Origin of the sequence: Butyrivibrio sp. LC3010 (genome assembly GCF_000424385.1) — a bacterium.
Classification (GTDB): domain Bacteria; phylum Bacillota; class Clostridia; order Lachnospirales; family Lachnospiraceae; genus Butyrivibrio.
In genome coordinates this window covers 1-57,671 of sequence record NZ_AUJU01000015.1, presented here as the reverse complement: position 1 = coordinate 57,671, position 57,671 = coordinate 1, and the positions used below count along the sequence as shown (strand labels likewise).

Annotated in this window: 62 protein-coding genes (1 of these 62 running past the window's edge); 12 read left to right on the top strand and 50 right to left on the bottom strand. The window is 39.7% G+C overall.

Annotation, left to right across the window (positions count from 1 at the left end):
* From G622_RS26875 to G622_RS25740, 5 genes are all read right to left on the bottom strand, one after another.
* On the bottom strand, positions 1-81 hold the start of the coding sequence (locus G622_RS26875) for an aspartate/glutamate racemase family protein (protein WP_026510773.1). It extends 327 nt beyond the left edge of the window; only the first 81 of its 408 coding nucleotides appear in the window; its start codon is at positions 79-81; the stop codon falls past the left edge of the window.
* Between the two features lie 19 nt (positions 82-100).
* Positions 101-1,702, bottom strand: coding sequence for a hypothetical protein (locus tag G622_RS0111035; protein WP_026510772.1), 1,602 nt, complete (start codon positions 1,700-1,702; stop codon positions 101-103).
* Complete coding sequence (locus G622_RS0111030) at positions 1,703-2,410, bottom strand: ABC transporter ATP-binding protein (RefSeq protein WP_026510771.1); 708 nt, start codon at positions 2,408-2,410, stop codon at positions 1,703-1,705.
* A gap of 12 nt (positions 2,411-2,422) precedes the next feature.
* The gene (locus tag G622_RS0111025) at positions 2,423-2,695 is read right to left on the bottom strand and encodes a hypothetical protein (RefSeq protein ID WP_026510770.1); all 273 of its coding nucleotides are present in this window, start codon (positions 2,693-2,695) and stop codon (positions 2,423-2,425) included.
* Between the two features lie 392 nt (positions 2,696-3,087).
* Positions 3,088-3,249, bottom strand: a complete 162-nt coding sequence (locus tag G622_RS25740; protein WP_155831467.1) for a hypothetical protein — start codon at positions 3,247-3,249, stop codon at positions 3,088-3,090.
* A 360-nt stretch (positions 3,250-3,609) separates the two neighbouring features.
* Between G622_RS25740 and G622_RS0111010 the strand changes: the two genes are divergently transcribed.
* The gene (locus G622_RS0111010; RefSeq protein WP_026510769.1) at positions 3,610-3,966 is read left to right on the top strand and encodes a hypothetical protein; all 357 of its coding nucleotides are present in this window, start codon (positions 3,610-3,612) and stop codon (positions 3,964-3,966) included.
* Between the two features lie 30 nt (positions 3,967-3,996).
* Here G622_RS0111010 and G622_RS0111005 read toward each other — a convergent pair whose 3' ends face one another.
* The 19 genes from G622_RS0111005 to G622_RS0110910 all read right to left on the bottom strand — a co-directional run bounded on the left by G622_RS0111005 (position 3,997) and on the right by G622_RS0110910 (position 18,465).
* Positions 3,997-5,391 (bottom strand): HAMP domain-containing sensor histidine kinase, encoded by a 1,395-nt coding sequence (locus G622_RS0111005; protein ID WP_026510768.1) that lies wholly within the window; start codon positions 5,389-5,391, stop codon positions 3,997-3,999.
* Entirely contained in the window at positions 5,379-6,041 is a 663-nt protein-coding gene (locus G622_RS0111000) for a response regulator transcription factor (RefSeq protein WP_026510767.1), read from the bottom strand. Before G622_RS0111000 ends, G622_RS0111005 begins: the two co-directional genes overlap by 13 nt.
* A 41-nt stretch (positions 6,042-6,082) precedes the next feature.
* Positions 6,083-6,826, bottom strand: a complete 744-nt coding sequence (locus G622_RS0110995) for a lantibiotic immunity ABC transporter MutG family permease subunit (protein ID WP_026510766.1) — start codon at positions 6,824-6,826, stop codon at positions 6,083-6,085.
* Positions 6,827-6,828: 2 nt separating this feature from the next.
* A complete protein-coding gene (locus tag G622_RS0110990) occupies positions 6,829-7,560 on the bottom strand; it encodes a lantibiotic immunity ABC transporter MutE/EpiE family permease subunit (protein WP_026510765.1) in 732 nt (243 codons plus the stop codon).
* Positions 7,561-7,605: 45 nt separating this feature from the next.
* A complete protein-coding gene (locus G622_RS0110985) occupies positions 7,606-8,316 on the bottom strand; it encodes a lantibiotic protection ABC transporter ATP-binding protein (RefSeq protein WP_026510764.1) in 711 nt (236 codons plus the stop codon).
* 184 nt (positions 8,317-8,500) lie between these two features.
* Entirely contained in the window at positions 8,501-8,650 is a 150-nt protein-coding gene (locus tag G622_RS25735; protein ID WP_155831466.1) for a hypothetical protein, read from the bottom strand.
* Positions 8,647-9,153, bottom strand: a complete 507-nt coding sequence (locus G622_RS0110975) for an HAD domain-containing protein (RefSeq protein WP_026510763.1) — start codon at positions 9,151-9,153, stop codon at positions 8,647-8,649. Before G622_RS0110975 ends, G622_RS25735 begins: the two co-directional genes overlap by 4 nt.
* Before the next feature lie 77 nt (positions 9,154-9,230).
* Positions 9,231-9,827: a hypothetical protein gene (locus G622_RS0110970; protein ID WP_026510762.1), complete on the bottom strand. Its 597-nt coding sequence runs from the start codon at positions 9,825-9,827 to the stop codon at positions 9,231-9,233.
* Between the two features lie 73 nt (positions 9,828-9,900).
* Positions 9,901-10,755 (bottom strand): NAD-dependent epimerase/dehydratase family protein, encoded by an 855-nt coding sequence (locus G622_RS0110965; RefSeq protein ID WP_026510761.1) that lies wholly within the window; start codon positions 10,753-10,755, stop codon positions 9,901-9,903.
* Positions 10,756-10,782: 27 nt separating this feature from the next.
* Positions 10,783-11,271 (bottom strand): AAA family ATPase, encoded by a 489-nt coding sequence (locus G622_RS0110960; protein ID WP_026510760.1) that lies wholly within the window; start codon positions 11,269-11,271, stop codon positions 10,783-10,785.
* A 21-nt stretch (positions 11,272-11,292) separates the two neighbouring features.
* Complete coding sequence (locus tag G622_RS0110955) at positions 11,293-12,321, bottom strand: phosphotransferase (protein ID WP_026510759.1); 1,029 nt, start codon at positions 12,319-12,321, stop codon at positions 11,293-11,295.
* A 128-nt stretch (positions 12,322-12,449) separates the two neighbouring features.
* Positions 12,450-12,638: a hypothetical protein gene (locus G622_RS0110950; RefSeq protein WP_155831465.1), complete on the bottom strand. Its 189-nt coding sequence runs from the start codon at positions 12,636-12,638 to the stop codon at positions 12,450-12,452.
* 16 nt (positions 12,639-12,654) lie between these two features.
* On the bottom strand, positions 12,655-13,350 hold the full coding sequence (locus G622_RS0110945; RefSeq protein ID WP_026510757.1) for a polysaccharide deacetylase family protein: 696 nt from the start codon (positions 13,348-13,350) through the stop codon (positions 12,655-12,657).
* 8 nt (positions 13,351-13,358) lie between these two features.
* A complete protein-coding gene (locus tag G622_RS22595) occupies positions 13,359-13,862 on the bottom strand; it encodes a GNAT family N-acetyltransferase (protein WP_044957522.1) in 504 nt (167 codons plus the stop codon).
* Positions 13,863-13,940: 78 nt separating this feature from the next.
* Positions 13,941-14,234: a 23S rRNA methyltransferase gene (locus G622_RS0110935; RefSeq protein WP_330363600.1), complete on the bottom strand. Its 294-nt coding sequence runs from the start codon at positions 14,232-14,234 to the stop codon at positions 13,941-13,943.
* 13 nt (positions 14,235-14,247) lie between these two features.
* Positions 14,248-14,970, bottom strand: a complete 723-nt coding sequence (locus G622_RS22590; RefSeq protein WP_044957520.1) for an HAD family hydrolase — start codon at positions 14,968-14,970, stop codon at positions 14,248-14,250.
* 34 nt (positions 14,971-15,004) lie between these two features.
* On the bottom strand, positions 15,005-15,796 hold the full coding sequence (locus G622_RS0110925; protein ID WP_026510755.1) for a hypothetical protein: 792 nt from the start codon (positions 15,794-15,796) through the stop codon (positions 15,005-15,007).
* Between the two features lie 662 nt (positions 15,797-16,458).
* Entirely contained in the window at positions 16,459-18,114 is a 1,656-nt protein-coding gene (gene rlmD, locus G622_RS0110915) for a 23S rRNA (uracil(1939)-C(5))-methyltransferase RlmD (protein WP_242832991.1), read from the bottom strand.
* Positions 18,115-18,144: 30 nt separating this feature from the next.
* The gene (locus G622_RS0110910; RefSeq protein WP_026510752.1) at positions 18,145-18,465 is read right to left on the bottom strand and encodes a hypothetical protein; all 321 of its coding nucleotides are present in this window, start codon (positions 18,463-18,465) and stop codon (positions 18,145-18,147) included.
* A 288-nt stretch (positions 18,466-18,753) separates the two neighbouring features.
* Here G622_RS0110910 and G622_RS0110905 point away from each other — a divergent pair, with 288 nt between their 5' ends.
* The gene (locus G622_RS0110905) at positions 18,754-19,554 is read left to right on the top strand and encodes a hypothetical protein (RefSeq protein ID WP_026510751.1); all 801 of its coding nucleotides are present in this window, start codon (positions 18,754-18,756) and stop codon (positions 19,552-19,554) included.
* Positions 19,555-19,650: 96 nt separating this feature from the next.
* On the opposite strand, the gene G622_RS22585 is transcribed toward G622_RS0110905, so the two are convergent.
* Together G622_RS22585 and glyA are read right to left on the bottom strand one after the other, a co-directional pair.
* On the bottom strand, positions 19,651-20,940 hold the full coding sequence (locus G622_RS22585) for a glycoside hydrolase family 3 N-terminal domain-containing protein (protein WP_049945805.1): 1,290 nt from the start codon (positions 20,938-20,940) through the stop codon (positions 19,651-19,653).
* Positions 20,941-21,773: 833 nt separating this feature from the next.
* Entirely contained in the window at positions 21,774-23,012 is a 1,239-nt protein-coding gene (gene glyA / locus G622_RS0110895) for a serine hydroxymethyltransferase (RefSeq protein WP_026510750.1), read from the bottom strand.
* Positions 23,013-23,246: 234 nt separating this feature from the next.
* On the opposite strand from glyA, the gene G622_RS0110890 reads away from it, so the two are divergent.
* Positions 23,247-24,248, top strand: a complete 1,002-nt coding sequence (locus tag G622_RS0110890) for a diacylglycerol/lipid kinase family protein (RefSeq protein ID WP_026510749.1) — start codon at positions 23,247-23,249, stop codon at positions 24,246-24,248.
* 138 nt (positions 24,249-24,386) lie between these two features.
* Entirely contained in the window at positions 24,387-25,103 is a 717-nt protein-coding gene (locus tag G622_RS22580; RefSeq protein WP_044915335.1) for a phosphatase PAP2 family protein, read from the top strand.
* Positions 25,104-25,177: 74 nt separating this feature from the next.
* On the opposite strand, the gene G622_RS0110880 is transcribed toward G622_RS22580, so the two are convergent.
* The 3 genes from G622_RS0110880 to holA form a co-directional block, all read right to left on the bottom strand.
* A complete protein-coding gene (locus G622_RS0110880; RefSeq protein ID WP_026510748.1) occupies positions 25,178-26,203 on the bottom strand; it encodes a glycosyltransferase family 2 protein in 1,026 nt (341 codons plus the stop codon).
* Positions 26,204-26,277: 74 nt separating this feature from the next.
* On the bottom strand, positions 26,278-26,868 hold the full coding sequence (locus G622_RS0110875) for a DUF1653 domain-containing protein (protein ID WP_026510747.1): 591 nt from the start codon (positions 26,866-26,868) through the stop codon (positions 26,278-26,280).
* Between the two features lie 149 nt (positions 26,869-27,017).
* Complete coding sequence (gene holA / locus G622_RS0110870; protein ID WP_044957519.1) at positions 27,018-28,034, bottom strand: DNA polymerase III subunit delta; 1,017 nt, start codon at positions 28,032-28,034, stop codon at positions 27,018-27,020.
* Between the two features lie 106 nt (positions 28,035-28,140).
* On the opposite strand from holA, the gene G622_RS0110865 reads away from it, so the two are divergent.
* Positions 28,141-28,545: an amino acid-binding protein gene (locus G622_RS0110865; protein WP_026510745.1), complete on the top strand. Its 405-nt coding sequence runs from the start codon at positions 28,141-28,143 to the stop codon at positions 28,543-28,545.
* 123 nt (positions 28,546-28,668) lie between these two features.
* Here G622_RS0110865 and G622_RS0110860 read toward each other — a convergent pair whose 3' ends face one another.
* The 12 genes from G622_RS0110860 to argC form a co-directional block, all read right to left on the bottom strand.
* Positions 28,669-28,974: a hypothetical protein gene (locus tag G622_RS0110860; protein ID WP_026510744.1), complete on the bottom strand. Its 306-nt coding sequence runs from the start codon at positions 28,972-28,974 to the stop codon at positions 28,669-28,671.
* Between the two features lie 151 nt (positions 28,975-29,125).
* Positions 29,126-31,348: a DNA internalization-related competence protein ComEC/Rec2 gene (locus tag G622_RS0110855; RefSeq protein WP_196814206.1), complete on the bottom strand. Its 2,223-nt coding sequence runs from the start codon at positions 31,346-31,348 to the stop codon at positions 29,126-29,128.
* A gap of 95 nt (positions 31,349-31,443) precedes the next feature.
* Positions 31,444-32,319, bottom strand: a complete 876-nt coding sequence (locus tag G622_RS0110850; protein ID WP_196814205.1) for a GerMN domain-containing protein — start codon at positions 32,317-32,319, stop codon at positions 31,444-31,446.
* Between the two features lie 59 nt (positions 32,320-32,378).
* A complete protein-coding gene (locus G622_RS22575) occupies positions 32,379-33,863 on the bottom strand; it encodes a sensor histidine kinase (protein WP_044915326.1) in 1,485 nt (494 codons plus the stop codon).
* Between the two features lie 13 nt (positions 33,864-33,876).
* On the bottom strand, positions 33,877-34,557 hold the full coding sequence (locus tag G622_RS0110840; protein WP_026510741.1) for a response regulator transcription factor: 681 nt from the start codon (positions 34,555-34,557) through the stop codon (positions 33,877-33,879).
* Positions 34,558-34,579: 22 nt separating this feature from the next.
* Complete coding sequence (locus tag G622_RS22570) at positions 34,580-35,353, bottom strand: helix-hairpin-helix domain-containing protein (RefSeq protein ID WP_049945803.1); 774 nt, start codon at positions 35,351-35,353, stop codon at positions 34,580-34,582.
* A gap of 156 nt (positions 35,354-35,509) precedes the next feature.
* Positions 35,510-37,036: a sugar ABC transporter substrate-binding protein gene (locus G622_RS22565; RefSeq protein ID WP_044957518.1), complete on the bottom strand. Its 1,527-nt coding sequence runs from the start codon at positions 37,034-37,036 to the stop codon at positions 35,510-35,512.
* Positions 37,037-37,057: 21 nt separating this feature from the next.
* Positions 37,058-38,239 carry an aspartate aminotransferase family protein gene (locus G622_RS0110825; protein WP_081675278.1) on the bottom strand — a complete coding sequence of 394 codons (1,182 nt, stop codon included), beginning with the start codon at positions 38,237-38,239 and terminating at the stop codon, positions 37,058-37,060.
* Between the two features lie 49 nt (positions 38,240-38,288).
* A complete protein-coding gene (gene argB, locus G622_RS0110820) occupies positions 38,289-39,179 on the bottom strand; it encodes an acetylglutamate kinase (RefSeq protein WP_026510739.1) in 891 nt (296 codons plus the stop codon).
* A gap of 104 nt (positions 39,180-39,283) precedes the next feature.
* Positions 39,284-40,507, bottom strand: coding sequence for a bifunctional ornithine acetyltransferase/N-acetylglutamate synthase (argJ, locus tag G622_RS0110815; protein WP_026510738.1), 1,224 nt, complete (start codon positions 40,505-40,507; stop codon positions 39,284-39,286).
* Positions 40,508-40,568: 61 nt separating this feature from the next.
* On the bottom strand, positions 40,569-41,015 hold the full coding sequence (locus G622_RS0110810; protein WP_026510737.1) for a GNAT family N-acetyltransferase: 447 nt from the start codon (positions 41,013-41,015) through the stop codon (positions 40,569-40,571).
* A gap of 74 nt (positions 41,016-41,089) precedes the next feature.
* Positions 41,090-42,145: an N-acetyl-gamma-glutamyl-phosphate reductase gene (gene argC / locus G622_RS0110805; protein ID WP_026510736.1), complete on the bottom strand. Its 1,056-nt coding sequence runs from the start codon at positions 42,143-42,145 to the stop codon at positions 41,090-41,092.
* 281 nt (positions 42,146-42,426) lie between these two features.
* Here argC and G622_RS0110800 point away from each other — a divergent pair, with 281 nt between their 5' ends.
* Positions 42,427-43,653, top strand: a complete 1,227-nt coding sequence (locus tag G622_RS0110800; protein WP_026510735.1) for an argininosuccinate synthase — start codon at positions 42,427-42,429, stop codon at positions 43,651-43,653.
* 97 nt (positions 43,654-43,750) lie between these two features.
* On the opposite strand, the gene G622_RS0110795 is transcribed toward G622_RS0110800, so the two are convergent.
* The 4 genes from G622_RS0110795 to G622_RS0110780 all read right to left on the bottom strand — a co-directional run bounded on the left by G622_RS0110795 (position 43,751) and on the right by G622_RS0110780 (position 46,801).
* Entirely contained in the window at positions 43,751-44,557 is an 807-nt protein-coding gene (locus tag G622_RS0110795) for a response regulator (RefSeq protein WP_026510734.1), read from the bottom strand.
* Positions 44,558-44,602: 45 nt separating this feature from the next.
* Positions 44,603-44,896 (bottom strand): DUF1294 domain-containing protein, encoded by a 294-nt coding sequence (locus tag G622_RS0110790; protein ID WP_026510733.1) that lies wholly within the window; start codon positions 44,894-44,896, stop codon positions 44,603-44,605.
* 254 nt (positions 44,897-45,150) lie between these two features.
* A complete protein-coding gene (locus G622_RS0110785) occupies positions 45,151-46,242 on the bottom strand; it encodes a S66 family peptidase (RefSeq protein WP_081675273.1) in 1,092 nt (363 codons plus the stop codon).
* Between the two features lie 76 nt (positions 46,243-46,318).
* Positions 46,319-46,801 (bottom strand): DUF5721 family protein, encoded by a 483-nt coding sequence (locus G622_RS0110780; protein WP_026510731.1) that lies wholly within the window; start codon positions 46,799-46,801, stop codon positions 46,319-46,321.
* A 244-nt stretch (positions 46,802-47,045) separates the two neighbouring features.
* Between G622_RS0110780 and G622_RS0110775 the strand changes: the two genes are divergently transcribed.
* Together G622_RS0110775 and G622_RS22560 are read left to right on the top strand one after the other, a co-directional pair.
* Positions 47,046-47,882, top strand: a complete 837-nt coding sequence (locus tag G622_RS0110775) for a DegV family protein (protein WP_026510730.1) — start codon at positions 47,046-47,048, stop codon at positions 47,880-47,882.
* A gap of 137 nt (positions 47,883-48,019) precedes the next feature.
* Positions 48,020-49,189, top strand: coding sequence for a lysozyme inhibitor LprI family protein (locus G622_RS22560; protein WP_049945802.1), 1,170 nt, complete (start codon positions 48,020-48,022; stop codon positions 49,187-49,189).
* Positions 49,190-49,452: 263 nt separating this feature from the next.
* Here G622_RS22560 and G622_RS22555 read toward each other — a convergent pair whose 3' ends face one another.
* The 5 genes from G622_RS22555 to rpmE form a co-directional block, all read right to left on the bottom strand.
* On the bottom strand, positions 49,453-49,809 hold the full coding sequence (locus tag G622_RS22555; protein ID WP_044915313.1) for an Hpt domain-containing protein: 357 nt from the start codon (positions 49,807-49,809) through the stop codon (positions 49,453-49,455).
* Between the two features lie 307 nt (positions 49,810-50,116).
* Positions 50,117-51,190, bottom strand: coding sequence for a peptide chain release factor 1 (prfA, locus tag G622_RS0110760; protein ID WP_026510729.1), 1,074 nt, complete (start codon positions 51,188-51,190; stop codon positions 50,117-50,119).
* 174 nt (positions 51,191-51,364) lie between these two features.
* Positions 51,365-52,207 (bottom strand): peptide chain release factor N(5)-glutamine methyltransferase, encoded by an 843-nt coding sequence (gene prmC, locus G622_RS0110755; protein WP_026510728.1) that lies wholly within the window; start codon positions 52,205-52,207, stop codon positions 51,365-51,367.
* Between the two features lie 6 nt (positions 52,208-52,213).
* Complete coding sequence (locus G622_RS0110750; RefSeq protein WP_026510727.1) at positions 52,214-53,170, bottom strand: DUF1385 domain-containing protein; 957 nt, start codon at positions 53,168-53,170, stop codon at positions 52,214-52,216.
* A 132-nt stretch (positions 53,171-53,302) separates the two neighbouring features.
* On the bottom strand, positions 53,303-53,512 hold the full coding sequence (gene rpmE, locus G622_RS0110745; protein ID WP_026510726.1) for a 50S ribosomal protein L31: 210 nt from the start codon (positions 53,510-53,512) through the stop codon (positions 53,303-53,305).
* A gap of 299 nt (positions 53,513-53,811) precedes the next feature.
* On the opposite strand from rpmE, the gene G622_RS22550 reads away from it, so the two are divergent.
* The 4 genes from G622_RS22550 to G622_RS0110725 form a co-directional block, all read left to right on the top strand.
* A complete protein-coding gene (locus G622_RS22550) occupies positions 53,812-54,897 on the top strand; it encodes a helix-turn-helix domain-containing protein (protein WP_049945801.1) in 1,086 nt (361 codons plus the stop codon).
* A gap of 105 nt (positions 54,898-55,002) precedes the next feature.
* Positions 55,003-56,253: a site-specific integrase gene (locus G622_RS0110735; protein ID WP_026510725.1), complete on the top strand. Its 1,251-nt coding sequence runs from the start codon at positions 55,003-55,005 to the stop codon at positions 56,251-56,253.
* Positions 56,250-57,227: a tyrosine-type recombinase/integrase gene (locus G622_RS0110730; RefSeq protein WP_026510724.1), complete on the top strand. Its 978-nt coding sequence runs from the start codon at positions 56,250-56,252 to the stop codon at positions 57,225-57,227. Before G622_RS0110735 ends, G622_RS0110730 begins: the two co-directional genes overlap by 4 nt.
* Positions 57,214-57,671 (top strand): tyrosine-type recombinase/integrase (locus tag G622_RS0110725; RefSeq protein WP_026510723.1); only part of this gene is annotated, 458 nt, incomplete at its 3' end. The genes G622_RS0110730 and G622_RS0110725, both read left to right, overlap by 14 nt.

Genomic DNA, 57,671 nt, shown 5'->3' with positions numbered 1-57,671 from the left:
GATCACCTCTTGGTTTATGATCTCATAATATGTAACCGTACTTTCCCAGCTCATACCGCCGATAATCCCAATTGTCTTCATTCCGTTTTTCTCCATTTTTTCAATTAAGTTCTGCAAATATCCTGGCACCCTCTGTATCTAGCCATTTTGTTATGGCGATAGATGATAGTACAAATAATAACTCCCATGCCAATAGATAAACTTCCGCACCTAAATGATACCCCACAAGCATATATCCTCCTGCAAACAGGATAGATACAGCCCAGAATGAGATCACCGTAATAAACGCTGCCCCACATTGCTTGACCGGAACATTTTCATTTGTCCATTCCAGAATAGGCATTTTTACTGCAAATGCCGTTTCGAGAACTGCTGCAAAGGCAGCATATGAAAGTGGAAGTATTATTATCAGGAATCTGCATAAAGCTGATCCATCGGCTATAATCCCAGTGCATAATGATAATATCAATGCCGGCGGGACTGACAGTATAATCTGCAGTAAGGCCTTTGCACTCAGTATCTTCCCTGCCGAAGCAGGCATGGTCTTAAGGATCCAGAGGCTCTTACCCTCCAAAGATACTGATGGCATTGCAGTATCTACCATAGCAGCCATGAAAATGATTCCTGTACAGATTAGGACATCTGCACTTCCGGGACGGGATACAAACACCTCGTTAAGAGTATCAATAATTCCGCGTCCTTTTATCATCATAAAAACTGCAGCGGCAGGCATCAGTATGATACCAAGGCCACAGTTCAGCATATATGTAGGACTTGTAATAAACTTCTGGAATTCCTTCCAAAGAAGTGCCTGCGGAATTGCTTTCTGCCTGTATCTGATAACTTTATATGCAACCCTCTCCATCTTACCGGATGTAGTAGCAATACTGATAAAGCTCTTTAATATAAGATGAAAAATAACCATGCACAGACCGGCAAAAGAGGTGGTAAATACCCCTGCCCAGAGCAGGCTCCCGGCTCCGAAGCAGCCAAACAAATACAACACATAAGCATATCTTTTTATAAAAGCTGCATACTCCGGGGCATTAAGCAGCAGCGCCTTCACAATATCCCCTGCCCTGAAATAGAACGTAAAGTATGCGACCACGCCTGCGAGCGTCACAAACACTGATATCAGACTCTTGTTCTTTAATCGGAGACTAATCTTTGCGATAACAAATCCCAGCCCACAGGATATCAGCATTACGATTGCCGATATACATAAGAAAAACAGCACCGCACCTATTACCTTTGTTACATTGATCCCTGTCAAAACCAAATATACGATGTCCGCTGGAATAAGGACAGTTAACATATACATCACACCAAGGAGATATACATTTATGAGTCTTGCACCAATCACATCCCTGACAGGTATAGGCATCGCCAGCAATAATTCATTATCTTTTGCTAGATATAATGAGGCATACGAATTATATACGCTCCCAAAGGATCCGAGAAATACTGCTACACACCCCATTATGAGATAATACATCCAGTCTATTCCGGCAGTAACAAGTGATCCGCACATAGTAAACGACAGTCCAAGAAAGATACCTCCAAGAATCCCTACCATTATCACCACAAAGAATACTATCCTTGCAGCTATAGCAGGCTTTGAGCGCATTCTGTTTCTCTTGGCATCATAGAAGTAACTCTTAAACACTTCAAAAATCTGTTTCTTAACCAATGTTTTCAGCATTTATACTGCCTCCAGTTCCAGGAATACATCCTCAAGGCTGTCATCGCCCTTAACTTCTTCCATCTTTCCAACCTTTACAAGCCTTCCATGGTTAATGATCGCAACCTTATCACAAAGCTTTTCAGCCACCTCAAGTACATGTGTTGAGAAAAATATAGCCCCGCCTTTATCGCAGTGCTCCCTCATCATTTCCTTTAGAAGGTGTGAGGCCTTCGGATCAAGTCCGACAAACGGTTCATCCATGATTATCAGCTTCGGATCATGCATCCATGCACTTATAAGCGCCAGCTTCTGCTTCATGCCGTGGGAATATGATGATATAGGCATCCCAAGATCCTTAGTAATCTCAAACATTTCTGCATACTTATTTATTTTCTCCTGCCTGTCCGCTACAGAAATCCCATATACATCTGCTACAAAATTCAGATACTTTATACCGCTCATAAAGTCATACAGATCAGGATTGTCCGGAATATATGCCATAACCTTCTTGCACTCCACCGGGGAATCAATTATAGATTTTCCATCTATATAGACCTTCCCCTCATCGAACTGTAGTATACCAACAGCGCTTTTTAAAGTTGTACTCTTACCTGCTCCATTATGGCCGATAAACCCGAAAATCTCTCCGGGTCTGATATGGAGGGATAAATCATCAACAGCTCTCTTTGTTCCATATGTTTTTGATAAATGTTCTATTTTAAGCATTTTAATTTCACCTCAATTCTTCTTATTGAAAAGCACTTCCATAGCTTCCTGATAGTTCTCACTAACTGCGATCTTCCTTAGAACCTTTTTAATGAGGAGGGAAAAACCTATTGAGATTACCAGAAGAACAAGACTTGTCCCACTGTCAAGAACAACCCTGTATGCTGCATTGAATTCGCCATTTCCAAGTGTTGTAATGCCTGTCAGATTTCCAAGCTTATGAAAAGAAAAAAGTTCCCTGATTTCTTCGAGCGTGGCTTCATATTTTGTCTTACTATTAACCATCCCATGCCCTCCTACTATCAATACTTTAACCCCAAAATAAAACAGACCCATCATTTACACTTATTGGGGTCTGTTTTACACTGATTTTCCTCATTGTTTTTTATCGCTGAATCATTACTTTTTTTTGCTCAGTCCGTTAGCCTTTGCACCTTTTGACATACCCGAGTTAGCAGCCAGCAACCAAAGCAGCCAGCACACGGGTTCACGCAGTCATTGCATGCTACCTTTTCCCAAGCAAAATTGCAAGCGCAAGTCCCATTGCTACCCATGGGAGAGCTGCACGAATAAAACTAAAAACTCCGATCATTTGTGCTCTCCTATAGTACCGGAAGAAAGGCTTACTATTGCTACATTTTTTATCATATTGTCTTCCTTTTACTTTCAAAAATCATTCAGATAAAAAACGTTGCACCAAAAGCATTCACTCTGCGCCAACCATTCTTCATCTCAAATAGCTTTTCCATGCACTTTTCATAATCAATAGACATGGTTTCATTTCTTTTCTTTCTGGAAGTTAAGTTAATTCTTGTATCCTGAATATCATTATATCTCATATCTAACCTCCTTAATGTGTATATTCAATATTCATCAGAACTGATTAAACTGCCATCAACGACCTTATGCATCGCTCTGAAGTAGTGACATTTAAGATATATTTATCACTTCTAGATAACCTCTAATCCGTTTACACTTGTTTTGTTCAATTTCACACTGATTTTTTCATTCAAAAAGGACAGAGATTTTTATCCCTGTCCTCTAAACTTAGCTCATCTTGTAAAACTTCAGAGCCTCAGTAATAGCTTTTTCCTTCTCCGGAGTTGTACCCCGCTGTTTACTATCCTCTGACTTCGGCTTGTTATAATTTTCCCTCTCAATGATTCCATGTTTCTGCTTTACCTGCGCAATATTTAGGTTTGTTACATGGAATACATAGTGCTCCTGCAGCTTCTATTTCCGAAGACAATTACTTTAACAATCTTCTCGGAAATGACATTGTAAAAATCGCTAAAGATATAAGAGATGCACACAGCAAGGATGCTGATACCGGTGATGCAACTACTCCCGTTGATGATATTCTCGACTCATTTGAAGAATTAAAGACTGCCGATAATGCAACGCAAGCTCAGATGATGATGTACAGTAAACTCTTCAAATTCAATTTCACCAAAATGGATCCCTATGAGTTTAAAACCTTTACTGACATCCTGCAAAGGTACTCAGATCTTTGTAAACCGATAAAAAGAAATAGGCGCGGTAAGAAAAAGAAATAAAGTGTTAATGAGTCAAGCGGACTGTCCTCATTAACTAATAAAGCTTATCTCAACCTTAGCTCCACCAATCTCCTTAGAATTAGCAAGAACAATATCTCCGCCATGCTCCTTTGCTACTTTCTTCGCAAAGAACAATCCGATACCATAATGAGAGCTACCGGTTCTACTGGAATCATCCATGAAAAACTGTTCTGTGCCATGAACAAGAGCTTCAGGCGTGAATCCGCTTCCGGAATCCTCAACGATAAAGACAAGTTTTCCACCTCTGTAAGTAGCAGTAGTATTTATTACGCCACCCTCGGGCGTATACTCAGCAGCATTTCTCACAACATTCATAACAGCCCTTACTACGTGGTCGTACACGACACAGATAACTACCTCGTTCTCACACTCTTCCTTCCAGTTAATCTGAAGTTGATAAACTTCAGAAAGTCCCATGGTCTGCTTTTTAATATCAGCCAGAATATCAGCGACTTTTACCTTAACAGGTGTCTGTTCGATACCTTCCTGAGACTTTGTAACTTCTATGAGTGTCTGCACGTAGTTCTGAATCTGAAGTACACTCCCCGAAATATAGTCAGCATAGTTCTTCTGCTCATCCGTAAGCTCTGTCTCAAGCAAAAGCTCAGAATTGCCGCGAACTACCGTAAGCGGAGTTTTGATATCGTGGGCAAGTGCTGACATCTGCCTATTCTTTTCCTGCTCAGTTTCCCACTGCTTCTGAAGTGAAGTCTTAAGGGCATATCGCATGTCATCCAGTGCCACCAGACATTCATCAATCTCTCTAACGCCTGAATAATTCACCTTAAAATCCAAGTTCCTGTCGCCAATCTGCTCTAAGGCCTCTCTCATGGGAGTCATCTTCTTTCTAATCCCTGAGCCAAATTTCTTAGCAAAAATCTGTATGATTCCCAAGCAGCATATAATAATGAAAATGGTCAGGAGATTTTCAGGATTTGGCAGATGCTCATTCATCCACATGGATTTATACTGAGGCTTAAGCCTATACTGCAAAACAACATATTCATCCGGACGAATAATAATTCTATAAAATCTGCCGTCACTATAATTATTATTATTATTTGATAATACCTTCCATGCAGTTTCTACATCCTTTTCATCGAGATTGCCTGAGAGGACTTCTCCATCATCTGAAAAAACCACATAGCGGCATACCTCGGGAATCAGATCAGAGGTCACTTCGTTTGCTGTTTTAATCTGTTCAGAGACTTCACTTATCCTGTACTCCGCATAGTTAGCCGGGTAGATAACTCCGGCATTTATAAGAAGATTAAAAGCAAAAAGAGAAATAGCTGCCCATATAAGGAGAGCAAATCCCATTAAAAAAATATAGACCTCGAACATACTTCCAAGACCTAGCGTTCCCCTCTTATTCTTTTTATCTTTACTCTTTACTCTTCCCATTTATAACCAATCCCCCAAACTGTCTTAATTGGCATATACTCGAAGCGTGAGAGCTTTGTTCTGATGTTTTTGATATGCGTGATTATTGTGCTGTCGCAACTCTCACTATCGTATCCCAACACTTTTTCCAGTATCTGCTCCTTTGAAAAAATCTGGCCACGGTTCTTTGCCAAAAACTCACATATGTCGTACTCAGCCTTTGTGAGATTTATTTCCTCTTCATCGAGCATCATCTTACGGGCTTCAAGCATAAAGCAGATTCTGCCAATGGCAAGTCTTGCCACATGCTCACGCTTTTCTCTTCGAAGGTGCGCACCGATTCTTGCACGAAGCTCCATAACTCCGAAGGGCTTGCAGATATAGTCATCTGCACCGAGGGCAAGTCCATTTACAAGACTTCCCTCATCCGTCTTTGCGGTGATAAATAAAATTGGACAATCAACTATATTCCTTATCTTCGAGCATAGCTCAAACCCATCAATTCCAGGCATCATCACGTCCAGTAATATTAGATCAAAACGTGAGAGCTTATCCATCTCAATCTTCGTAGGATCATCAATTTTCGTAACTGCATGAGAGTCCTTAACCAGAACATTCTCGATCATATTTAAAATGGCGTTTTCGTCGTCAACTGCCAGTATGTTTGCCATAATTCTTTTTTCATCCTCTTTTTCAAAATATTTGTAGACAATTATTCAGATATCTTACTACCCTCATAGTTTGCAGCAAAAATAAAGTATCCCACCAAGCAAACGATGGCAACTGCCATGTAAATCAGTGCCTGTGACCTGATCTCAGAAAGTGCTCCAATATCTGCAAGTTCGTATACAAGGAATGTTTCAGGCATTCTGGCTGTCCATGAAAGTGGCACGACCTTCCAGGCATACATTCCAATATCTGTAAGGAAAAGTGCACTGATAAGTCCCGAAATCAAACCTGCACCTATTACAAAAGCCTTGCCAAAAACAAATGCAAAAATATCAAACAGCAGATAGAGCGGAATCGCTGAAAGCCACATAACAAAGGCTGCCATGAGCAAAACTCCCATTGAAGCGGTGCCCTGTCCGTGAATCATGATAAAGCCTAATCCGAATAAAACTGCTGTAAATAGCAAGGCAAAGAGACTAAGTAAAATTAATGTCACTGCCTTTGAGAAGAGCGCTGCCGTCTTACTTCTTAAAGTAAGAAGATTTTGAAACGCTCCGGCATTTTGCTCCTGCTCCATTGTACTTGCAATGAATATTCCAATCAATACAGGAAATCCAGATCCAAGAGCCTCAAAAAATGCGGATATCTTATCGGTCTCATTCCATCCGGAAGTCGCATAATAAGCAAGAAACACTATGCTTACCACAATCGGGATTACTATATGCGCAATAGTTATGGGGTTTCTTTTCATTTTATAAAAATCTGCTCGAAGGCATCTACTAAACATTTTTATTTCACATCTCCTTTTTCAAACCAGTTAAGATATAGATAAGTTAAAACCACAAACCAGACCAGGGCGATGAGAATTCCGGGAAAGATTACAGAAGCGTTAAGAAGCGGATCTCCTGCCTGCGCTCTCAAACCGTTTGGAAGTACATGAAGAAGCGGAGTAACAATTCTCATAGGTACTGCAGATACGAACAAAAACCATTTTCCTGAAGGTGCCACAATAATTCCAAGCACGGTTATGAACATGCAGGCTATGAGTTCAACGACCATTCCGAATTTTTCGCTAAGGAATAAGAAAAGTGGAATCTGCCAAAGCTGAACTATAGAAAGAACTAAAACAGTTATAGCTGCCCCAACTACCGGAACACTTGTTGTTAAAAAGGTGCCTCCAAAAGCAGCACCCATAAACAGAACCGCATTTGATATGAGTACAAGAATTCCCAGATAGGCTATTTTCCCAAGCATCAGCTCTTTTTTCTCGATAGGAAGAGCTTCGATATTGTAGTACCCGTTTTTCTTTTCTCTCATAACAGAAAGGTAACTTACAATAGCAATCATTCCAGGAAGAAGAAGCGTATACCACCAGTTCCAAGCGCTCTCTGCGTATGCGTTTGTCATTCCTGCTGTAAGCACAAGCGCCATTACAAGTGCGATTATTGGAAATACAAATATGAGTTTACTGCTCACTGTTCTCTTTGATTTTAAAAATTCAGCTCTTATTACGTTAGTCATTGCTTTAGTCCTTTCATATATTAAGTAATTGGCAATTTACACTCTTTATGCAATATTCTGAAGTTCACGATTTTTCTTAACAACATCCATAAAAAGCTCTTCAAGATTCTGTTCCGGAAGAAGCTCGCCCTCATATCCGAGCACTCCGTCTGAGATTATTCCAATATAGTTAGCACACATCTGAACCTCTGAAAGTATGTGGCTTGACAGGATTACGGTGATTCCCTGCTTTGGGAAAGATCTTATGAGTTCTCTAAGCTCTTCAATTCCGATAGGATCAAGTCCGTTTGTAGGCTCATCCAGAATAAGAAGCTTAGGATTTCCAAGAAGCGCAAGTGCTATACCAAGTCTTTGCTTCATTCCAAGTGAAAACTGACCCGCCTTCTTTTTTCCTGTGTTCGTAAGTGAAACTGTTTTTAAAACTTCATCAATCCTGCTCTTGGGAACTCCAAGAAGAATCGCTCTTACTTCAAGATTCTCTCTTGCTGTGAGGTTTTCATAGATCGGAGGATTCTCGATCAGTGCTCCGATCTCTTCAAGTACGCTTCTATCCCAAGTCTTCCCATCGTAGATGATCTCGCCGTCTGTGGGCTTCATGATTCCCGTTATCATCTTAAGTGTTGTTGACTTTCCTGCACCATTTGGTCCGAGAAGACCGTACACACAACCCTTTGGTATATTCAACGAAACTTTATTTACAGCTTTCTGATCTTTAAAAGTCTTACAGAGTTCGTTAGTTTTAAGCATCATTTCCATTATTTTTCCCCTTCCATTTTCAATATATTTGTTTTTCAACCTGAAAACAGAATACAAAGAAAAAATAAAGATTTGATGAAGCTTATAAGAAAAGTTTTCATATACCCATAAATATCTTGCCGCAAAAAAATGAGAGGCACTCTATAAAAGAATGCCTCTTTTCCATCAAATCATTTTAAAATACTTAAATACTTCTGTAATAGCCTTCTCTTCCAGAGTCTGCTTTAATCTTTATGATTACTCTTCCATCATCCTCCTTTAAACAAGCATACAAATTAGGATTTCCCAGTTCCCAATGCTCCAGAATTTTCTGCAGTTGAATATTCTTATTCATCTATCTTCTCCGCTTAATATCTTCAGTGCATTCTCCACATCCACTTCGGTCAGTCCCTGCTCAGCATCAGTCATGACCTGACATTTTGCAACACTATTGTTATGAAGCTCTAGATCATCAAGAACTACCCACCTTTCAGTATCAGGGTGATCCTTAAGCCACGTAAGTATTTCGTCAGCCTTAACCTTACTGAATCTCTTTGATCTTCTAATTTCTTCTGTTGTCAGATTAGGAGTCATTCCTGCAACTGATATTCCTTCTTTTTCCAAAAGAGATGTAAGGTACTCCGCTTCAGGGCGCAGAGGCTTTAAGTCAACCCCAAACCAAAATCGCCATCCGGAATGCAGTATAATTGAAGCTCCTGATTTCTTAACAAGCTCTGATAAAAGCTTCACTTTTTCAGTATCTATGTATTTCCCGTCACTTATTTCTCTCTGGTGATCTGCATTCCAGAAATTAGAATTAAGAACTCCATCAATATCTAAAAAAATAACCTTTGTCATAATCTCTTTATTCTCCAACCGATAATACTGAAATTCACTTCTTAATCTTAGAAAAATTTCGCGCTTCGGAACAATATTCATTTTTTCCTATATGCGCGATATCCTTGACAAAGCAAATCTTCTAATAAAAATTCTCTTTGAGACACCTTGCCAATACTTCTGGTTGAATCTATAATTCTAACTTTACACTTATCTGTATTAATGAATTCCTTAAACAACATGACATGCGAAGATATCGCAAAGACATCACCCTGTCTAATATCCTTTATATCTATTAAATCTGCAATTTCGGGAATATCTCTAGCCCGTATTTTCTTTGGTAGTTCCCAACATACTGTTACAAGCCCCGAGCAATCTACACCCACACATTCATGACTTCCATATCGTGATGTATCTTCCGGTACATTTCCAGCGTACTTACCTTCAACAATACCCAGGTCAAACTCTTCCAATGATGAAGCATTCCCCCATCCATAGGGAATTCCTACATTCAGCTGTCCCGGCTTCCACCAACCACAATCGAATTCTTCACCTCGCCATGTAATATCCGGCGTATCTACATATCTCCCATTTTTGTCGATACCATGCATTACATTTTTATCTGATGCATACCACTCATGCTTAGAATATAAGAGTGCCTTCTCAATAGCTCGTTTTCCAGCTTCTTCTGTCATTTGATAATCCCCATTTCCATGTTCCAAACTCTACCTTAATTTTTCCTTACGTTCATTTAGCTATGTCAATGTCTCATATTTCATAATCAATCAGCTTGTATATCCAACTATTCAAATCCGAAAAGATATATCCAGCTTCTTTAGCTTTCTCTGTGCTAAAGGTAAGTGCATCCTTAAGTCCATTGAACGGAGCAGCATCACCATTCTCATCAAGGATGGCTTTTTTACCAAGTTTCTTTTCCGCGTAGCTTATTATCTCAGAGATCCTTATATCACCATTTGAGCAGCCGTTAACAGCACCACAAACAGGATGATCCACAAGATATGCCATAAATTCTCCCGCTTCTTTTTCATGGATAAAAGACATAACGACATCCAGATCATCTACGTTCATGGAGTGCTCATTTTTAATATGTTCAATATAAAAGCGCAGCCTTCCGGTATAGTCGTTCTCTCCAAGAACGACTGGATACCTCACAAAAGTGCAGGCAGAAAGGTCCATGTACTCCAAAACTGCTCTCTCGGCGTTGCGCTTAGTCTTTTCATAATCCTTGATTCTGTCCATCCATTCCAAGGGATACTCGCTTGTCACAAATTCATCTTCCGTAATACCGGCATGTTCACACGGATAAACAGAGCACGTAAACATCTGGATATATCTATCGCAGCTGACGTTCTCCAAAAGAGCTTTCACATCGTTAGAGCTATAGGCAATCTTATCAATGATCACATCAAACCTGTGGTTATCTAGAGCTCTTTTAACACTTGATGAATCCATTCGGTCAAGAACCACATAGCTTACCTCACCTTCAAAATCCACCTTCACATTTCCTCTTGTTGCAATGGTCACATTATGCCCCTTTGCCAGCAAGGCGTTTACCATAGGAATTCCGAAATATCTTGTCCCACCAACAACTAATATTTTCATGCACTTTTTCCCTGCTTTTCCAGTTTTTTAACGATTCAATTCATACCAGACATCCATCTCAGCTTTTTCAGGTATTTCAAACATAGATAGTAACTTATTTAGCAAACCTTCATCCACATAAAAGTCTGATCCACCATTTCCTTCTTCGATTCTTTTATTACGCTCTTCTATGTTACGATTCCAAGTAGCATCATCAACGTCGATATAATGCCATTCGTAGCTTACATCCTGCGACTTTAGATATGATGAAATATCGGTTCTGTTTTCTTTAGTCCAAAAACCCCAATCTAATATAACATTAGCGCCTGCTTTACAGATTTCTGATGCTTTCTTTTTTAGATAATTGTTTACACGCTGAGCAAATATATTATAAAACTCTCCTTGCTCATTATTAATCAACTCATAGGTTGCCTCGTCTGTTGATAGAATGACTGCAGTGTATTTCTCTTTGAGCAATTTCGCATAATACGATTTACCACTACATATTTTTCCACATATCAAATATACTTTTCCCATAAATTCTCCCGAAATCTAAATTTACGCTACTTGTAATAATGCAGCTGATATTTCAGATGCTTTTTTGTATATCTCTCTACAGATATCAGTCCGCCAAAACCCAAAGTCAAGCAGTGCTTCTTTGTTTTCTGTTTTTGTAACCAGATACTCTTTATATCCGTAACTGCTTTGAGCAAGTTGAAAAAGATATATATAAGGCATTGCCTCCAAATCTCTTTCAGTAAGTGGCGAGTATTTCACGTACTCTTTTACATATAAAGAAAAATCCTCAACATCAAAATATGATCCGTTTCTGCTTACTCCACCTGATTGGATATATGACCTCATAATCTCCCATACAGCAGGAATACAACCTGCCGAAGAGAAATCGATAACCGCCTTAATTTCTCCTCCATCGCAGATTAACTGACAAGCCGTGTAATCCCCATGAGTTGAAGTATATGTTATGCCTTTAAAATACTCTTTCCAGGCATCTATTGAATCCATCAGTTTCATTTTAAAGACAAGATCATCATGAATCCTTACATAATTCGGGTCTGACTTATTCTCATCCAATGCAGATAATAATCCATTAAACTTTTGTGAAACAGCTTCTGAAGAAAAACCCACAGCCCAATCGTAGTCCATGCTTTTTTCCATAGGATAATCTTTAAGAAGTGAGTGCATAGCACCAAGATACTTTGCACTCTCCATTAAAAGAGAATGTGGAAGATCATTAAGATATGATTTTCCCTGTATGAATTGCTGAAGACTGATAACATGTCCTTCATACAAAACACTATTTTGACCATTGGCGGTTTTTATAAATTCAGCAACAGGAAAATCGTTAGAAATCAGGAACTTAACAATATCTGCTTCCTTATCCACTTTGTCTTTAGTGAACTCACTTTGATACTCTTTGAAAAAGAAAACACCTTCTTTGCAGTGAACTTTATAGCAATTAGCTGAGCCAAGCTCCAGACTTATACAATCCAAAAGTTTCAACCCATATTCACTGTTAAGAAGCCCCCTAATCTTATCAATATCTAAAACACTTTTTTCAAGTGACATTATTTACATCCCCCAATTATCAGTGCTCGAAACAGATATGAGCCTTATAATCATAACATAACATCAACTGTAATCCTATATGGATTAAGCATGCCTTATCTGATCAAATAAAGCTTTTAATTGTTCAATTATTCTCTTTTCCCCTTTATATCATTTAACCATTCCGCAGGAACTTCCTTATCATAAAAATGTAGAATAGGTCTTCCTGCTCTTGCTAAGTCTAGTTCCTCATTAGTCGCAGAGGCTGTCCAATCTGCCTGACTCACAATTAAATTATCTATTTTTCCTTCAACCTGCTCGTAAACATTTTTCATCATGTCATTCCTTTAACTGTTACTTGAATTTTGGTGCTACAAATTCAATCCCTTGTGCCAGGCACTCATCAAGAAACCTTTTATAATATCCAGACTCCATTTCTTCAGTTTCATCATGAGAATGAAAAAGCAAAATATGATAACTATCTGGTGCAAACAAAGCTGCTCCTGAAGAAGGATTCATATCCTGCATTTTCTTAAAAACATCATCCATCGTAAATCCGCTGTCTGGTCTGATATTATATTCTGCAAAATCGTACGTCCAAAGTGTATCTATATCCTTATCAAGACCATTTTCTTTCCACCAATAATATGGGATATTCGTATCATCAACTTTATCAAAGCCATGCTCTGCCAAATATCTTTGAAATAGTACTTTATTCTCTCCACCTTTATTTCCATAAGGGAAACGGAATGGCCTGTATTTTCTCTGAACTCCGGCTTCTTTATACAATTCATGAAGCACGCTCTCACACTTTTCAATTTCTTTAACACCTTCATCAAATGTAAGCTCTGAAAAGCTTGGGTGCGTATAACTGTGATTACCGATAATAATTCCCTTTTTCACTGCATATAATGCCTCATCATGGTACTGCTCGATATTCTGTCCCCATGCGAACATGATAATCGGTATATTCTTTTCTTCCAGATAATCAACTATTGCAGGCGTATTCCTGGTTGAAAAATCGTCCATTGTAAGTAATGCTCTTATCATCTTGTAAACTAACTCCTTTGTATTCTATAGAATATGAATCCATCCTCTTCCTTCAAAAACTTAAAGCCAAGCTTTTCAAGAATGTGCTGACTACGCTTATTCTCTATTATCGTATCTGCATTAACAGCATTCATTCCAAGTATTGAAAATGCATACTCTATAGCCAGTTTTTCTGCAGTAGTTCCGTAACCTTTCCCTTTGTATGAATCATTCTGCATGTGGATGCTTAGTGTACATTCCTTTTTATCAAAATCAATCTGCTTGAGCTGGATTTCTCCGATAGGCTTATCCTCGAGCATAATAGCCAGCATTTTACGATCAGGCTTTTGCTTACTGTCAAAGTACTTATCTGCGTATTCTTTTGTATATATAAATGGCTTGAATAATGACATATCCGAATAGATGTCAGGATCATTCTCCCATTCCCTGAAAAGTGCATGGCACAATTCCCGGGTCATGGGTTTTAATTCAATATTTGCGTTCCCCACCAAAATTCCTCCATCAAAAGACATGTGCCCTCCAATTCAGAAAGCACATGTCTCTATCTTACCATTGCAACCTTCCGCGTTGCACCGCAGATATTGCTTGTTTTATATCATTTTAAAATGCTTAAGTGCTGCTGTTATAGCCTTTTCCTTCTCCTTAGTGCAATTAGGCTGTCTGCTGTCATCAGACTTAGGCTTATTGTAACAATCACGCTCTATAATTCCATTCTTACGTTTTACCTGAGCTATATTGAGATATGAAACATTTAAATCATATACATCACTAACCCACTCTTTTATCTCATCATAGGTAGCCTTACTCTCAGCTTTAGTCAGATTCAGTTCATCCATCTTAACTTCCACATCGACATGTTCCTTTGCTTCATGAAGTTTGGACAATAAACATACCGTCTCAACATGCGTAACTACTGTTCTTATAATAGAATTTTGCAGTTCCCAATGCACTTTCCTCCAAAATATCACTCAGCTTATATGCATGTTCAAAATCATCAAGTTTGTAGCATGGAATATGTGGCTCAAAAGCCAGATCAGCAAAGTACCTGGCCTGAAGGCATCTCATCCCAAGGTCTCTGGCAGCAAAAAGCTCATTTGAACCGCCATCTCCGACATACAGGCATTCCTCAGCTGTAATTCCCAGCTCCTCCATTGCTTTCTTATATATTTCATGATCCGGCTTACATATTCCCTGCTCATATGAAAGTAATGCGGCATCTAAGTATGGGAAAATAGAGCTTTTTCTAATAGCATCAGCTTCATCAGAATAACAGTTACTTATAAGACCAATCTTTATGCCACGTCTCTTAATCTCCTGCAAAAGGGCTATAATATCTATGGGAGTTCGTTCAAATATCCCTTCCAGGTTCTTCTTTCGCTTATCTGAAAGAAGCTTTACGGATTCCTCGCTGTAACATCCCAACATTTCAAGAGCCTTCTTTATCCCTTCCTCTACCGTACAGTTTCCGCAGCTTCTGTCGTGCTCTGTGGAATGCCATGCTTTTTTGAAAGCATCAACCGGGATATTTAAATCTGTCGCCATGTCTTCGCTAAAATATGTACCCCCGGAAAACATTGAAACGAGCGTTTCAAACATATCAAATATAACAGCCTTGATCATACACAATGTCTCCTATTCCGTCTTGTCCAACTAGTTAGCTAATATATTTTGAAATCATGCTTTTAATAATCCTATCATTTAGCACATTTCCTGAAGATTCAAAAGATACTATTAAATTATCCCCTGGAAAATAGCCATTTGCAATATATGAGTTGATCTTTCTTACAGCTTTTTCTGCATATTTGGGATCATCCATTCTGCCATCATGCTCCCAGTATATTTCTTTTCCATCTCTTTTCCTAAGAATTGTGAAATCGGGATATACAATTCCTACTCCCTTAAGATTCAATGGACATTCGTATTTGTACTCGATACCCAGATCACAGAATATGTCAGCTATTATCTTTTCAGATTTAGAGCGAACTCGCTCGCCTTTCTTGCTGTAGATTTCAGGCATGCCAGGTGCAAACCCTTTTCCTACATACGGAGTATTCTTCCATGTAGTAAGTCTTTGCTCCCATGAGATTTCTACCGGCTGTATCAAAGCTTTCCTTATAGGATGGAGTTTGTTATAGATTTTTTCAATCTCGTTGTCTTCATATTCTTCAGTAAACTTGTCCAACTGCTTTAAGCGCCTGTCTACAAGTTTTTGAACTTTCTGGTCGTAAGATTTTTGAGCGAGGCGATAGGCAAGTTGCTTATCATCTTTCTTTATGTAAATCAGTTTCTTCTTCGTTTCTATGCTTTGTTTGAATTGTGTACAGTTATTGGATGTTGATATCCTTAGCGCCCCTTCAGGCACTTCAATAAGTCTGTCATCTACGACAGATTTAATCCTTATCAAGCGGTTCTTCTCTATTTCTAATAATTCTTTTAGTCCATTCATCTACTAATTATTTCCTTTTCTATTTTTTCTCTTTTTTTACTTTTATAGCACTCATTACGTTCTCTTTTGGCATTATCTACTTTTTCGGCAGTAACATTATCCCAGTCGTTACGGTCTTTCTAAATATTTATCCAATTCCGCCAGTAGTGCTCGCACACCAATTACGGTTGCCTCTTACCAAAGTGTATTTATCGACAGTAGTACCAAGGATCTCATTACGGTCAGTATCATCAAAATGTAAATACCGCACGTAGTAAACATTCTTTACCTACTGTCGATTTCCACACATATCATTTTTCTGCCGTAATCGCCTCACAAACATTACGATCCAATTTGAAAAGACTATTAAAGTCAACCGTAATACACCATAGAATTCTACTGTCAAAAACTAGAACACATAGATTTAGACAGTAAACTAAGCCTTTTTCATTCTGATAAAGTCGAAAAATATTCCTTGAAAAATATTCGATCGCAGCAAACTGATTTGCTACGTGAATCAGAAACGCGGCTGGCGCTGGATGGCCAGCCGTGGTAACTAGAATAATCTCAGATAAGTAAATCGATTTGGTTATGCGGTTGTCATGTCTCACCACGTTTTCACAATGAAGTTCTGCTCTCGTCCCGAAATACGGGGCTCGCCAGAACAACCGCGCCTGTAACACTCAGCCTTCGCTACCGCTTGTCTTCGTTAACAGGACGACGGTTTCGCAGCTTCTTGTGAAAGGGAACATGTCAACAGGTATGATTCTGTCTGCCTTGTAGCCATTTTTAGTAATGTACTCCAGGTCTCTTGCAAGAGAATCAGGGCTGCAGGAGATGTAGACAATTCTGTCCGGGTTCAGTTTAAACATAGAATCCATAAATATCTCGGTAGAGCCTGAACGTGGAGGATCCATGAAAACAACATCCGCATGGTCTCCGGCTTCAGCCATCTGAACCATGAATCGACTTGCATCGTTTTCATAGATAGTTATATTCTCAATTTCGTTCATCCTTGCATTTAATCTTGCATCGCGAACGGCATCCTTATTAAGCTCAACACCTATAACTTCAGCTGCATGAGGGCTTGCTATGATACCTATTGTTCCCACTCCGCAGTAGCAGTCAAGAACCGTTTCCTTACCGGTAAGTCCAGCCAGTTCAACTGCCTTGGAATACAGTTTTTCAGTCTGTACCGGATTAACCTGATAGAAGGACTTGGGGGAGATTTTGAATTTCATGCCACAAACTGTGTCGTAAATAAATCCCGGTCCATAAATTGCTTTCTCCTTATCTCCAAGGATCATGCTTGTACGCTTATCATTAACATTAATAACAATAGTCGTTATTTCCGGATGCTCTTTTAAAAGTGCTTTCACAAAGTTATTCTTGGAAGGAAGTATTGGTGATGTAAGAACAAGAACCACCATTATTTCCCCGGTGTTATGTCCGACCCTTATGAGAACATGCCTGAAAAGTCCGTATCCATTGTCCTCATCAAAGGTCTTGATCTTGAAGGATTTAAGCATGCCACGAATCGTTGCAATAATGGCATCTGCCTTCTCATTCTCAAGATAACATGCATCTACCGGCACAACATCATGAGTTCCTTCTTTATAGATACCTGATACAGGATTGCCCTTTCTGTCATGTGTAAACACAGCATGCACCTTGCATCTGTAGTGGTCGGGATGCTCCATTTCAATAAATGGTTCGACTGTGCCATACTTTCCAAGGAGTTCTTCTTCCCTCTCATGCTTTCTCTTGATCTGTTCTTTGTAAGGGACATCGATCATCTGGCATCCGCCGCACTTCTTAGATACAGGGCATTTTCCTGCATTCACGGATGACATGTTATTCTTCTTATTTATACCGGTAGCACTATCGTTAGATTTTCTCTTAGCACCTTGGGTATTTTTTCTTATTCCGAATGAACTGTCATCTGTTCTTCCCTTAGTTCCTCTAGTATTTTTTTCTATTCCGAACGCACTGTCATTAGTTCTTCTCTTAGTTCCTTGAGATTTTTTTCCTATTCCGAACGCACTATCATCAGTTCTTCTCTTAGTTCCTTGAGCATTTTTTCTGAATTTAGAAGTGCTATCATCTGATTTGCTTCGTACACCCTGAGCTCTCTTGCCCGTTTTCTCACCATTATTTATCTCTTCATTATTTGTATATTTTTTCCTGTTAACCGGATTTTCTTTCTTCATTTTATCTTCCTTTTTATAATCATTTTGCTTGCAAAAATCCTCACTTACAAGCGAAATTGCAAAGCCATTATATACCTCTCTGCAAGCTGTGCTTCCATAACGAAGCGTTATTATAATCTGCAGAGTCATAAAAACCTCCGGATCTACCGGAGGTCTTGATTACTTTTTCTTTGTCTTTCCTTTATTCTTGCCTCTGTTTCCAACCCTGTCGAAGTCTCTTACTTTCACATCTTCAAGCCCTGACACAAGTTCTCTGGCGCGCTCAATATCAGCCTTATTGATACGGACAGTACATAAAATCTTATCCTTGTCCACACCAAAAATGCGCTGCAAGAAACTCTTATCCTGCCAGTCTATATAGTAAGAAATACGATTCTGTAAAAATCTCTCTTCCAAAATTCGCTTGCTCTCTTTGCTATACACCTTGCAAAAGGAAACTTCATTATTAAATACCTGATCGTCTTGAATAATAGATGACATAAAATATCCAAAGCCTCGCTCTTTATAATAATTCAATTTATTTTACACTAGCTAAATGATATTTGTAAACCGAAATTCATGAATAACCGATCATTAACATAGCTGTCTTATTCCGGTTTTTATCCCGATTCGTAAAACCGAGCATTTTTACACATTCTTCATATTGTTAATCATCTTTTCATTTGAAAGATTGCATTTGCCGGTGTAAAAATAAATTAGAGGTACTATACACAGCAAGGATGCTGTCGTTTGCGGGATATTTTCCCGAAGATCAAAGGAGTGATTTCTATGGGAATTAACATCAATATGGATTATTCCACCTTATTTGGAAGTTTACCGGGAGGTGGTTCTTCAAACAATCTGATGTCAGGGCTTTCCAATATGCTATCCGATTACTCCTCTATCAGAAATGGAAGCTATGGCAAGCTGGTTTCAGCATATTATAAAAAAATTGAAAGCGAAGATTCAGATTCAACCGAAAAGTCAGAACGCAGTTCAAAGGATACAGGATGGCCAAAGACCGAAACTCCAAAATCCAATGCTGCAGAAAAGAAACAGTATTCTGCAATTTCTTCTGATGCAAAGAGCGTAGCTTCTGATATCGAAAAGCTTGCAAAAGCTGACAGCTCTGTTTACAGCAAATCCTGGCATAATGTAACTGATGAAGATGGTATTGAAAATAAAGTATTTGATTACAACTCGTCAAAGGTTTCAAACGCCGTATCAAATTTTGTAAAAAGTTATAACAGCCTTATGGATTCATCCTCCGATGTATCAGATGTTACTACTTCCACAAGAGCTGATTACCTGTCCAAATTGACCAACTCCTACAAGAGCGAGCTTTCGTCTATTGGAATTTCAGTTAAGAATAATGGTAAGCTCTCACTTGATAAGGAAAAGTTAAACGCCGCCGGAGCTGAAGCAGTAGAGAATGTCTTCACCCAAAAGGCCGGATATGGATATAAAATATCTCAGGCTGCAACAAGCCTTGAGACCGCAGCTTCCAGAGCAGCATCCAATTCGTCAACATATTCGAAATCTGGATTTATGAACTCTGATTTTTCATCGATTATGGACTCTTTCATCTAAGAAAGAGCCATCGTACGCCGAATGGCGCACTTTAAAATAGCCGCCGGACCAGTATTTTTACTGATTCGGCGGCACTTTAATTTTATTAGCTTATTATTACTGAGCAGTTATCTCCTCTACTCTATTGGCATACTTCACTCTGTAAACCCTTCTAAGTGATTCGTTTATTCTCTCCTCTGAGATCGTGCCATTCTGAACTGCAGCCAGCACTCCCTGATATGCCTCTCCAAAATTCTCCGGCAGGAAAATCATGTCTGCACCTGCCTGCAGCGCTGCAACAGCTGCATCTGCAGAAGAATACCTGTCAGAAATATCTGATAAAGAATCAGTAATTATGATTCCGTTATATCCGAGCTGTCCTCTAAGAACCTCCTGCATAACTGTCTGACTCAGGCATGAAGGTGTATCATCACCTGTGATTCCGGTTGAAGGTGCGCTGCAAACCATTATCATGCTTGCTCCGGAATCAATTCCTGCTCTGAATGGTTCAAGAACTTCTGCAAGTCCGTCTACATTATTACCACTGTTAATTGTCTCAGGAAAATACTGAAGGCAGGCTGAAACTCCAAATGACTGTAATCCCTCAACAGTCTTGGCAACCATTGCAGATACAGTCTTTGAATCAGCACCAAAAGAATTCCCTTCAGCTGACAAATTGGCATTAACACCAAGATTCAAATTGAATCCATAACCGTTTAAATAATCTGCAACTCTTGATGCAGTATTGTAAGCTTCGTCAGCATTACCATTACTTCCAAGCTCTGCCGGTGATGCAACAGGATCAAGTCCCAAAGCATTTGCCACTACACTTTTCTCACCGCCAACCTCAACTGTAGATAAAAACAAAGGATATTTACTCATTGCTGATGTAGAACTAAGCATTTCTTTTATCTGAGCACCATCCTTGATATTTTTTGAAAGATATACAAGACCTCCCACTGCATAGGAATTAAGTGCATCCTGGGTAGCAGTGCCAGCCTTAATGACAGCATCTGAGTTGGTGAGCTGCTCCGGTGAGACCATAAAAAGTCCTGCCACCCTATCCTCTAAAGGCATCTCGGAAATGCATGTATCAACCACATGATCAAGCATATCCTCTCCACTCATAACCTCAGCATCCGTCACTGCTTCATCAGGTGATTCAACAGCTGCCGGCTGTACATTAACCTCCTTAGCCTCTGCTACAGTCTCCTCAACCTGCTCATTATATGCTTTTACAGCGCCTATAACCTTATCCAGCGTAAAAAAAGCGCCGGATATTACTGAAACGCCTAATACACCTGTTATAGCATATGCCGTTATCTGTGCTCTAATCCTGCGCTGCCTTCTAAGCTCTCTGCGAACATCTCTCTCAGAACCGCCGTTATTATTCATTTTATCTTCCATATTCCCTCCCCATGGAAAATCCCCTAAAACTTTATATTCAAAGTATAGCATATGAATATTACAAGTTCTACTGATATGGAAAATATTTACCACAAAATATTGTATATTATGAAACTAAAAATCAAAACTTAGTGCTTATCCGCCTGTGATCAGGGGTTCCACATTTTTCCCGGGCAATCACTCACAGGACTATAAAGCAAACATAAAAAGGCTCTACCGCACAAAAAGCATAAGGGCGAATGCATCTGTTTCTATACATTCGCCCTTACGCATAATCAAATTGTGATTCACTGTCCAATGGACTTACCTCCAAGTTCTCAACTCTGCTATTTCCATTAACCTTTGCACTCGTATGCTGTGACGGCTAGTTCGACGACTAAGCTCTCGCCACTATGTCATGTACTTAAGCTCGTTGTGTTGGATATTCACTATTGTTTAGATGTTACTTAAGTAGTTCGGCGGACTATACCTTCCTTTCCGAAAATTTTAAAACTAAGATTTAGAGTAAAAACTTAAGTTCCCTTTGGACCGTACCTCCATTTCTTTCAGCCTGTTCTGCTGAATTATTGAAAGAAGTTTTCTCTTTCTCTTATCTTTAAACGTAGTATACACATGTTTTAAGCAATTGTCAATACACTTTTTATATTTTATTTTCATATTTAGATTATTTCGTTTATTAATATTGATTATCTGATAAATTGTTTTAAATCAGTATATTATATACACAATTCAAAATACCGTTTTTCCTGCTCGAAATTCTGAACGTAAAACAGAAAAAAAGCTGCCCCTCTCTATACATAGAGTCAGGACAGCTCTGATATACAATATATTGTTTAAATTAGCGGATATTTTGCAGTTAATTCTTTGATGATAGCTCTGGCTTCATCGTTTTTCTCACCCTTGCTCTTGATGACTATAGAAATTGCTTCGGCAATTTTATCCATGTCCTCTTCGTTCATTCCTCGTGTTGTAACAGCAGGTGTTCCAAGTCTGATACCACTTGTTACAAACGGTGACTGCTTTTCGTTTGGAATTGTATTCTTATTAGCAGTGATGTGCGCATCATCCAGCCATGCTTCAACTTCCTTACCTGTAAGATCATAGTTTGTAAGATCTATGAGCATAAGATGGTTGTCTGTGCCACCGGATACTATCTGAATTCCTCTGCTCATAAGACCTTCACTTAGTGCCTTTGCATTCTTAACGATCTGCTCAGCATAGGTCTTAAATTCAGGAGAAAGAGCTTCCTTAAAGCATACAGCCTTGGCTGCAACAACATGCTCAAGAGGGCCGCCCTGAATTCCGGGGAATACAGCCTTGTTGAATTTGTATTTATCCTGGGCTTCCTGATTCCATAAGATAAGTCCGCCTCTGGGTCCGCGAAGAGTCTTGTGTGTAGTTGTAGTTACAACATCTGCATACGGGAACGGGCTGGGATGTACGCCTGCTGCAACCAGTCCTGCGATATGTGCTATATCTACCATAAGTACAGCGCCGCACAGATCAGCAGCTTCACGGAACTTCTTAAAATCGATGGTTCTGCAATAAGCAGATGCACCTGCAATTATAAGTTTTGGCTGATGCTCCTTGGCAAGTCTCTTCACTTCATCATAATCAATGAAGCCGTTATCATCCACACCATAAGCAACAACATTAAAATATGTTCCGGAAATGTTTGCCGGACTTCCGTGTGAAAGATGTCCGCCCTGACTGAGATTCATTCCAAGAATTGTGTCACCGGGCTGTAAAAGTGCAAACTGAACAGCAAGGTTAGCCTGTGCTCCTGAGTGAGGCTGCACATTTGCATAATCGCAATGGAAAAGCTCCTTTGCTCTGTCTCTTGCGATATTTTCAACCTTATCTACGACTTGACAGCCGCCGTAGTAGCGTTTCCCCGGTAATCCTTCAGCATATTTGTTGGTAAGAGGGCTTCCCATAGCTGCCATAACAGCCTTACTGGTCCAGTTTTCAGATGCGATGAGCTCAATATGATCGTTCTGACGCTCCATCTCCTCTACAATAAGTGACGCGATTTCCGGATCAACATTTTTAACTTCGTCCAATGAGTACATACCTGCATATCCTCCGCTTCGATAATTTGACGTTTTAATGTGGTAAAGCAATTTTGTGTTGTATCATAGCATATAATAATATAGGTGTCAAAAGCAAAGATAGCTTAATGTATAAGTTTTTATTTACCGTAATTATTTATTAAATTCAATTTTAGCGTTATTCTATATTAGATAGAGTTTATCCCCTTCAATATCCGGATAAACTCTATAATTAACTATTTGGGGAGCAGTTGTATGTTCTATTGTATTGTTAATCCCTCTGCCAGATCCGGGCACGGGAAAAATATTTATAATCTTTTTGAGGAAAAGTGCAAAGCACTGGGAAAGCCCTACAAGATTTTCTTTACGAAGGGACCGGGACATGCCCTTAGCGTTGTAAAAAGGATAACAGATAATATCTCTGTAAAAAATAATGAAAATAAAGCTTTTGCTTCTGCGGATAATGAGCCTGTAAACATCGTTGTTATGGGCGGAGACGGAACCATCAACGAAGTCATTTCAGGAATTCAGGATTTTGATAATGTAAGGCTCGGGGTTGTCCCCCTTGGTTCAGGCAATGATTTTGTACGGGATCTGAATTTTCCCAAAGATCCAGCGGTTTTGATAAATCAGATATTAAAGGGCGAGGTTGTCAGAAAGCTCGATATCGGTAATGTACATTACGATCACATGACCAAGACACTTTCAAGACTTCATGATGAGCGAATCTCAGAGGAAAGACGCTTTGATGTAAGTGCAGGTATAGGCTTTGATGCTGCGGTCTGCGAAGAAGCGCTCTCTTCAAGTACCAAAAACAAGCTCAATAAGTTCGGACTTGGAAAACTGACTTACGGTATTATCGCAATCAGACAGATTCTTCATGCAGATCAGCCCTCATGCGATATTGAGACCGACGATGGCACACATATACATATAGACCATCTCATTTTTGCAGCGGCAATGCTTCACGCTTATGAGGGTGGCGGATTTAAATTTGCACCGGATGCAGATCCACAGGATGGTTATTTTGACCTGATCGCAGGCGGCGACATGAGCATAAGACAGATATTCAAGGCTTTGCCACTGGCATATTTTGGCAAGCATTATGGTCAGCATGGCATTCACCATGTCCGCGCCAAAGAAATCAAAATCACAACAGCCATTCCCTTATGGGTGCACACAGATGGTGAAGTATTATTAAAGTCCGATTCAATAACACTTACCTGCCATCATAAAAAGCTTAATTTGCTCTCTTAAATTTGGTCAAAATAACTAGGATTTTATAAAACTTTTATGATTTTTGTACAGTTTTTAGTTTGATAATTATTTTGTGCTGAGATATAGTAGAAAACGTAATACTAATTAGCTTTTTATCAATATAAGGTGATTTTTTTTATGAAAAAAAGAACATCAAAATGGTTTGACAAGCCTTGGACCAGGGAACGACTTGAGGATACCATCAGATGCCTGATACCGGTTATCATTTACGGTTTCATCTACCTTACATGGTTTTTCCACCTGGAAGGCACAAAAGAATTGCATTATACAGAGATTCATGCAGCTTTAGATGATAAGATTCCTTTTATCGAAGTGTTTATCATCCCATACCTTGGTTGGTTTGCATATTGTTCATTCTTCTTCTTCCTATTCCTTCTCATGTATGACATGGAAGACTTTTTCAAGAATGCAGCATTTTTCTTCACAGGTATGACGCTGTTTTTGATAATATCATCAATCTGGCCCAATATTCAGTATATGAGACCTGCTGTGATGCCCAGAGATAATATTTTTACTCATCTGATTGCTAACCTCTACCGGACTGATACACCTACTAATCTTTGGCCGAGCATCCATGTATACAATGCAATCGGCACACACCTTGCTGTATCTAATTCAAAGCGTTTCAGCAAGGGACTTAAATCCGGTTCACTGATCTTCTGTATACTGGTTATTCTTTCAACCATGTTCATCAAACAGCATTCTGTAATAGATGTACTTGGCGGAATCATATTTGCAGTAGCTACTAACCTTGTGGTCTACAAGAGTGAGTTGGTGGTAAATGCTTATCATCGCCATAATGAAAGAATTAAAGCCAAGAGAGTTATTCAATAATTATTAAAAAAAAAATTAACCATGGACTGATGCATTGCAGGTCCATGGTTTTTTTACGTCTCAAAATACTAAGCTTAATTGAAATTGTAGAGCTTCTGTGCAATCTTATATCCGGTAAGCGTAATCTTTCTTCCGCCCTTTCCCGGGAGATAAACAAATACACCCTCAATGCGATATCGAAGCTTGCAATAGAGAAGAAGGCTTCTGCTCTTGATATATCTCATGAGTTCCTTTCTTCTCTCAAGATTCTCCTTTGTTCCTGATGCAATCATCAGAATTGTAGAGATAGCTGTAATGATCTCAAGATAATTAAACATGTAATGATAACGCTTCTTGTTTGATCTGATCATTCCGATGTTTTCAACATAATAGTCAACCATCAGCTTGTTCACACGAACCTGCTGATCCAGTCTTGAAATCATGATATTCTGGTTTACTGACTGATCTGATCTGCCAATATAGTAGTAGTAAAAATTGACATCCAGGTAATACATGGTCTTAACAAACGGCAGCGGATTAAATACATAAATATTATCCACATAGAAGGTGTGCTCCGGCAGTTTCAATCCACAGTCACGCAAAAGCTTGGTTCTGAAAATAACTGAGTGCATAAGCAGGTAATGGCCTATGCTTATCTTCTTAACGTCATCCCAGGTAAACATCTCCTCGATAGGGAACATTCTGTTATAACGCATAACCTTGTGTCTATGCTCACCCTCTTTGTTGTAAACAAAGTTGCTGATAAGAAGATCAAGTCTCTCGCTCCCGCCAACAAATTCCTCAAGAGTTGTCAGTATCTTTCTGTATGCAATCTCCTTTACCCAGTCATCACTGTCTACAACTTTAAAGTAAAGTCCGGTTGCATTCTCAAGACCTGCATTAACTGCTGAACCATGACCGCCATTCTTCTTATGGATTGCCTTACATATGGTAGGATACTTCTGCTCATATTCATCTGCTATGGCAGCTGTGTTATCCTTTGAACCATCATCAACTATGAGAATCTCAACATCTTCACCTCCAACAAGAAGTGAATCAATACATTTTCTCATGTAATCCTGCGAATTATAGCAGGGAACTGTTATACTTAATAACTTCATATTACCTTCATATCTCCTCATCTATAAACAAATCTTTTTATCTTACCTGTCTGCTTACAAGTCCGTCCCATTCATCAGCTACGCAGTCTGGTAACTTCGAATCTCTGCTTGGTTAAAAGACACTCCCTGAGTTCTCCGCAACGAACGTCCGGATCATCCCCAGGAATCTCCGTATCTATTGCCATAGCCATTATATCAATCATATCATTTGTGACAACCGGTCTTATGAGATTAAGAACTTCAAGTCTCTCAATTGAGCTGCCCGCATCAAGGAATCTGACTACCAGTGGATTCATGCCAAAATCCTCAGCCTCCTCCTCAATAGTGCGATTCATATAATCGGAATTTGGCTTAGTCTCTTCCTTCTTTTCTCCAATACCAAGCCCCTCCGGAATCTCAAAATGGCGCTTTGACTCATCAGCTGCCTTCTTTTCATCCGGAGTAAAAAGTTCAAATCTCATCCTCTGATCAGCATTGGGATATTTTTCTTTATCTACTTCAGATACAAATTCCTTTAAAGGTCTGCAATATACCGTAAAATCACCGTACAGTGCCTGATATACCACCTGTTCCTCTCCTGTGTCTGCATCTCTGGCGATTGTTATAACCTGATATTTACCGCCTTTAAAATGTCTGTATAATTCCTGTGGTTTTGGTCTTAGCAAAACAAATGCCTCCTAAAACAAAATTTGCAAGATACTCATCTTTAGCGTAATTACACATATTTTTCTTATATGATTACGCTAATTATGGGCAGAGAAATCCAATTTCGACTCCCTTAAGATTTTATCATAAAAAACATCTTATAGGTAAATTATCTCGATGTGGATTTAACTATGATCATTTCAATACTTATAAATCTATCCAGCCTTCCGGTTTTAACCGCTTCATCACTTGAAAGGCACATATCTATTGCCTCTTTCAAATCTTTCATGGAATAACTTCTCGCCCAGCCCAAAAGCTTCTCAGCCACAAAGGAGTGCACACTGATTTTGGACGCCACATCCTTCTTGTTCATTCCAAGCTCCGCCATTTCCTTAGTCTGCAGAAGCTGATTAAACTGCCTGAGTACAAGAGCCAGTATCTGTTCAGGTGCAGTCTTAAGTGCCAGAAGTTCATAATATATTTCCATGGCCTTCGCCTGATTTTTCATGACTATAGCATCTGTCATTTCAAATATCCTGCTGGTCAGCCAGTTTGCACATACAGCGTCTATGTCCTTCTCGGTGACTTCGTTCCTGCCAAGGCAATAGCTTACGAGCTTGTCCATCTCATGGATCATGTTGGACATATCTGTTCCGACTCTGTTTATAAAATATGCGATAGTCCTGGTTGAGATAACCATATTTTCACTCTTAAACTTGCCTGTAATCCATTTATACAGCATCTGCTCATCAGGAGTTTCACAGTTAATATCAAGTCCTATCTTGCTTACGGCTTTATACATATCCTTTCGTCTGTCGACTTCGGATTCCACAAACAGAAATGCCGTTGTTTCCGAAGGATTCTTCAGGTACTCTGCAAGCTCGGGACATCCGTTTTTAAAAAAGCCGCTATCCTCTATTACGATAACTCGTCTCTCCGCAAAAAAAGGAAGTGTCTCTGCCATGTCTATTATCTCACCGGGATTAAGATTATTTCCTTCATAACTTTGCAGATTCATGGCATCACCGCTTCCAAGCAGTGCTTTCTTAAGCTTATCCCTGTTCTGTTTCCTTAAGTATACTTCATCACCGTATATCAGATAACAGGGTCTGATATTACCGGTCTTTATGTCCTCATTTATTTGTTTTTGCTTAACCGGGTAATCCGTAGTTTTCTTCGCAGCCATATTCTCCCCTTGCTCCGTAATCACAATATGTTGTATTATATCATAAATAGGCCTATAGAAATTGCTTTTTGAATCAGGCTAAAGTCTTTTTATGGAAGGAGTCAGAATGTTAAAACAGGTATCTATTTACGCTGAAAACAAAAAGGGATGTTTTCAGAATATCACCGGAATTCTCAGGACAAATGATATCAATATACTCGGTTCCGTAACCAATGATTCTGCTGAATACGGTATAATAAGAATGGTTGTTTCCGATCCCGAGAAGTGTATTGAAGTCTTAAGATCTGAAGGATATATTTGCAAAACTACTCACGTACTTGGCATAGAGTGTCCTGACGCAGTAGGTGCACTTGATAATATCCTCAAGTCTTTATATGAAAGTAATATCAATGTCAATTATATCTATTTATCTTTCAACCGCGAATCTGGTCTGCCCATAATGGTAATGCACACAGATGACATTTATGCGGTAGAGAATATTCTTGTTAATAAAGGTTATAAATCCATCTAATGAATAGAATGTGCACTTATGAAAAGTATCCAGAAATTCGACTGAGTTTTATATTGAATTAAAGCAAGAACGCGGACTCCCCAGTCCGCGTTCTTAAAATTATATATAAAATTTCATACCTACCTACTTAACCTCTGCCCATGGCTTGCAGCAAAGACCAACTGCAAATGTCAACGAAATCGCTATTTCTATAAAAAGAATAAATTTATCTGCCTGCTCTCTATTCTCCCCTAGTACTTCAGCATCTTCATCACTATCGTCCGTATCTGTCTCTTCATCAGTTTCCTCATCTGCATTGGCAGAATCTTCACTATAACTGGTCAAAACAGATTGCTTCTCAGTAGCCGCAGCATGTACTGTCACGGTGGAGCTGCCAGCCCCCAGCAGAATCGCGATTATAAGCATCGCGCCTGCGATTATTTTTCTCATCCCTCACCTCTGTTCTATACCTTAACTACATGGTTATTATAAATGACTAATTTTACCTTGTGTTTACAAAAGATGCACCGCATCATTCAAAACTCGTACTTGACAATTTTTACCATTAATGAGTTATCTTTACTCACAATTCTTCAAGGCATTAATTTATGTAAGTATTAATTTTTAACCGATTATCATCCAAAGAAGTAATAATTGCACCGCTTTCTGCAGTTATATACGTTCTGGTGCCTATTTTCTCAAGTCTGTCTATCACTTCCTTATGAGGATGATGGTATCTGTTTTTTATGCCGCAGCTGATAATGGCTATCCTGGGCATGATCAGATCAAGGAATTCCTCATCGGTAGTATATCTGCTCCCATGATGCGCAACCTTTAGAAGCGTCAGATTGTTGAATTTCTCCCTGTTTTCACGGATATACTCCCTTAAATTTTCCTGTCCCTGTCCGTCTACATCACCGGTAAAAAGTCCGCTGAATTCGCCCTTCCTTAAGTACAATACGGTTGAATATGCGTTTGGTTCATCTGTGATCATATTCTTTTGAGGTCCGATGCAACACACCTCCATATCACTGTCATTAAACCTGTCACCTCTTCCTATATACATTACAGGTATTCCACATTCTTTAGCCTTTCTTTCGATTTCAAGATAATTATTTCCCTTTGAAGCTTCATCAACTTTAGGCAGTATCAGATTCTCAATTCTTATGCTTCCTCTGCTTTTTTCCATTTCATCCATAAGCTCAAGGATTCCACTTATATGATCCTCATCCTCATGGGTCATTATCACAGCGTCGAGCTTTGAAATCCCACTGTATGATAAAAAGGGTATCAGCTGGTACTTTGCAATATTCTTTTTTGATGTGCTTCCTCCATCAATAAGATAATTGGCGGTTTTTGTTTCGATAACAATTCCATCCCCCTGCCCCACATCAAGAGCAGTTATTCTAAGTTCAGGCCTTATCCTGATACAAAGGACCATGATCCCGGCAAAGAGTATGAAATATCGTATTCCTTCGAAGAAAAACCGGAATCTTCTTTTTCTCTTATTTTCAAGATCAGGATTTATATACTCTTCCATTACCCCGGATTTTAATATTACAAACATTCCCAGAGCCATAAGATAAAGCACCACCTGCAGAATCCCAGCATGTCCTGCATACCATGTACTTCCCGGTATAGAACTGCCAACATCACAGCAAAAGATGAACCATCTGATTATCAAATGACAGACAGTACCTGCCATGACACCACTTGGTAAAAACACAGTCCCTAAAAAGATGCAAAGTATTCCAAAGAGCATAAGCAATGACATAAGCGGAAGTATCAGAACGTTCAGAAAAATTGAGTAAACTGGGTAGGTATAATAAAAACTCATATACACCGGCAATGTAACCAGCATAATAGAAAGGCTTGCAGAAAATATTTTCAATTTTCCTTTTCTGATAACTTCAGGTAATGCAGGCAGAACATATCCTATAGCCAGTACCGCACCAAAGGACATTAAAAAGCCGCTGTGCTTTATGTACAAAGGCTGAGCGCACAACAGCATGATTCCTGCCAGCGAAAGTGCTGATAGCATATCGTACGTTCTCCCAATGACATCAGCGAATAACCTAACCATAAACATGATTATTGCCCTGAACGCAGATGTGCTCATTCCGCACATAACTCCATACATGTACATAACAGATATTGCGGACAAGGCACTGATAATAATGCCGGCTCCTGTCCTTCTGATAAGCTTGTACAGCGTCATGCCTATTATTGATATATGTAGCCCCGAAACTGCCATTATATGAATAATTCCGTTCCTTGTAAAGGCTTCTTTTACATCTTCATCAAGTCCGTTTTTATTGCCAAGAAGAACTGCCTTCATAACTCCGGCATCCTTAGGTCTTAACACATTATCAAGGACTTGTTCAAGATACAGTCTCACATTATAAATTCCTTCAGAAAAGCCATCCTTCTCTCCTCCTATTCCGAGTATCTGAACATCGGTGAGACAATATTCAATTTTTAAAATTCTATAATAATTACGGCTGTCAAATTCCCCGGGATTTCTGTCTTCGGAAAAGAGCTTTACCTTCCCTTTGGCCTTAACAAAACAGCCAAAAGGAAGATTATACTCTGCATCATCAATGTAGAGCATAACCTTTTTTCCATTATCTTTTTTCAAGTAAACAACAAGCTGCTTTTCTCCTGAAAAGGAGTTTATTCTATTCTCTTTTCCACTAATCTCTCCAATTATGGTAATCACCTGCCGATCAGCAGGTAAACTAGATTCCCCCGTTGGCAAAATCTGAACGAGGAAAAAGACAACCACAGCTAATAATCCCCCAATAGCACATAGTGGTCGCTTCATTATGGTATTTCCATTCATTACCGGATTCGTACAGATCACTTTGTAAGGTTCATCACAAGCCCGGTGGAACTTGTCTAAGCAGAGTCCTTAACCTGTTACTGCCTTACAATATCGAGATTTCTCTCAAACACGGTTCCGAGTGATATCTTTTCCATAAAATTAACATCGGAAGAACCGTTTATTGAAATCTGCACCTTGTTAACATCCGCAGTTTCACAGATAGTATTAACAAGAGAGTAAAGTGCAATCTTGGGATCCATGTCATTTGTCCTGATATTCACAACTGAATCAAAATCCACATAGCACACTCCGTCTCTTACTGATACGGAGTTGATTTTTGTCTGAGGATTTATGGTAGGATAGGCAAGGTCTGTATTAGGGCCGCTTATAACCTGCTCAATAACAAGTCGCTGCATCAGAATATTACTGTTGTATACAACAGTTCTGTAAACAGGAACAAGCTCCTGTCCATCTTCGGTAGCAAAATACAGCACAAGCTCAGCCTTTTCATACGCATTGATCTCGTTACCCGCATTATATACAAAATTATCTGCAGCCATGTTGCCGATCATATTGCCGTTCCCGTCAAGGAGTGGAGCTCCTTCCACAGTAAAAGTCACATATTCCACTCCCGGAATCTGAGTCAGGGTTCTTACCATCGCTGCCCTGTCAAGAATCTCAGTGGTCTTCTTGGTTGTGGTATAAGTATTGGCAAAATCCAGCGTAAGGATATCATTGCGCAATGAATAGGATAACAGATTAACAGGTCCGTAAATAGGCGCTTCATATTCGAGCTTTTCAGGCATGGTCTTCATCTGTGTAAGCAGCTCATCTATGACCTTCTCAGTATCATTCATGTCTGCCGCCACAACGTACTCCTGGAAAATAATCCCTGTCTCATCAGAATTCAGGTAGTAAACCTTGACATTGTTTTTCCCATCGGAGACATCCTCATTACCACATCCTGACATGCATCCAAACACAAGCAAAAAACACATTATTAAATTTGATATTTTTTTAATTGTCATATTCATATTTTTTGTTGTTCCAAAGACTGCATGTATATAAGAGGAATACGCACAGTAAATGTAGTTCCCACATTTTCCTCACTCTTAACCTCTATCGTTCCTCTGTGCATCAAAATAGCATTGTGAGTTATGGCAAGACCAAGTCCTGTTCCGCCAATCTCTCTGGATCTTGACTTATCTACACGGTAAAATCTCTCATAAATCCTATCGAGACTGTCCTCCGGAATTCCGATTCCGGAATCACTGATCTCACAGGTAAAATATTGATGATCAGCATCCAGCTTAACCTTGACAAAGCCATCATCCTTATTGTACTTAACTGCATTCTCGACAAGATTCATAAGTGCCAGTGAAAGCTTTATCTCGTCGATCTCAGCAGTAATCTCTCTTGTTGTTTCAAGTGTAAGTTCTATGTTATGCTTCCTTGCTATCGGCTTCATTCTCTTAAGAATGACCTCCATCATCTGCACCACATCTACCGATGTGATATTAAGAGGAGTAGCCTTTTTGTCCATCCTTACAAGTTCCAACAGATCGTTGATTATCTTATTCTCTCTGTCCACTTCTGCTGCTATATCCTCCATGAAATCCCTGTAGACTTCATTAGGGACATCCTCCTGCATGATAAGTGAATCAGCAAGTACCTTCATTGATGTGATTGGTGTCTTAAGCTCATGTGATACGTTTGAAACGAATTCCTGTCTTGATGTATCAAGAGCATTCATCTTAACAAGAAGCTGATTGAATGCCTGTATGATATGCTCGGTTTCATAGTAATCCGATGCCGGAATAGGTTCATTTGTAAAGCCTGCTCTTACATCATTAATAGCCGTAGAAATCCTGTCAAAGGGCTTAAGTAGTCTCCCTGACATATACCACGCCATCACCAGAATCAGCAGAATTGCAATAACCTCTATAGTTACAGCTCTTCTTGTGAGAATATCCATAGTCGTTGAAATGTACTCAGAAGAAACACTGATCAGAAGCACTCCTCTGACCACATCCTCTGTGGCAGTCTCTGCAGCCCTGTCGCCGCTTTCATAGGTCAGCGTCTCAGTGATAGGTGCTGTCATTTCGATGTAATGGTTATTCCTGTCGTATACCGTTGAAGATCCACTGGTTCCGCTTTTCAGACACTTAACCACTTCTTCGGAAATTATGGTCTTACCCTCGCTTATACCATAGGTATCCTTGCGAATAGTAAGATTACTGTCTATAACCATAACTCGTCCATCATACAGATTGGCAAGAAGATCCAGCTCAGCATTTATTACATCTGAAGTTGTATCAGAAAAATAGTTGTAATTGATCAAATGATTAGCCAGAATCATGAGCTGTGTAGAAACTTCCGTCTCTCTGACATTAACAGCACGGTCTTCGTAGCTTTCAAGAATCGCATAATGAATCACGAGGCATGAAACCAGCCCCGTGAGAAAAACAATCAAAAATATCCTGAATCTAAGACTTTTAAAAGGATTGTAAATCATAAGAGCTCCCTAATTAAGCCTGAAAGTAATAGCCTGAGCCCCACTTGGTCCTCACATAACGAGGTTCACTGGGATTATTCTCAAGCTTTTCTCTGAGTCGTCTGACATGTACATCAACTGTTCTCTCATCGCCCGGGAAATCATCTCCCCAGATTGCAAGAAGCAGCTCACTCCTGTTATAAACCTTACCGGGAGTCGATACCAGAAACTCAAGAACATCAAACTCTCTGCTTGTTAAGTTGATCTCTCTCTCTCCGACGTATACTCTTCTGTACTCCTCGTTTATCATAAGATCACCAAAGTTCAGTACCTTCTCCTGTACCTCGGGTTTATTGGTTCTTCTCATGATAGCCTTGATTCTGGCCTTCACCTCAAGAATATTGAAAGGCTTTGTGATATAATCATCAGCGCCATATTCAAGCCCAAGGATCTTATCCATATCATCACCCTTGGCAGTGAGCATTACTATCGGCACATTGGAAAACTCTCTTATCTGCTGGCAAACCTCAAATCCGTCCATTTTAGGAAGCATAACATCAAGTAGAATTATGTCATAGGTATTATCGTGAGCAAACTGCAATGCCTCTTCGCCATCAAAAGCACTGTCGACCTTCATTCCGTCCTGTTCAAGACTGTAACGGATTCCTTTTACAATTGTCTTCTCGTCATCAACAACTAATACCCTTTTTGCCATCTCTTCTACTCCATTCAACTAATCAAACTGTTATGTGATCTTTTATTTTTGAAAAGAACTTATCTTTGATACCGGTCACTTTTTTGATATCTTCGATAGTTCCAAATCTACCGTTTTCTTCTCTGTAAGCAATAATGCTTTTTGCTCTGCTGGGTCCTATTCCGGGAATACTGCAAAGCTCATCCTCTGTTGCTGAATTTATATTTACTTTTCCTTCGTCCTTTTCCGATGCAGAAGAACTATCAGATGGTGCTCCGATAATTCCGACCTGTTCGCCAATATCTGCTCTCTTCAGACTTCCATCCGTTTCAGCTATGGAAGCGCTCTCCTCAGTAGTAGGAACCTTAATCTTGATTCCATCCTCAAGCACAAGTGCCTGATTTATGAAGTCGCTGTCAGCATCCTCTGAAAAACCTCCTGCCGCTTTTATGGCATCCACCACTCTGCTGCCTGTAGGAAGCTCATAGACTCCCTCGCACAAAACAGCCCCGCAGACGTGCACCATAACGGTACTTGGAATAACTATCTGCGCAGCCTGTTCATCTGCTATACTATCGCTATTTTCAGATTGGGAAGTATGCTCCTTTTCCGTAGTATCAGATAATGCTTCACTGCTCTTTGCAGAGCTGCTATCTTCAGAAAAAGTCCCCTGTAAGCTCTCATCCGCGCTGTCCTCAGTAATCGGACCATCAGGTTCATAAATGATCATACCCGAATTTTTCTTACTGCAACCGGATGTAAATAAACTACAGGTCAAAAGTATAAATATAAAGCATTTTGTAATATTTTTATGCATGTCTCCTCCAGGATAAAAATGGAGGCCCCACCACGCATGAACTTTATTAAGTCCATCTTCATAATAACGGAAATAAATTCTTAAAGCAAGATGGCTGTAACATTTTCGTAACAATTACAAAAAAGACAGCCAATCAGATAAATCTTTTGTGAATTTTTATTCTTCCTGCCCTTCAGTTATAACAACCGTAGCATCGGGAAGTCTCTCTTCTTCGACCTCTGAGCCATTAATCTGAAGCTTAACATTTTCGGACAAAGTCTTTAAAGTATCGTTAACATTTGCCCCGTCCCAGATATCTGCAAAAGCAATTTCAAGCTTAACCCAGAAATTACTTGTAGCCATGAGTTTTGGCATCGGTACAGAATTGCCATAAACACTTAAAAATGAATCAAGAGAATCGTTATTGTATGGCACTCCCTCATGTGCTATGAGTTTCCCACTCATGGTATAACATGTATCAGTATTCTCACTGCAAAGGAAAGCAGCAAAATCGTTAGCTTTATCCGGATGCTCCGAATAGCCGTTTACCGCAAGGCAGTTGGTTACTGACATAGTTCTTGTGCCGTAGTTTTCGTTAAGAGCAGGCATGGTTGTAACACCGTAATCAAAGCTGCATTTTCCTTCACTCTTTGCCGCCTCGATTTTGGCAACGGCATCAGATGTTGCCACAGTGAATACAGTTTTTCCATCTATAAAATCCTGCAGAACCTTATCATAATTCACAGCGCTCTCATCAATGGCAAAGAACTGATTAAGCTGCTGATAAAAGCTCATACAGTTAATGGTATTCTCATTATAAACATCGATCTGACTGATATCATCTCCTGACTTGCCGCCAAGATTAAGATAATTCCCAACAAAGAAATAATTATAGAAGATATCGGTTACATCCCACTGAAATACTGACTCTACAGTATCAGGAGCATTGTAGTTATCCGCAAAGAGCAAAATATCTTCTATTGTTTTGGGAAGCATCTCCTGTACCTTAGCTTCAAGCTGCTCCTGACTAATCTCAACAGCTGCCGTCTCTCCTTCAGCCTCAGCTTCATCATATACAACTTCACCGGCTTCGTCTGAGTTTATGTCTGCGCCTTCAATCTCCCCGGCATCTGCCGCAGCCTGTGCAGCTTCGCCCTCTTCTGCATCAATCTCAGCCTGAGCCCTGGTCCTTACTTCATCCTCAAGATATGTCCTGTTGTATAAAAGAGAACTGGTCTCAAAATAGTAAGGATATGCTATGTATTTACCTTTATATGTAACAGCATTTTTGGCAGCATCACTAAATCCAAGAGCCTTATCATCCAGGATCTCAGGATTTCTGATTTCTCCCGCAAGTCCTGCAAGATAAGCCTTTTCAAGGCCGTCGTGTGTCATTATAAAAACATCAGGGAAATTATCACCCTCAGCAGACGCCTTGTTAATGGCTTCAAGATATTCAAGACCTGATACCAGCTCCAACTCTACTCTGGTGGTTTTACTCTTCTTATTATATTCAACAACTCTGCCTGTCAGATAGTCAGTCATTGCTGAATCCGTATACCACAATCTGACAGTGGTTTTATCATTTGAACCAAAAATAGGGCGTTCCTCATGGAGGCTGACACCCGATTTAGAATAATATAAAGCTGCCAAAAGCAGCGCTACCAAAAGAACTGCTCCCAGCAGCCTGAATCTCATTTTCATATAAACCTCGCAACCGATAACTTATTTAATGCAAGGCTCCAGGATACTAATCATCTCATCTACATTTTCCTTTGTAATGATGAGCGGAGGGATAAAACGTATTACATTTGTTCCAGCATTGATAAGAATAAGACCTTTTTCCAATGCTTTATTAATCGTGTCTGCCACGGGATGATCAAACTCAAGTCCCTGAAGCAGTCCGCTTCCACGGCGATCTATTATAAATTCATAGCGCTCTTTGAGTTCATCAAGGCGCTCCTCCAGATAATCCGAAACCTCTCTCACGTTATCTATTATATGTTTAGTCTCGAATAAATCAAGGACTTTGTTGATTGCAGCACCTGCCAGGGGATTGCCGCCGTAGGTAGTGCCATGATCTCCGGCAACCAGTGAATTCTGCCCCACCTTTTCAGTCATAAGAAAAGCTCCTACAGGCACGCCGCAGCCAAGAGCCTTGGCAGTAGTCATAATGTCAGGCTTAACTCCGTATTTCTGCCATGCATACATGTATCCTGTTCTTCCCATCCCACACTGAATTTCATCCAATATGAGAAGTATATCCTTTTCATCACAGAGCTGCCTTACATTCTTAAGGAATTCCTCTGTTGCAGGGTAAATTCCGCCCTCTCCCTGAACAGTCTCCATAATAATGGCAACTGTCTTATCTGTAACCTGAGCCTTAACACTTTCAAAATCGTTAAAGTTGGCAAAGCAGATGTTACCAATCATGGGCTCGAAAGCTTCTCTGTAGTGACTGTTTCCTGTCACTGAAAGAGCTCCAAAGGTTCTTCCGTGAAAGGAATGATTCATGGCGATTATTTCATGGTCAGTTCTGCCATCCTTTAAAAAGCCATATTTTCTGGCTGCCTTAAGTGCACCCTCAACGGCCTCAGCTCCGCTGTTTGTAAAAAATACGCGGTCCATGCCTGAGACTTCTTTAAGCTTTCTTGCCGCCTCAATTGCAGGTACATTGTAATAATAATTAGAGGTATGAATGACCTTATCAATCTGATTTTTTAAGGCATCATTATAATCCTTATTCCCGTAGCCAAGGGCGAATACTCCGATTCCTGACACAAAATCAAGATAGCTTTTTCCCTCAAGGTCATAGAGGTGAACTCCCTCTCCCTTATCCAGCACCACCTGATATCTGTTATAAGTATGTAAAAGGTCTTTTTCAGCCTCGTCTATATATTCCTTCATTGTGCTCATGAAATTTCTACTTCCTCTCTATAAACGCTATTTTCCTGCTTTATTCCTCTTTTTCATCATCATCTGCCACAAACATGGTTCCAACACCCTTGTTGGTAAAGAACTCAAGCAACAGGCAGTGAGGAATTCTTCCGTCAAGAATATGGACTCTGTGTACGCCTTCTTTTACTGCGTCTGTACAGTTTTGGAGCTTTGGAAGCATTCCGCCTCCGATATTGCCGCCTGCAATCAGTTCATCAACCTCAGAACAGGTAAGCCTTGAAATAAACGAGGACTTATCATTTATATCCTTGTAAACGCCTTCAATATCTGTGAGGAACACAAGCTTTTCAGCTCCCACAGCCTTTGCAATGGCACAGGCTGCATCATCAGCATTTATATTAAAGGTATCAAAATCCTCATTCATTCCAACCGGTGCGACTATGGGAAGATAATCATTATCCATAAGATCATAGAGTATCTTGGGATCAACCTTCTCAACATCTCCCACAAAACCTATGTCCTGACCACCGGAGAGCTTCTTTTTAGCCTTTAAAAGTCCGGAGTCTTTACCGCTTATTCCGATAGCCTTAACACCAAGCTCCTGAACCATTCTCACAAGGCACTTGTTCACCTTGTTTAAAACCATCTCAGCAATCTCCATGGTTTCTTCATCTGTCACGCGAAGTCCGTTAACAAACTCAGCCTCTTTACCAACCTTACCTACCCATTTGCTGATGGCCTTTCCACCGCCATGAACAATTATAGGCTTAAACCCAACAAGCTTTAAAAGTGTAACGTCCTTAATTACATTTTTCTGAAACTCTTCACTTTCCATGGCACTTCCGCCGTATTTAACAACGATAATCTTGCGATTATATTTCTGAATATATGGCAGAGCCTCGATAAGTACCTCCGCCTTTTTAAGCACTTCCTGCATATCTTTGTCCATTGCTTCTTCCTCCTCAAATATCTACCGGAAATATTACTTTGTAATCCTGCCTTACCGGTCGGAATGGTTCCTCCCTAAACTTTAAACGGTAACAGACTCCATAATCAGGATCTGTAATCAGCGTTGATCTTTACATAATCATAGGTAAGATCACATCCCCAGGCGGTTGCCTCATCGTTACCTGTATGCATATCAGCTATTGCAATTACTTCCTTCTGGGATAAAACCTCAGTGGCAAATTCTTCATCAAAAGGCTGTGGTTCTCCGTTCTTAAAAAGTAAAATGCTTCCCTTTGAACTTTCAATGGAAAGCTCTATCTTGTCAGGATCAAACAGAACACCTGAATAACCAAGTGCGCAAAGTATTCTTCCAAAGTTTGCATCATGACCATAGATCATAGCCTTTGTCAAAGATGAGCAGATAACAGACTTTGCCAGTGTTCTTGCATTTTCCTTTGTATCTGCATTGACAACCTTTACAGTGAACAGTGCGGTTGCACCTTCGCCGTCGCCTGCCAGCATTCTTGCCATTTCTTCGCAGATGGCATAAAGTGCATCCACAAAGGTTTTATAATCATCGTTTTCTTCTGTGATCACAGGATTGGCAGCATCTCCGTTGGCGATTACCATAAGTGAATCGTTTGTAGACATGTCGCCGTCAACAGATATCATGTTGAATGTATCAACAACTACTGTCCTTAATGCCTTCTGTAAAAGCTCATTGGATATTGCAACATCAGTTGTCATAAAGGAAAGCATTGTGCACATGTTGGGATGTATCATACCTGATCCCTTAGCCAGAGCGCCGATTCTGCAGGTTTTCCCGCCAATCTCAAATTCCATTGCCATCTGCTTGGAGTGCGTATCTGTAGTCATAATAGCTTCAGCTGCGCCTGTACCTGCATCTTCTGAATCAGAGAGCTCCGGAACCATTTTAGCAATACCGCCCTTTACAGCTTCCATATTCATCTGCATTCCGATCACACCTGTAGAAGCCACCAGAACTGAATCCTCAGGAATCCCCAGAAGAAGTGCCACTGCCCCGGCAGTTTCAGCACATAATTTTCTTCCCTGCTCTCCTGTACAGGCATTGGCTATTCCTGAGTTACCGACTATAGCATGAACAGGATGAATTCCATTGCATATCTCCTTATCCCACACAACCGGAGCAGCCTTTACAACATTACTGGTAAATACTCCTGCTGCCGTACATGGAGATTCACTGTAAATCAGCATCATATCTTTTCTGTTTATATATTTAATTCCTGCCTCGCAGCTTGCAGCCTTGAACCCCTTTGCTGCAGTCACACCGCCTTGAATACGCTTCATATTTTTGTCTCCTTCAAAACAATAGTTTTAACCCGCTTTAAATAGTAAGTGAACCAGCTCTTTAGCATGTAACAAATTCCGTGCGATTGTCTTCATTTAATGTAAAGTCATAGTAGTTCATATCTGATCTCAAGGTCCAATTCATACGCTGCCAGAAGGCATTGCCGACTTTATTCGTCACAAAAGCGTTTAGACATACCTTATTGATTTTTTCTTCCTTAAGCTTTTCTATGCAAAACTCGACCATTCTCTTACCGATTCCATGGCGTCTGTACTCTTTATTCACACATACATGATAAAAGCATGCCCGCCTTCCATCGTGTCCACACAGAATTGCTCCGACTATTTTGTTATCTTCAACATCAACTGCACAGGTTGTGGGATTCCTTTTAATGAACATCGATATTCCTTCAAAAGAATCATCGATGGTCCTTATTCCAAAACCGTCTATAGAATTCCACAGTGCATAAACTTCTGCATAATCTTCAATGGTCATTGTGCGTACCATGACTTACTCCACCTTAATCTTCTTTATAGATTTTCCGAACGATAACAAGGAAAAATCATTCGGAATCCAATTCTTTATGGAAATGCAGGAACAAAATCAAGTCCCATGCTCTCTTCAAGTCCAAAAAGAATGTTCATATTCTGAACTGCCTGACCTGCTGCCCCTTTTACCAGATTATCAATAGCTCCCATCAGGATAACGCGGCCTGTGCGCTCATCTATCTTAAATCCGATATCCACATAATTACTCGTCTCAACCCATCTTGTCTCGGGATATACTCCGTCAGGAAGAAGTCTTATAAACTTCTCATCCTTATAGTATTTCTCATAGGCTGCTCTTATCTCATCTGCTGTAGGAAGCTTGCCATCAGCTTTTTTCACCAATGATGCATATTCTGTAGCAAGTATTCCACGGTTCATGGGGATAAGATGAGGAGTGAAATTAATTTTAAAGCTCTCCCCTGCTGCGTAACCCAGCTGTTCCTCGATTTCAGGCGTGTGTCTGTGATTTGCAACTCCGTAGGGTTTTACGCTTTCATTAACTTCACAGAAAAGATTTGCTGTCTTTGCTCCTCTTCCTGCTCCTGAAGTTCCGCTCAAAGCATCAATGATAAGAGTTGAAGGATCAATAAGCTTTTCCTTTATAAGAGGATAAGCCGTAAGAATTGAGCAGGTCGTATAGCAACCGGGATTAGCTATAATTCTTGCATCCTTTATCTTGTCCCTGTTGATCTCACAAAGTCCATACACTGCTTCATCTATATACTGAGGTGCCTTGTGTTCAATCCCGTACCACTTCTCGTAGATCTTTACATCCTTTAATCTGAAATCAGCGGATAAGTCTATTATCTTTACCTTACTTAATATATTGTCATTCACAAGTCCGGCACATAATCCCTGGGGTGTTGCGGTAAAAATCACATCTACTTTATCCGCAAGCTCATCCATATTATCATCCATGCATTTAGCATCTACTACATTAAAGAAGTTTCCATACACTGTTGAGAATCTCTCATCAATATAACTTCTTGAACCGTACCAGACTATCTCAGCCTCAGGATGGGAATAGATCAGTCTTGCGATCTCAGCTCCCGCATATCCTGTAGCACCTATAATTCCTACCTTAATCATAACCGTGCCTTCCTTTATATATTCGTTATTCTCAATACATCGTTTATTATATGCTTTGCAACTCAGTATAATCAACATCTCATGTTTATGCAAGCATTATTTATATTTATGCATAAAATGTGAATATTATAAATTTTTATGCATAAAACTATTGCAAATAATTATTCAATGATGTATATTCGGCTTGTACAGCAAAAACAAATCCGTTAGATTATAAATAGACATTATTGTTTTTTCGATAAGCAATGATATTCAGACGGTATTGATTAAAGGAGGAAGACATGGCTAAAGAAAAGGTTATACTTGCATATTCGGGTGGTCTTGATACAACAGCGATCATTCCGTGGCTCAAGGAGAATTATGATTATGAAGTAGTTTGCGTATGCATCGACTGCGGACAGGAAGAGGAACTTGACGGGCTTGAAGAGAGAGCAACAAGCTGCGGCGCTTCTAAGCTTTATATATTAGATGTAATCGATGAGTTTTGTGATGAATATGTAGTTCCCTGCGTTCAGGCACACGCTGTCTATGAAAACAAGTATCTTCTTGGTACATCAATGGCTCGTCCGCTCATTGCCAAGAAGCTCGTAGAGATTGCAAGAAAAGAAGGCGCTGTTGCCATCTGCCACGGTGCAACAGGTAAGGGCAACGACCAGATCCGTTTCGAGCTTGGAATCAAGGCACTTGCACCTGATATCAAGATCATCGCTGCCTGGAGAAGTGACAAGTGGACAATGGATTCCCGTGAATCTGAGATCGAATATTGTAAGCAGCATGGTATCAACCTTCCATTCTCTGCTGACAGCAGCTATAGCCGTGACCGCAACCTCTGGCATATATCACATGAAGGCCTTGAGCTTGAGGATCCTGCACAGGCACCCAATTACAAGCACCTCCTTGTCCTTGGATGCACTCCCGAGGATGCTCCTGATGAACCTACTACCGTTACAATGACCTTTGAAGGCGGCGTACCTAAGTCAGTAAATGGTAAGGAAATGAAGGTTTCTGATATCATCCGCACTCTCAATAAGCTGGGTGGTGAAAATGGTATCGGAATCGTAGACATCGTTGAGAACCGTGTCGTTGGTATGAAGTCCCGTGGTGTTTATGAGACTCCCGGCGGAACAATCCTTTACGAAGCTCATCAGCAGCTCGAAGAGCTCATTCTTGACCGCGATACCTATACCATGAAAAAGGATATGGGCAATAAGTTCGCAGATCTTGTATATGAAGGAAAATGGTTTACTCCCCTTCGCGAAGCTGAGCAGGCATTCATCGAGTCAACTCAGAAGTATGTTACCGGTGAAGTTACCTTCCGTCTTTACAAAGGGAACATCATCAAGGCAGGTACTTCTTCACCCTACTCACTTTATAATGAGTCAATCGCTTCCTTTAAGACAGGCGACCTCTATGACCATCACGATGCAGAGGGCTTCATAAATCTGTTTGGTCTTTCCTGCAAGGTTCGTGCAATGAAGATGCAGGAAGTTGAAGGAAAAAATAAATAATTTAACTACTTGGTTCAAGTAAAATATCCCGGGTGAATCACTCCTGATCACCCGGGATATTTTTATAATAAAAAACAGTATTAAATGGTTTGTGGTTTTATTTTACTTTTGCATTTGTCTGCTTTGATACCTTCTCGATCATTTTTGATTTCTCTTCAGCCTCCTTTGCAGCAAGGCGTCTTCTTATTTCCTTGATATTACCGCGGTATGCAAAGGCTACCTTTATTTTTCTGCCATTATCCATGAGGACCCAGCCAAAGCCTTCATCCTTTATATGAAGCACATTTATAAGAGCATTCTGTGATATAGGGCATATTGAAGTAAAAATCTCACACTGCTCATATAAATTATAAATATCTGCGATGATAGAAAGCTCTCTGCCATCTGAGAAAAATATAGCAGCCTGATGCTCACTTGTCATCTCGGCACAGACGATATCATTCTCCCTGGCGTAAATCGTATCCTTCTCACCTCTAAGTTCAAGAGTAGGAATAGGATCTCCGAGTCTCCTCTCACATTCCGTAAGCATATCCTCCAGCTCTTTGACCTTTATGGGCTTATCAATAAACAAAAGTTCATCGAATAATCCGGCGTCTTTTGCAAGCGCTTTATAGTCATGCTTCGAGGAGCACATTACAACATTTTTTAATCCACCGGCTTCAAACAGGAGCTTTGCTACATCCATTCCATTTTTAAAATGGCTATCCTCAGACTCGGGCTCTGCCATATCAATGAAGATTATGTCATATAGCTGAGGGAAACGCATAAGCGCCTCGATATTACCATATAGATCGATATAAAAATGTTCCTTCCCCTCTTTTTGATATCTGTCAGACTGACGCCTAAGCAAACGTTCCATCTGCCTTCTGTCAGCGATATTATCATCAAAAACTGCTATATGCATTCTTCTGCATCCCCTTAATAAAATAAGAATTCCCTATTAAATAAATTACCTGAATAGGACCTCTATCGGTGACATCTTTACAGCCACAACTAATGCTATCTGCAAAAGTAAGATCATGGGCATTCCAACCACAAAATACCAATGCTTAGTCTTATGCCTGAAAATATACATTCCGAGAATACTGCCTATGCTGCCCCCCATAACAGCCAGTATAAAAAGGATTGATTCCGGTGTCCTGAAAGCATTCCTTTTAGCCTTCCTCTTGTCACTGCCCATGGCAAGAAAGCTAATAATATTCATTATTCCAAGATATACCAATAATAATTCTAATGAGTTCATGAAAGATATTCTAACTTATAAAAAGCCGCTTCGCAAGTTACTGCTTACACTTTACAGTGCTCACAGCAACCGGATTGTTACTGTTCACACCTTACGGTGCTCACAGCAACTGGATTTGCCCATTCCAGTTGCCTTCGGCAAAGGGGCAAATCCTATATTCAAGACGTAGAACATTCTCACGCTCAGCGCAGCAAGTGCGCAGAGCTGTCTGAACAGTAACACCGGATTTACAAATACCGGTTATCTTCGAAACACTATTTAGTATATGTAATTCTGATATCGTTTCCCTTTACCTTTACTGTCGCATCTGCACCCATAACTAAAGGAATCATGGGATCAATATGTCCGATATCTGCATCCATGATTATCGGCACTCCAAGCCCGGCGACAACATCTGTAACAGCATTATAGTGATCAGCCCCCATCATCTCCTGATTAAAGGCTGCCAGAGGTCTGCCAATCACAAATCCCTTCGCGTTCTCAAACCATCCTGCCTCTCTCATGTTCCACATAGTTCTTCTATAGCTCATCGGCGTGAGATCACAGGCTTCCAGAACCCATATAATATCCTTGTACTTTTTATTGAACTCCTTCATGTTATCAAAGCGCGTTCCAACAAGGTTTGCAAGAACATCCGCGCATCCACCAAGCAGGATTCCCTGCATACCTATCTCTGTCTCCGGATCTGCCTTTACTGCTTTTTTGCTGTCACATAAAAAGCTCGTCAGCTCTTTTCTTGAATTGTACTCATATGGTACATCAAAATTGTACGTGGTATAATCCACAGGCTCTTCCGGTTTCTCTCCGCTCTCTTCGTCTTTTATGAAAGGATTTAAATATTTCTCATAGCCAGAAAACTCTGTCTTTGTTCCCTCAAGGAGAGATAACGCATCCTCCTCAGGAAGCTCCCATTTCTTAGCAAAGCCTGATATACAAGGGCCATAAATTCCCTGCACCTCAGCTATAGTTACCATAGGAAAAATGAAATTCGTATTATCTGAATATCCCAGATACCACTTGGGCTTACTGTCCTTTAATGCCCAAAAATCCACATTGGCTATTGTCTCATTCATGAGCTCACCGCCGCCGGCAGAAATTATAGCATCAATATCACTTCTCTTATAAAACTCAGTCAGCTCTTTTGCTGCAACCTTGGGATCAGTGTTTATACCAATGCCGTCATTCTTAAAAAGAGTATCCCCCTCAGCGATTTTATAGCCTCTCTCCTCCAACTTCTTCTTAGCCACAAAATACATTGATCTGTATGGCTCGCTTGAAGGACCAAAAGATGGTGCTGTTATTCCGATTGTACATCCTGGCTTTACATAATCAGGTCGTCTTATCATATTCACCTCCAAATAATTACTCTGTTTCTACCTCCACATTTAAAAACCTTTTGTTTTTCTGAAGAAAAACCAGAATCTAAAGTTCTTCGAAATCAATATTCACACCTGTAAGAAAACGTCTCATATAATCATCCCAGATTTTTTCAAAGGACTTATCAAGTGTGAATCCCGATAACGCCACACCTGTAGTAAGAATTATCTCGCCCTCTTTAAATCTGAGCATAAAAACCAGTGATGAAACGCTACTGTTATATTCTTCCTGCAGGAGCTTTAACTTTTCATCCGGAGATACGCACATCACAAACTTAAAAGAAAGCGGTGTCCTTTTCCCCTTTATAAGCTCATAGCAGACAGGCTTTAAGCTCCTCCACTCCGAAAGATCATATGGCGGAATCTGTTCATCATCTGCCAAAAAAAATTCTTTATTCACTCTCCCATCAATGTGATATGTGTTAGCTGTGTGAAGCTCAGCGCTCTCCAATAAAAAATCATCAAAAACTTCTGACGCAAGAAGTACACTCATGAACTGTCTGGTATTTTTGATTTTTAAAGCAATCATGTTTTTGAAACTCCTCAAAAAATAGTCCACTTGTAATTATACAATATACTTGATTAACTCGTTAAATATTTTCTGATAAATAATAACCTCCGTTTATTTACCCATATTGCTTTTCATGCTAGAATATGTGGTGTAAAAAACTACATGGTTTCCGTTCCTAATGATGTTAGTAAGCTAACGCATTCATGGCATCACATATAGCCATTTCAGTACTTAACGGATTACTTGAAAGGAAAAATGTATTATGAGTTATAAAATTGTAGTAGACAGCTGCACGGATTTACCTGCTGAGTACCACACTGACAAGCGTTTCGAGATCATACCTCTTATTCTTCAGGTTGGTGATTATACTGTTCTGGATGATGAGAGTTTCGATCAGCTTGACTATTTAAAGAGAGTGGCAGAATGTGAAACCTGTGCAAAATCAGCCTGTCCCTCACCTGACAGATATAAGAAGGCCTATGAATGTGATGCAGATGATGTTTACGTAGTAACACTTTCTTCCAAGCTCAGTGGAAGTTATAACAGTGCACTTTTGGCAAAAGACCTTTATCACGAAGACATTGGAGAGAAAAACATTCACGTTTTTGATTCATTATCAGCCTGCTGCGGGCAGACAAATATTGCCTTTAAGATAATGGAGTACGCAGAGGCAGGTCTTCCCTTTGAAGAAGTAGTTAAAAAGGTAGAAACCTACCGTGATGGTATGGATACCTACTTCGTTTTGGATTCACTTGACACCTTGAGAAAGAACGGACGCCTGACCGGTATGAAAGCTATCGTTGCTTCTACCTTAAATATCAAGCCTGTATGCTATGCAATTGAAGGTGAGATCGCCCAGTGGAGCCAGGGTGTCGGCATGAGAAAGGCACTTATTAAGATGGCAGAGCTCACTGCCAAACGTATCAAAAATCCGGAAGAAAAGACCCTTATGATAACTCATATCAATTGCTATGAGAGAGCTGAGGTTGTTAAGAATCTTATACTTTCAAAAGTGAATTTCAAAGATGTACTGATAGTTGATGGTGCAGGAGTTGCTACTACCTATGCCGGAGATGGAGGAATCGTTGTAACCTGCTGATATAATCAGCAGGTTTTTCTTATAAAAATCTGCATATTCTTATATAGGATAAAGCGACATTCTTTTATAATACTTCTTTTCTATTTAGTGGCCATAGTTATATAATACATCTTGTATGTACAGGAGGTTAGTATTGTATGAAAAAAAGACTCTGTTTAACGCTGATCATATCTATGATCGGCCTTTATGGCTGTACCCCAATAAAGGACTCTGATGTAAAACAAAATAGTGAAGTTGTTGAAAATCAGGAGGAAAATACTGATGAGCAGGATAATGCCATAGCTCAGGATGATACTGAAAAAATGCGTCCTGATGTAGTTATAGAGAATCCTGAAATCGAGAAAGATGAACCTGTGCCCGAAGGCAGCGATTCTGAAGCCGGCTCTGACGTAGCCGCCAATGCTGAATCTGAGGACACTGTTTCCGATGAATCAATAAGTACTGATATGGAAGCCAGTGATGATACAGATCAGGCAGAAACAGACGCAGCTGACACAGATACACAGTCAGATGATGCTGTAGTTTATTCCAATCCTATTGCTGACAGCTTTGTATTATCAGATGATTTATCCCATGACTACGATAAAGAAATAAAAGATGCTGTTACAGAAATCTCCTCTTCTGCTTCAACAGTACAGGATGAGCTAAATGGGATTGAAGCCCTTGAGAGACGCTTCAACGAGCTCACAGAAAAAGCAGAAACCCAGGTTGAAATAAACCAGACAGCAAAGCATTCCTTCGATATCTGGGATTCGGAGATCAACAATCTCTGGAGCCGCGTAAATAAGCTTCTTGATGCTGCTTCAAAGGACAACCTGCTTCAGGAACAGCGAAAATGGATTTCCGTAAAGGATAAAATTGTTCCGGAAGCACTTGGTCCCAGAGAAGAAGGTGGCAGCATCTATCCAATGCTTGAGCTTTCACTTTTTAAGGATATCACCAAAAGAAGATGTTACTACCTTGCTACAATTATTGCAGATAAAAATGGCGAAGCCTTCACTCTCCCTAAGCGCAGTATTACCGGTGCTTATGTTGATGACCAGGACACAGACGACATTTACAGCTCGCTGATTATTACAGAGAGCATGGAATCCGGCTACAATGCAACAATCTCAATTTATCGTACCGCAACCGTGGAAGGCACTGTAACAAAAGAAGGATCTGATCTCATCTTTACAAGCTATGATGAATCTGTTAAAGGAATAATCCGATATGGCTGGAGCGGTGCGAGTTTGGAAATCACAGAAGCAGGTGCAGACTCAGTACTGAAAAAAGGTGATGTTTATGAATTTAAGATGACAATTTAAATTTTATTCTCATCGTTATAACATAATGTTTATAATTATATTTAGTACTTTTTCAATATACAAATTAATTCGTTTCTCCGAATAGGCAATAGAGTAATCACTCACAAGGATCCTGCACTCTCGCAATTCTAAAACATTAAAGTAAAATCCCGGATTTCAGAAAGAAACCCGGGATTTATTATAATTTCTTGGTCCAAAAGAGTCATAAGGAATCGTATTGAACCAGGTCCTCGCGAAGCGAATAAAAAAATCTGTTCAAGCTGTCATGAGTACTTATTAAGTATTCCAATGAGGTTATCATAAGATGCCTTTATCTTCTGATAAAGTTCATCAGAGCCCTCCAAAGACCCTGCTCTAAGAATTTCGGTCAGCTCAAGAACATCCGGCCTCATACCATCAAGTGCCAGATTGCCCGTAACTCCTTTTAATGAATGACAGCCCTTAAAAGCTGCCTCAGCATTTTGCTCTTTAAGGCCTTCTGTCAATTCCCCAAAGCTTTTATCATTCAAAAACTTCAGCATGAATTTTATCACGAGATCTTCATTGCCCATGAATCTCTCTTTGACATCATCCCAATTAACACCCCAATCAATCAGATCCTGTTTAAACTGTTCATTCATTCAAAATACCTCGTCAAACAAGCTGCACCAACCGAACTAAGCACTCTACTTGAGCAAGCTCCACTAAGCTCGACAACACCTTACTAAGTGGACTTGCATGGTTCGCACTAAGCTCGTAAAACCTCGCTAGTGCTCTACCCAATCAAAAAAATTATATTTATAACATCATTTTATCATAGATTTATGTTAATAAGAAAACTTTCCGCGCTTCAAAAAACTGTGATAGGTATTATGTCGTTACTGTTCAGACAGCTCTGCGCACTTGCTGCGCTGAGCGTGAGAATGTTCTACGTCTTGAATATAGGATTTAAGCATTATTCATTCCAGCAAGCTTTTCCGCCTGGCTTGCTGTGGTAAGAGCATCTATCAGTTCCTCAAGGTCACCGTCCATTATTGAATCAATCTTATAAAGGGTCAGATTGATACGATGGTCTGTTACTCTTCCCTGGTGGAAGTTATAAGTTCTGATCTTTTCTGATCTGTCACCTGTTCCAACCTGGCTTTTTCTGAGGGCAGCCTCTGAATCATGGGCCTTTTGTCTCTCCAAATCAAAGAGCTTGGCACGAAGAACCTTTAGTGCCTTAGCCTTGTTTTTTATCTGGCTCTTCTCATCCTGACAGGAAATAACTATTCCTGTGGGGATATGTGTAAGTCTTACAGCAGAGTCCGTTGTATTTACGCACTGTCCGCCATTTCCTGACGCTCTGAAAACATCAAACTTACAGTCATTCATATCGATATTGACTTCAACATCCTCAACCTCAGGCATTATAGCCACTGTTATTGTGGAGGTATGAATTCTTCCACCGGATTCAGTTACCGGAATTCTCTGAACTCTGTGAACTCCACTCTCGAACTTCAGCTTGGAATAAGCACCTGTTCCAGAAAGCATAAAGCTGACTGACTTCATTCCTCCGATTCCGGTGTCTTCCACGCTCATTGTCTCTATTTTCCAGCTATGTCTGTCAGCGTATCTCGTATAAACCCTGTACATATCAGCTGCAAAAAGCGCCGCTTCATCACCACCTGCACCGGCACGAATCTCAACGATAACATTTTTATCATCGTTAGGATCCTTGGGAATCATAAGAAGTCTTAATCTTTGCTCTATCTTTGGAAGTTCATCCTTTGCCTCAGAAAGCTCTTCTCTGAGCATTTCCTTCATATCCTCATCAGATTCAGCAAAGAGAAGCTCCTCACTGTCTGAAATTGTTTCCTTGCATTTCTTATAATTATTGAATTCTTCTACTATCGGAAGTAAATCACTCTGCTCCTTCATAAGAGCTCTGAACCTGTTCTGGTCTGCTGCCACGCCTGGTTCACCCAGCTCCCTTGTTATATCCTCATATCTGCGGACTGTATCTTCTAATCTATCAAACATATTGCTCTCCTATTCTCAATATGAAAGCTTAAGAATCTAATAAATCATCACTCTATCCAAAGCTTTCACTACATCTACTACACTCTGTTTTCAGTTATCACCAAAAAACTTATTCTATTTTTGCAACTCACAAAATATGAACAAAAGTAAGGTGATACATACCAACAAGCGCAGCTAATAGAAGCAGCCACTTACCACTCTGTCATTTCCTCCAAGATCTTTAATTACCTGAACATCTTTATATCCGTTTTCTTCCATGAGAGCTTTTACAGCTTCTCCCTGGTCATATCCGATCTCCAAAAGAAGATACCCATTCCTGTAAAGGTATTCTTTTGCCCCGGGAACTATCCGGCGATAAAATAAAAGTCCATCTTCACTTCCGTCAAGTGCCATGTATGGCTCGTAGGTCTTAACCTCCGGCTCAAGGCTCTCTATAACTCCTGTCGGAATATACGGCGGATTGGATACTATAAGGTCATACTTCTGATCTGATTCATCTCCGGGAAAAATATCTGCCTTCACGGCTTTATATCTGTCGGCAACTCCAAGCTTAACCGAATTTCTCTCTGCAATCTTAAGAGCAGCCTCTGAAATATCTGTTCCTACCGCAGTAGTGTCATTGGTGTATTTCAGAAGACTTAGAGCTATACAACCTGAGCCTGTGCAAAGATCAAGTATACTCATACCATCATGAATGAATCTAAGAGCCTCCTCTGCAAGAGTCTCAGTATCCTGATTGGGAATAAGTACATCGTTTGTCACATCAAACTCAATTCCCATGAACTCGGTATTTCCAATAATATATGCAACAGGAACTCTCTCCATCCTTTTCCCGATAAGATTCCTGTACTCCAGGGCATTCTCATCAGAGACCTGCATATCGCCGTGTGAGAGCAATGTATTATGATCCGTACCGCAAACATGCTCCAGAAGAAGTCTCGCATCCAGTGAGGCCTCGGAAATACCAGCACTATTTAGTTTTTCTTCACCCTCTTTAAAAAGCGATGCATAGTACATAAATAATCACTCCGCAATTTCATCTTCAAACTTATGTCCAAAGGAATCCTCTAAAAATTCCTTCCAGTCAAAAACAGCCTCAACTGACTTAATTCCGACTTCTATCATCTCATCGTCAGGCTCTTTTGTTGTCAGCATCTGAAGCATAAGCCCCGGTAAAGACAGAATCTTTATAAATATATTATTGCTTCTACCGGCAAGTCTTATGATCTCGTAGGAAATGCCTGCAATAACGGGTATAAGAGCTATTCTGACAAGTATTCTAAGCGGTATAGACTGAACTCTTATAAAGAAGAACAGTATGATACTCACAAACATTACAAACAAAAGAAAGCTGCTGCCACATCTCTTGTGAAGTCTGGTACTTGCCTTTACATTTTCAAGTGTGAGAGGTTTTCCGCTCTCCAGACAGTTTATACACTTATGCTCTGCCCCATGATATCTGAAAAGTCTCCTGATATCCTTCATACACGAGATCAGAAGTATATAAACAATAAAGATCAGAATTCTTAAAAGTCCCTCTAAGAGCACCACAAGAGAACTGTTTCTTATCTGATTCTCAAAAAGTGAACTTATATAATAAGGCAGGATCATAAAAATACCAATAGCCATAATAAATGAAATTACTGTGGTGAGAGCCATGGCAAACTTCTCTTTTCCTTCTTCAGCGATTGGATCCTTGGAAGAAGCAATCTCCTCCTGTCCAAAAAGTGAAGCTGAAAAGTTGAGAGATCTCATTCCCAGAACCAATGAATCCCAAAAAACAAATACTCCACGAATAAAAGGTATATGAGTCAGTCCAAGGCTTTCTGCCTTACCAAGATAATGTTCTGTGTCTACTGCTATTTCACCATTCTCTTTGCGAATAGCAACTGCATACATATCCTTGTTGCGCATCATAACGCCTTCAAGCACTGCCTGCCCGCCAATTCCTGAATAATGATTGATTTTTTTCTTACCCATAATTATTTTGCTCCTCAATGCGTGCTATACCGATTTAACAAACTCTACCAGGTTCGTGAAGAACCTCGCCAAATACACTGTTCAAAAAAAGAGGCTGAGGCAGTAGCCTCAACCTCTTAACATTTCCAGTAATTAGTTGTTAGAAGTCATACCATACTTACGGTTGAACTTATCAATACGTCCGCGAGCAGCGGTTGCCTTCTGTGTTCCTGTATAGAAAGGATGGCACTTAGAACAAATTTCTACGTGGATTTCCTTCTTTGTTGAACCTACTGTAAATGTGTTACCGCAGTTGCAGGTAACTGTTGCCTGATAATATTCTGGCTGAATGTCCTGTCTCATCTTCTCACCTCTTTTATATCAATGATTCTTAATATTTTACAAATATTATACTATAGTTGCAAACGCTGCATAATCACAACAGCTTATTTATCTTAGCATATTAGGAGTTCCTACGCAAGAGTAAAATTTCCCATATCTGATTCTTGAATACATTTAGTAACTTGTAAAACTAAATTCCACCCCTTTAACACACGACATGGAACTTACTAATTCCAAACTCGGGTATGGAATTTACTAATTCTTATTGATATCATCCATAGGTTCATCCACATATGCTCTCCGGCATTAAGGAGGAACTTATGGAATCCACTAATAAGAACAAGCATCTTGATTTAGACAAGCGTTATGAAATCCAGCATGGTTTGGATGACTCTCTCAGCTTTAAAGCCATTGGAGCTGCGATAGGAAAAGACTGTACCACTATTTCAAAAGAAGTCAGAGCACATATCATATATGAAAAGAAGGGCGCTCCTTATCGGCCTTTCAATGACTGCGCTAACCGAACACACTGCACTCACTATGGGGATGCCTGTGACGAGTGTACCAGAAAAAACAAAAAGAACTGCAGAAGCTGTGGATCATGCATACCTGCATGTCCGGATTATGAGAAGGAACTCTGTCCTCTTCATACAAAGCCTCCATATGTATGCAACGGATGCAGCGTGAGAAACACATGCACCCTTGAGAAGCATCTTTATAATGCACGCTATGCGCAGAAAGAGTATGAAGACTTAAGGAGCGAATCCAGATCCGGCTTCAACCTCACAGAGAAGGAACTTAAGCAGCTCAATTCAGTTGTAAGTCCCCTCCTTATGAATGGGCAGTCAATACACCACATCCTCACTAACAATCCTGACAAGATACTCCGCTGCGAAAAGACCATTTACACATATGTGGACAACGGACTCTTTGATAGCAGGAACGTTGATATGCCAAGAAAAGTCCGCTTCAGAGTAAGAAAGAACAAATCTGTTCCACTGAAAGTTGATAAGGCATGCCGAAAGGGGCGTACCTACGATGATTACTTAAAATATCGTGAGGAGCATCCGGAACTTCCTGTGGTGGAACTCGATTCAGTTGAAGGCATTAAGGGCGGAGCCGTTCTCCTGACAATACACTTTGTTCTACAGAAGTTCCAGCTTGCTTTTCTTAGACCGGCAAATGACTCACAATCGGTTATAGACATCTTCAATGATATATATGACCTTTTAGGAAAAAAGCTTTTCATGAAACTCTTCCCTATCCTTTTATGTGATAACGGAACAGAATTTTCTAATCCTGAAGCACTCGAATACAGTTCTGATGGCGAGCTGCGCTCAAGAGTATTCTACTGCAATCCATCAGCTCCAAACGAAAAAGGTTATGACAAGTTATTTTTTATGTAAAGAAATAATAACAACCCATGTAGTATAAGCAATTATTTGTAGATTTCTTTACATAATAATGCCGATACTGTTACTAAAGACATTTATGAAAGGAGAACGTTGTCTATGGTAACAGATATCAGTGAATTAATTAAACTATGTAGTGCAGAACTGATTGACAGACAGTACAAACCTGACTATGCAGAAAAGATTCAGTCGCACTGGGATGAACTAAAATGCTGGATGGAAAAGAACTCTTTAACAGTTTTTTCTGAAAGAATCGCTAATCAGTATTGTGATTACCATATAGGAACCCATCTGCTTTTAGAAGGGATGAGTTTAAAAGACAAAACGCATTTAAGAGCCATTCGTATGCTTGTTTCATATCAGAAAGATGGCGAGTTTGAATTCAGATCACCAAGAGTTGAATACACTTTTTCTGGTAGAACAGGAAATTTAATACAGGAATTCCTTATTTATGCACGAGATGAACTACATAGGACACACTCTACTATTTCTGAGTACACAAGGGTTCTTTCTAAACTAAATGCTTTTATGAAATATCGAAATATCGATTTAGAAATGATAGGCATGGATGAAATAGAAAACTATTTCAAGGAGTACTGTGAAACAGTTGGCGCAAGGCATGATTACGCCAATTCCCTTCGTCAATTCTTTAGATATATTTATAGCAGGCATTATACGATAAAGGATCTATCATCATTTATACTTCCTGACAGTTTTAATCGGCATAGCAGCATTCCTACGACGTATACTGAAGAAGAAATCAGCAGAATAATAAATGCTCCGGACAGATCTTCTGCTATAGGAAAAAGAGATTATCTTGTATTGCTACTTGCAGCTGAGTATGGCTGGAGAAGTGCTGATATAACAGGCTTTAGGCTTGATCAGATAGATTGGGATAAAAACATCATACGATTCGAACAGCAAAAAACTGATGTCCCAGTAGAGTACCCGCTCCTTTCCTCGGTAGGAAATGCTATTATAGATTATCTTCAGCATGGAAGACCAAAATCTGAACGGCCAGAGGTTATCCTTTCATCAGAACAATCAAAATATGGAAAGCCATTAAAATCCCCTACTATTCATTCAATTGTTACAAGATATATGAAAAAAGCGGCTATAACTGGATGGAAGGATAAAAAGCATGGAGCCCATTCTTTAAGACATAGCCTGGCCTCAAATCTATTAAAGAGAAATGTTTCTCTTCCGGTTATTAGCACAGTTCTTGGACATCAATCTACTGAAACTACGAAAATATATTTAAAAGTAGATATTGATCGCCTTCGTACTTGTACTTTGAGTATGCCTACACTTTCTTCCCGTTATTATAGAAAGGAGGCAACAAAGTCATGAAATATACGTATGTCTCAGGATTTGCAGATGAGATGAACTGTTATATCGCTTATAAAGAAGCATCAGGTTTCAAAAGACTCTCATATGAAAAACGTTTGGCCCAGTTTGACAGGTTTTGCGTATCACAAGGAATAACGGATGTAAGATTTACCGAAAATGATGCAATTGCCTGGGCTGTTAAAAGGGATGAGGAAGCTGTAACAACTCATTATTCTCGCATTAACTTTGCCAAAAATTTCCTGCTGTATTTGAGCAGAAAGGGTTATGATGTCTACATTCCTCATGATATCAAATCAATTCAAAGCGACTTTAAGCCTCATATATATACAGATGATGAGATTTTTAGGTACTTTCAGGCAGTGGATACTTATGAGCCTGATAAAGGGAATAAAAAGAATCTTATTCAGCTTCCTGTACTATTCCGGATTCTCTACTGTTGTGGAACAAGAATAAATGAAACTCTTGGCATAAGGAAAAAGGATGTAGATTTTGAAAACGGAATAATAGCTCTATATGAAACCAAAAACGATTGTGCTAGGTACATTGTGCTTTCAGATGAATTGCTAGATTTAATAACACAATACGCAGATAAATGCTTCTATTCCCTTGAAGATGATGAATATATTTTTACAAATGTAAATGGTGACCGACTCTGCGGAGATGTCATATATGAACTTCACAGAAAGTTTTTGGATAAGGCCCAAATACCATATTTTGGCGATGGTAACGGACCAAGGATACATGACTGGCGACACACTTTTGCAGTACGTTCGTTTAAGCAGATGGTAGACAACGGCGTTGATCTTTATGTTGCATTACCGGTACTGTCAACATACCTTGGACATAAAACAATATATGCAACTGAAAAGTATTTACGCCTTACAGTAAACATTTACCCCTACATAGAAGAAAAATGGGCTGCAAGTATAAATGATATTTTTGGAAAGGTGGCGACTATCTATGAACAGGACTGACTTTGCCATCTTCTTGAACAAGTACTTAACTGATTACATGGTAAATGATCGTGGCTGTAGCGCTAAAACAATTGATTCATATAGATATGCATTCATTAATCTTTTGCAATACTATTCAGAAGAGGAATCCATTGACGCTGATAAAGTAACGTTATCCGATTTGACATATGAAAATATCATTAGATTTCTTGAATGGTTACAAGAGCACCAGCATAATAGCATTTCATCACGAAATCAAAAACAATCTGCAATAAATAGTTTTATCCGGTATCTCTCATATGTAAAGCCGGAATATATGCCGGAATATCAAAGGATACTTGGAATTCCAATAAAGAAGGTTCCGCAGAAAGAGATATCTTATCTCAAAGAGGATGGCGTAAAACTCTTAATGGAGCAAATCCCACTACATAACACAAACGGATTAAGGGATTACATAATTCTGAT

Excerpts from the sequence above, each read along its gene's own strand:
- G622_RS0111035 (WP_026510772.1), bottom strand. The coding sequence starts at position 1,702 with ATGCTGAAAACATTGGTTAAGAAACAGATTTTTGAAGTGTTTAAGAGT.
- G622_RS0111030 (WP_026510771.1), bottom strand. The coding sequence starts at position 2,410 with ATGCTTAAAATAGAACATTTATCAAAAACATATGGAACAAAGAGAGCT.
- G622_RS0111025 (WP_026510770.1), bottom strand. The coding sequence starts at position 2,695 with ATGGTTAATAGTAAGACAAAATATGAAGCCACGCTCGAAGAAATCAGG.
- G622_RS25740 (WP_155831467.1), bottom strand. The coding sequence starts at position 3,249 with ATGAGATATAATGATATTCAGGATACAAGAATTAACTTAACTTCCAGA.
- G622_RS0111005 (WP_026510768.1), bottom strand. The coding sequence starts at position 5,391 with ATGGGAAGAGTAAAGAGTAAAGATAAAAAGAATAAGAGGGGAACGCTA.
- G622_RS0111000 (WP_026510767.1), bottom strand. The coding sequence starts at position 6,041 with ATGGCAAACATACTGGCAGTTGACGACGAAAACGCCATTTTAAATATG.
- G622_RS0110995 (WP_026510766.1), bottom strand. The coding sequence starts at position 6,826 with ATGTTTAGTAGATGCCTTCGAGCAGATTTTTATAAAATGAAAAGAAAC.
- G622_RS0110990 (WP_026510765.1), bottom strand. The coding sequence starts at position 7,560 with ATGACTAACGTAATAAGAGCTGAATTTTTAAAATCAAAGAGAACAGTG.
- G622_RS0110985 (WP_026510764.1), bottom strand. The coding sequence starts at position 8,316 with ATGGAAATGATGCTTAAAACTAACGAACTCTGTAAGACTTTTAAAGAT.
- G622_RS25735 (WP_155831466.1), bottom strand. The coding sequence starts at position 8,650 with ATGAATAAGAATATTCAACTGCAGAAAATTCTGGAGCATTGGGAACTG.
- G622_RS0110975 (WP_026510763.1), bottom strand. The coding sequence starts at position 9,153 with ATGACAAAGGTTATTTTTTTAGATATTGATGGAGTTCTTAATTCTAAT.
- G622_RS0110970 (WP_026510762.1), bottom strand. The coding sequence starts at position 9,827 with ATGACAGAAGAAGCTGGAAAACGAGCTATTGAGAAGGCACTCTTATAT.
- G622_RS0110965 (WP_026510761.1), bottom strand. The coding sequence starts at position 10,755 with ATGAAAATATTAGTTGTTGGTGGGACAAGATATTTCGGAATTCCTATG.
- G622_RS0110960 (WP_026510760.1), bottom strand. The coding sequence starts at position 11,271 with ATGGGAAAAGTATATTTGATATGTGGAAAAATATGTAGTGGTAAATCG.
- G622_RS0110955 (WP_026510759.1), bottom strand. The coding sequence starts at position 12,321 with ATGTCACTTGAAAAAAGTGTTTTAGATATTGATAAGATTAGGGGGCTT.
- G622_RS0110950 (WP_155831465.1), bottom strand. The coding sequence starts at position 12,638 with ATGATGAAAAATGTTTACGAGCAGGTTGAAGGAAAAATAGATAATTTA.
- G622_RS0110945 (WP_026510757.1), bottom strand. The coding sequence starts at position 13,350 with ATGATAAGAGCATTACTTACAATGGACGATTTTTCAACCAGGAATACG.
- G622_RS22595 (WP_044957522.1), bottom strand. The coding sequence starts at position 13,862 with ATGTCTTTTGATGGAGGAATTTTGGTGGGGAACGCAAATATTGAATTA.
- G622_RS22590 (WP_044957520.1), bottom strand. The coding sequence starts at position 14,970 with ATGATCAAGGCTGTTATATTTGATATGTTTGAAACGCTCGTTTCAATG.
- G622_RS0110925 (WP_026510755.1), bottom strand. The coding sequence starts at position 15,796 with ATGAATGGACTAAAAGAATTATTAGAAATAGAGAAGAACCGCTTGATA.
- rlmD (WP_242832991.1), bottom strand. The coding sequence starts at position 18,114 with ATGACTCTGCAGATTATAATAACGCTTCGTTATGGAAGCACAGCTTGC.
- G622_RS0110910 (WP_026510752.1), bottom strand. The coding sequence starts at position 18,465 with ATGTCATCTATTATTCAAGACGATCAGGTATTTAATAATGAAGTTTCC.
- G622_RS0110905 (WP_026510751.1), top strand. The coding sequence starts at position 18,754 with ATGGGAATTAACATCAATATGGATTATTCCACCTTATTTGGAAGTTTA.
- G622_RS22585 (WP_049945805.1), bottom strand. The coding sequence starts at position 20,940 with ATGGAAGATAAAATGAATAATAACGGCGGTTCTGAGAGAGATGTTCGC.
- glyA (WP_026510750.1), bottom strand. The coding sequence starts at position 23,012 with ATGTACTCATTGGACGAAGTTAAAAATGTTGATCCGGAAATCGCGTCA.
- G622_RS0110890 (WP_026510749.1), top strand. The coding sequence starts at position 23,247 with ATGTTCTATTGTATTGTTAATCCCTCTGCCAGATCCGGGCACGGGAAA.
- G622_RS22580 (WP_044915335.1), top strand. The coding sequence starts at position 24,387 with ATGAAAAAAAGAACATCAAAATGGTTTGACAAGCCTTGGACCAGGGAA.
- G622_RS0110880 (WP_026510748.1), bottom strand. The coding sequence starts at position 26,203 with ATGAAGTTATTAAGTATAACAGTTCCCTGCTATAATTCGCAGGATTAC.
- holA (WP_044957519.1), bottom strand. The coding sequence starts at position 28,034 with ATGGCTGCGAAGAAAACTACGGATTACCCGGTTAAGCAAAAACAAATA.
- G622_RS0110865 (WP_026510745.1), top strand. The coding sequence starts at position 28,141 with ATGTTAAAACAGGTATCTATTTACGCTGAAAACAAAAAGGGATGTTTT.
- G622_RS0110860 (WP_026510744.1), bottom strand. The coding sequence starts at position 28,974 with ATGAGAAAAATAATCGCAGGCGCGATGCTTATAATCGCGATTCTGCTG.
- G622_RS0110855 (WP_196814206.1), bottom strand. The coding sequence starts at position 31,348 with ATGAAGCGACCACTATGTGCTATTGGGGGATTATTAGCTGTGGTTGTC.
- G622_RS0110850 (WP_196814205.1), bottom strand. The coding sequence starts at position 32,319 with ATGTCAGGATGTGGTAATGAGGATGTCTCCGATGGGAAAAACAATGTC.
- G622_RS22575 (WP_044915326.1), bottom strand. The coding sequence starts at position 33,863 with ATGATTTACAATCCTTTTAAAAGTCTTAGATTCAGGATATTTTTGATT.
- G622_RS0110840 (WP_026510741.1), bottom strand. The coding sequence starts at position 34,557 with ATGGCAAAAAGGGTATTAGTTGTTGATGACGAGAAGACAATTGTAAAA.
- G622_RS22570 (WP_049945803.1), bottom strand. The coding sequence starts at position 35,353 with ATGCATAAAAATATTACAAAATGCTTTATATTTATACTTTTGACCTGT.
- G622_RS22565 (WP_044957518.1), bottom strand. The coding sequence starts at position 37,036 with ATGAAAATGAGATTCAGGCTGCTGGGAGCAGTTCTTTTGGTAGCGCTG.
- G622_RS0110825 (WP_081675278.1), bottom strand. The coding sequence starts at position 38,239 with ATGAAGGAATATATAGACGAGGCTGAAAAAGACCTTTTACATACTTAT.
- argB (WP_026510739.1), bottom strand. The coding sequence starts at position 39,179 with ATGGACAAAGATATGCAGGAAGTGCTTAAAAAGGCGGAGGTACTTATC.
- argJ (WP_026510738.1), bottom strand. The coding sequence starts at position 40,507 with ATGAAGCGTATTCAAGGCGGTGTGACTGCAGCAAAGGGGTTCAAGGCT.
- G622_RS0110810 (WP_026510737.1), bottom strand. The coding sequence starts at position 41,015 with ATGGTACGCACAATGACCATTGAAGATTATGCAGAAGTTTATGCACTG.
- argC (WP_026510736.1), bottom strand. The coding sequence starts at position 42,145 with ATGATTAAGGTAGGAATTATAGGTGCTACAGGATATGCGGGAGCTGAG.
- G622_RS0110800 (WP_026510735.1), top strand. The coding sequence starts at position 42,427 with ATGGCTAAAGAAAAGGTTATACTTGCATATTCGGGTGGTCTTGATACA.
- G622_RS0110795 (WP_026510734.1), bottom strand. The coding sequence starts at position 44,557 with ATGCATATAGCAGTTTTTGATGATAATATCGCTGACAGAAGGCAGATG.
- G622_RS0110790 (WP_026510733.1), bottom strand. The coding sequence starts at position 44,896 with ATGAACTCATTAGAATTATTATTGGTATATCTTGGAATAATGAATATT.
- G622_RS0110785 (WP_081675273.1), bottom strand. The coding sequence starts at position 46,242 with ATGATAAGACGACCTGATTATGTAAAGCCAGGATGTACAATCGGAATA.
- G622_RS0110780 (WP_026510731.1), bottom strand. The coding sequence starts at position 46,801 with ATGATTGCTTTAAAAATCAAAAATACCAGACAGTTCATGAGTGTACTT.
- G622_RS0110775 (WP_026510730.1), top strand. The coding sequence starts at position 47,046 with ATGAGTTATAAAATTGTAGTAGACAGCTGCACGGATTTACCTGCTGAG.
- G622_RS22560 (WP_049945802.1), top strand. The coding sequence starts at position 48,020 with ATGAAAAAAAGACTCTGTTTAACGCTGATCATATCTATGATCGGCCTT.
- G622_RS22555 (WP_044915313.1), bottom strand. The coding sequence starts at position 49,809 with ATGAATGAACAGTTTAAACAGGATCTGATTGATTGGGGTGTTAATTGG.
- prfA (WP_026510729.1), bottom strand. The coding sequence starts at position 51,190 with ATGTTTGATAGATTAGAAGATACAGTCCGCAGATATGAGGATATAACA.
- prmC (WP_026510728.1), bottom strand. The coding sequence starts at position 52,207 with ATGTACTATGCATCGCTTTTTAAAGAGGGTGAAGAAAAACTAAATAGT.
- G622_RS0110750 (WP_026510727.1), bottom strand. The coding sequence starts at position 53,170 with ATGGGTAAGAAAAAAATCAATCATTATTCAGGAATTGGCGGGCAGGCA.
- rpmE (WP_026510726.1), bottom strand. The coding sequence starts at position 53,512 with ATGAGACAGGACATTCAGCCAGAATATTATCAGGCAACAGTTACCTGC.
- G622_RS22550 (WP_049945801.1), top strand. The coding sequence starts at position 53,812 with ATGGAATCCACTAATAAGAACAAGCATCTTGATTTAGACAAGCGTTAT.
- G622_RS0110735 (WP_026510725.1), top strand. The coding sequence starts at position 55,003 with ATGGTAACAGATATCAGTGAATTAATTAAACTATGTAGTGCAGAACTG.
- G622_RS0110730 (WP_026510724.1), top strand. The coding sequence starts at position 56,250 with ATGAAATATACGTATGTCTCAGGATTTGCAGATGAGATGAACTGTTAT.